General features: G+C 56.7%; 54 protein-coding genes and 1 other RNA gene (2 of these 55 running past the window's edge). 27 read left to right on the top strand and 28 right to left on the bottom strand.

All coding sequences use genetic code 11. The features are described from left to right. The 6 genes from ACB496_RS08885 to ACB496_RS08910 form a co-directional block, all read right to left on the bottom strand. Positions 1-546: the 5' portion of a hemin ABC transporter substrate-binding protein gene (locus ACB496_RS08885; RefSeq protein ID WP_107703731.1), read on the bottom strand. 276 nt of this gene lie to the left of the window's left edge; only the first 546 of its 822 coding nucleotides appear in the window; its start codon is at positions 544-546; the stop codon falls past the left edge of the window. Beyond that, positions 543-1571: a hemin-degrading factor gene (locus ACB496_RS08890; protein WP_107703730.1), complete on the bottom strand. Its 1029-nt coding sequence runs from the start codon at positions 1569-1571 to the stop codon at positions 543-545. Before ACB496_RS08890 ends, ACB496_RS08885 begins: the two co-directional genes overlap by 4 nt. Before the next feature lie 47 nt (positions 1572-1618). Then, complete coding sequence (locus ACB496_RS08895; protein ID WP_371975001.1) at positions 1619-3604, bottom strand: TonB-dependent hemoglobin/transferrin/lactoferrin family receptor; 1986 nt, start codon at positions 3602-3604, stop codon at positions 1619-1621. 79 nt (positions 3605-3683) lie between these two features. After that, on the bottom strand, positions 3684-3872 hold the full coding sequence (gene hemP, locus ACB496_RS08900; RefSeq protein WP_100780463.1) for a hemin uptake protein HemP: 189 nt from the start codon (positions 3870-3872) through the stop codon (positions 3684-3686). 181 nt (positions 3873-4053) lie between these two features. Continuing rightward, entirely contained in the window at positions 4054-5100 is a 1047-nt protein-coding gene (aroH, locus tag ACB496_RS08905) for a 3-deoxy-7-phosphoheptulonate synthase AroH (RefSeq protein ID WP_102103852.1), read from the bottom strand. 152 nt (positions 5101-5252) lie between these two features. Then, positions 5253-6086 (bottom strand): pyruvate, water dikinase regulatory protein, encoded by an 834-nt coding sequence (locus ACB496_RS08910; RefSeq protein WP_100780461.1) that lies wholly within the window; start codon positions 6084-6086, stop codon positions 5253-5255. Between the two features lie 335 nt (positions 6087-6421). On the opposite strand from ACB496_RS08910, the gene ppsA reads away from it, so the two are divergent. From ppsA to ACB496_RS08925, 3 genes are all read left to right on the top strand, one after another. Then, positions 6422-8800 (top strand): phosphoenolpyruvate synthase, encoded by a 2379-nt coding sequence (gene ppsA / locus ACB496_RS08915; RefSeq protein ID WP_100780460.1) that lies wholly within the window; start codon positions 6422-6424, stop codon positions 8798-8800. A gap of 225 nt (positions 8801-9025) precedes the next feature. Beyond that, entirely contained in the window at positions 9026-10426 is a 1401-nt protein-coding gene (locus ACB496_RS08920) for an MFS transporter (protein ID WP_102103523.1), read from the top strand. Between the two features lie 3 nt (positions 10427-10429). Next, positions 10430-12805, top strand: coding sequence for a glycoside hydrolase family 3 N-terminal domain-containing protein (locus ACB496_RS08925; RefSeq protein ID WP_371975002.1), 2376 nt, complete (start codon positions 10430-10432; stop codon positions 12803-12805). A gap of 17 nt (positions 12806-12822) precedes the next feature. Here the strand turns inward: ACB496_RS08925 and rprA are convergent. Next, an RNA gene (gene rprA / locus ACB496_RS08930) (antisense sRNA RprA) lies at positions 12823-12930 on the bottom strand. Between the two features lie 176 nt (positions 12931-13106). Then, positions 13107-14222, bottom strand: coding sequence for an AI-2E family transporter YdiK (ydiK, locus tag ACB496_RS08935; protein WP_100780457.1), 1116 nt, complete (start codon positions 14220-14222; stop codon positions 13107-13109). 254 nt (positions 14223-14476) lie between these two features. Between ydiK and ACB496_RS08940 the strand changes: the two genes are divergently transcribed. The 3 genes from ACB496_RS08940 (at position 14477) to ACB496_RS08950 (ending at position 18229) form a co-directional block, all read left to right on the top strand. Further along, complete coding sequence (locus ACB496_RS08940) at positions 14477-17533, top strand: FAD-binding and (Fe-S)-binding domain-containing protein (protein WP_371975003.1); 3057 nt, start codon at positions 14477-14479, stop codon at positions 17531-17533. Continuing rightward, the gene (gene menI / locus ACB496_RS08945) at positions 17530-17940 is read left to right on the top strand and encodes a 1,4-dihydroxy-2-naphthoyl-CoA hydrolase (protein WP_100780455.1); all 411 of its coding nucleotides are present in this window, start codon (positions 17530-17532) and stop codon (positions 17938-17940) included. The genes ACB496_RS08940 and menI overlap by 4 nt, the downstream gene beginning before the upstream one ends. A 94-nt stretch (positions 17941-18034) precedes the next feature. After that, the gene (locus ACB496_RS08950) at positions 18035-18229 is read left to right on the top strand and encodes a YdiH family protein (protein WP_100780454.1); all 195 of its coding nucleotides are present in this window, start codon (positions 18035-18037) and stop codon (positions 18227-18229) included. 68 nt (positions 18230-18297) lie between these two features. Here ACB496_RS08950 and fdhF read toward each other — a convergent pair whose 3' ends face one another. The 4 genes from fdhF to ycgZ form a co-directional block, all read right to left on the bottom strand. After that, a complete protein-coding gene (fdhF, locus tag ACB496_RS08955) occupies positions 18298-20448 on the bottom strand; it encodes a formate dehydrogenase subunit alpha (protein WP_371975004.1) in 2151 nt (716 codons plus the stop codon). 268 nt (positions 20449-20716) lie between these two features. Further along, the gene (locus tag ACB496_RS08960) at positions 20717-20995 is read right to left on the bottom strand and encodes a biofilm development regulator YmgB/AriR family protein (RefSeq protein WP_100780452.1); all 279 of its coding nucleotides are present in this window, start codon (positions 20993-20995) and stop codon (positions 20717-20719) included. Positions 20996-21030: 35 nt separating this feature from the next. Beyond that, on the bottom strand, positions 21031-21351 hold the full coding sequence (locus ACB496_RS08965; RefSeq protein WP_100780451.1) for a hypothetical protein: 321 nt from the start codon (positions 21349-21351) through the stop codon (positions 21031-21033). 170 nt (positions 21352-21521) lie between these two features. After that, positions 21522-21761, bottom strand: coding sequence for a regulatory protein YcgZ (gene ycgZ, locus ACB496_RS08970; protein WP_100780450.1), 240 nt, complete (start codon positions 21759-21761; stop codon positions 21522-21524). A gap of 345 nt (positions 21762-22106) precedes the next feature. On the opposite strand from ycgZ, the gene ACB496_RS08975 reads away from it, so the two are divergent. Both ACB496_RS08975 and ACB496_RS08980 read left to right on the top strand, forming a co-directional pair. Then, positions 22107-23324 carry a diguanylate phosphodiesterase gene (locus tag ACB496_RS08975; RefSeq protein ID WP_371975005.1) on the top strand — a complete coding sequence of 406 codons (1218 nt, stop codon included), beginning with the start codon at positions 22107-22109 and terminating at the stop codon, positions 23322-23324. A gap of 157 nt (positions 23325-23481) precedes the next feature. Next, positions 23482-24213, top strand: a complete 732-nt coding sequence (locus ACB496_RS08980) for a MerR family transcriptional regulator (protein ID WP_100780448.1) — start codon at positions 23482-23484, stop codon at positions 24211-24213. A gap of 60 nt (positions 24214-24273) precedes the next feature. Here ACB496_RS08980 and ACB496_RS08985 read toward each other — a convergent pair whose 3' ends face one another. Further along, positions 24274-24546, bottom strand: coding sequence for a YqjD family protein (locus ACB496_RS08985; protein ID WP_102103529.1), 273 nt, complete (start codon positions 24544-24546; stop codon positions 24274-24276). Between the two features lie 409 nt (positions 24547-24955). Between ACB496_RS08985 and sufA the strand changes: the two genes are divergently transcribed. The 7 genes from sufA (at position 24956) to ACB496_RS09020 (ending at position 31585) form a co-directional block, all read left to right on the top strand. Continuing rightward, the gene (gene sufA, locus ACB496_RS08990) at positions 24956-25324 is read left to right on the top strand and encodes a Fe-S cluster assembly scaffold SufA (RefSeq protein ID WP_371975006.1); all 369 of its coding nucleotides are present in this window, start codon (positions 24956-24958) and stop codon (positions 25322-25324) included. Positions 25325-25332: 8 nt separating this feature from the next. Further along, the gene (gene sufB, locus ACB496_RS08995) at positions 25333-26820 is read left to right on the top strand and encodes a Fe-S cluster assembly protein SufB (RefSeq protein WP_100780446.1); all 1488 of its coding nucleotides are present in this window, start codon (positions 25333-25335) and stop codon (positions 26818-26820) included. 9 nt (positions 26821-26829) lie between these two features. Then, entirely contained in the window at positions 26830-27576 is a 747-nt protein-coding gene (gene sufC / locus ACB496_RS09000) for a Fe-S cluster assembly ATPase SufC (protein ID WP_095281756.1), read from the top strand. Next, positions 27551-28822: a Fe-S cluster assembly protein SufD gene (sufD, locus tag ACB496_RS09005; protein ID WP_371975007.1), complete on the top strand. Its 1272-nt coding sequence runs from the start codon at positions 27551-27553 to the stop codon at positions 28820-28822. Before sufC ends, sufD begins: the two co-directional genes overlap by 26 nt. After that, complete coding sequence (gene sufS, locus ACB496_RS09010) at positions 28819-30039, top strand: cysteine desulfurase SufS (RefSeq protein ID WP_107703720.1); 1221 nt, start codon at positions 28819-28821, stop codon at positions 30037-30039. Before sufD ends, sufS begins: the two co-directional genes overlap by 4 nt. Positions 30040-30051: 12 nt before the next feature. After that, positions 30052-30468 (top strand): cysteine desulfuration protein SufE, encoded by a 417-nt coding sequence (sufE, locus tag ACB496_RS09015; protein WP_371975008.1) that lies wholly within the window; start codon positions 30052-30054, stop codon positions 30466-30468. A gap of 97 nt (positions 30469-30565) precedes the next feature. Next, a complete protein-coding gene (locus tag ACB496_RS09020; protein ID WP_231276429.1) occupies positions 30566-31585 on the top strand; it encodes a L,D-transpeptidase family protein in 1020 nt (339 codons plus the stop codon). A 59-nt stretch (positions 31586-31644) separates the two neighbouring features. Here ACB496_RS09020 and ACB496_RS09025 read toward each other — a convergent pair whose 3' ends face one another. The 4 genes from ACB496_RS09025 to ACB496_RS09040 form a co-directional block, all read right to left on the bottom strand. Then, complete coding sequence (locus ACB496_RS09025) at positions 31645-31881, bottom strand: major outer membrane lipoprotein (RefSeq protein WP_095281761.1); 237 nt, start codon at positions 31879-31881, stop codon at positions 31645-31647. Between the two features lie 308 nt (positions 31882-32189). Then, positions 32190-33611, bottom strand: a complete 1422-nt coding sequence (gene pykF, locus ACB496_RS09030; RefSeq protein ID WP_100780441.1) for a pyruvate kinase PykF — start codon at positions 33609-33611, stop codon at positions 32190-32192. A 378-nt stretch (positions 33612-33989) separates the two neighbouring features. Beyond that, the gene (locus ACB496_RS09035) at positions 33990-35135 is read right to left on the bottom strand and encodes a trans-sulfuration enzyme family protein (protein ID WP_100780894.1); all 1146 of its coding nucleotides are present in this window, start codon (positions 35133-35135) and stop codon (positions 33990-33992) included. Positions 35136-35147: 12 nt separating this feature from the next. Beyond that, positions 35148-36518 (bottom strand): cystathionine beta-synthase, encoded by a 1371-nt coding sequence (locus ACB496_RS09040; RefSeq protein ID WP_268196241.1) that lies wholly within the window; start codon positions 36516-36518, stop codon positions 35148-35150. Between the two features lie 399 nt (positions 36519-36917). Here ACB496_RS09040 and ACB496_RS09045 point away from each other — a divergent pair, with 399 nt between their 5' ends. The 4 genes from ACB496_RS09045 to fumD all read left to right on the top strand — a co-directional run bounded on the left by ACB496_RS09045 (position 36918) and on the right by fumD (position 39748). Next, positions 36918-37940: a methionine ABC transporter ATP-binding protein gene (locus ACB496_RS09045; protein ID WP_129034437.1), complete on the top strand. Its 1023-nt coding sequence runs from the start codon at positions 36918-36920 to the stop codon at positions 37938-37940. Further along, positions 37933-38601 carry a methionine ABC transporter permease gene (locus tag ACB496_RS09050; protein WP_100780438.1) on the top strand — a complete coding sequence of 223 codons (669 nt, stop codon included), beginning with the start codon at positions 37933-37935 and terminating at the stop codon, positions 38599-38601. Before ACB496_RS09045 ends, ACB496_RS09050 begins: the two co-directional genes overlap by 8 nt. 20 nt (positions 38602-38621) lie before the next feature. Next, positions 38622-39434 (top strand): MetQ/NlpA family ABC transporter substrate-binding protein, encoded by an 813-nt coding sequence (locus ACB496_RS09055; protein WP_006174916.1) that lies wholly within the window; start codon positions 38622-38624, stop codon positions 39432-39434. A 104-nt stretch (positions 39435-39538) separates the two neighbouring features. Further along, a complete protein-coding gene (gene fumD, locus ACB496_RS09060; RefSeq protein ID WP_014069945.1) occupies positions 39539-39748 on the top strand; it encodes a fumarate hydratase FumD in 210 nt (69 codons plus the stop codon). On the opposite strand, the gene ACB496_RS09065 is transcribed toward fumD, so the two are convergent. The 4 genes from ACB496_RS09065 to ACB496_RS09080 are packed head-to-tail and all read right to left on the bottom strand — an operon-like array spanning position 39729 to position 42832. Next, positions 39729-40415 carry an amino acid ABC transporter permease gene (locus ACB496_RS09065; RefSeq protein WP_107703717.1) on the bottom strand — a complete coding sequence of 229 codons (687 nt, stop codon included), beginning with the start codon at positions 40413-40415 and terminating at the stop codon, positions 39729-39731. The genes fumD and ACB496_RS09065 overlap by 20 nt on opposite strands. After that, on the bottom strand, positions 40412-41185 hold the full coding sequence (locus ACB496_RS09070) for an amino acid ABC transporter permease (RefSeq protein WP_371975009.1): 774 nt from the start codon (positions 41183-41185) through the stop codon (positions 40412-40414). Before ACB496_RS09070 ends, ACB496_RS09065 begins: the two co-directional genes overlap by 4 nt. After that, complete coding sequence (locus ACB496_RS09075; RefSeq protein WP_371975010.1) at positions 41185-42000, bottom strand: amino acid ABC transporter ATP-binding protein; 816 nt, start codon at positions 41998-42000, stop codon at positions 41185-41187. The genes ACB496_RS09070 and ACB496_RS09075 overlap by 1 nt, the downstream gene beginning before the upstream one ends. A 1-nt stretch (position 42001) precedes the next feature. Further along, positions 42002-42832, bottom strand: a complete 831-nt coding sequence (locus ACB496_RS09080; protein ID WP_107703714.1) for an ABC transporter substrate-binding protein — start codon at positions 42830-42832, stop codon at positions 42002-42004. A gap of 244 nt (positions 42833-43076) precedes the next feature. Here ACB496_RS09080 and ACB496_RS09085 point away from each other — a divergent pair, with 244 nt between their 5' ends. The 4 genes from ACB496_RS09085 to ACB496_RS09100 all read left to right on the top strand — a co-directional run bounded on the left by ACB496_RS09085 (position 43077) and on the right by ACB496_RS09100 (position 45872). Then, positions 43077-43241 carry a hypothetical protein gene (locus tag ACB496_RS09085; RefSeq protein ID WP_164971748.1) on the top strand — a complete coding sequence of 55 codons (165 nt, stop codon included), beginning with the start codon at positions 43077-43079 and terminating at the stop codon, positions 43239-43241. A 130-nt stretch (positions 43242-43371) separates the two neighbouring features. Beyond that, positions 43372-44700: a sensor histidine kinase gene (locus ACB496_RS09090; protein WP_371975011.1), complete on the top strand. Its 1329-nt coding sequence runs from the start codon at positions 43372-43374 to the stop codon at positions 44698-44700. Then, on the top strand, positions 44693-45304 hold the full coding sequence (locus ACB496_RS09095; protein WP_371975012.1) for a response regulator transcription factor: 612 nt from the start codon (positions 44693-44695) through the stop codon (positions 45302-45304). Before ACB496_RS09090 ends, ACB496_RS09095 begins: the two co-directional genes overlap by 8 nt. 88 nt (positions 45305-45392) lie before the next feature. After that, positions 45393-45872, top strand: coding sequence for a heme-binding protein (locus ACB496_RS09100; protein WP_194514014.1), 480 nt, complete (start codon positions 45393-45395; stop codon positions 45870-45872). 66 nt (positions 45873-45938) lie between these two features. Here ACB496_RS09100 and ACB496_RS09105 read toward each other — a convergent pair whose 3' ends face one another. After that, positions 45939-46079: a hypothetical protein gene (locus ACB496_RS09105; protein ID WP_095281773.1), complete on the bottom strand. Its 141-nt coding sequence runs from the start codon at positions 46077-46079 to the stop codon at positions 45939-45941. Between the two features lie 126 nt (positions 46080-46205). On the opposite strand from ACB496_RS09105, the gene ACB496_RS09110 reads away from it, so the two are divergent. Together ACB496_RS09110 and ACB496_RS09115 are read left to right on the top strand one after the other, a co-directional pair. Further along, on the top strand, positions 46206-46997 hold the full coding sequence (locus tag ACB496_RS09110) for an MBL fold metallo-hydrolase (RefSeq protein WP_371975013.1): 792 nt from the start codon (positions 46206-46208) through the stop codon (positions 46995-46997). A 72-nt stretch (positions 46998-47069) separates the two neighbouring features. Next, a complete protein-coding gene (locus tag ACB496_RS09115; protein WP_100780429.1) occupies positions 47070-47705 on the top strand; it encodes a carbonic anhydrase in 636 nt (211 codons plus the stop codon). A 39-nt stretch (positions 47706-47744) separates the two neighbouring features. Here the strand turns inward: ACB496_RS09115 and ACB496_RS09120 are convergent, their stop codons facing one another. The 6 genes from ACB496_RS09120 to ACB496_RS09145 form a co-directional block, all read right to left on the bottom strand. Next, positions 47745-48914, bottom strand: a complete 1170-nt coding sequence (locus ACB496_RS09120) for a cupin (RefSeq protein WP_371975014.1) — start codon at positions 48912-48914, stop codon at positions 47745-47747. A gap of 12 nt (positions 48915-48926) precedes the next feature. Beyond that, positions 48927-49718 (bottom strand): HpcH/HpaI aldolase/citrate lyase family protein, encoded by a 792-nt coding sequence (locus ACB496_RS09125; RefSeq protein WP_123428973.1) that lies wholly within the window; start codon positions 49716-49718, stop codon positions 48927-48929. Beyond that, positions 49705-50442 carry an alpha/beta fold hydrolase gene (locus tag ACB496_RS09130; RefSeq protein ID WP_371975015.1) on the bottom strand — a complete coding sequence of 246 codons (738 nt, stop codon included), beginning with the start codon at positions 50440-50442 and terminating at the stop codon, positions 49705-49707. The genes ACB496_RS09125 and ACB496_RS09130 overlap by 14 nt, the downstream gene beginning before the upstream one ends. An 8-nt stretch (positions 50443-50450) precedes the next feature. Continuing rightward, the gene (locus ACB496_RS09135; RefSeq protein ID WP_371975016.1) at positions 50451-51215 is read right to left on the bottom strand and encodes an SDR family NAD(P)-dependent oxidoreductase; all 765 of its coding nucleotides are present in this window, start codon (positions 51213-51215) and stop codon (positions 50451-50453) included. A gap of 2 nt (positions 51216-51217) precedes the next feature. After that, positions 51218-52540 (bottom strand): histidinol dehydrogenase, encoded by a 1323-nt coding sequence (hisD, locus tag ACB496_RS09140; RefSeq protein WP_371975017.1) that lies wholly within the window; start codon positions 52538-52540, stop codon positions 51218-51220. A 76-nt stretch (positions 52541-52616) separates the two neighbouring features. After that, positions 52617-53852, bottom strand: coding sequence for an MFS transporter (locus tag ACB496_RS09145; RefSeq protein ID WP_371975018.1), 1236 nt, complete (start codon positions 53850-53852; stop codon positions 52617-52619). Positions 53853-54193: 341 nt separating this feature from the next. Between ACB496_RS09145 and ACB496_RS09150 the strand changes: the two genes are divergently transcribed. Together ACB496_RS09150 and ACB496_RS09155 are read left to right on the top strand one after the other, a co-directional pair. Then, the gene (locus tag ACB496_RS09150; protein WP_107703704.1) at positions 54194-55264 is read left to right on the top strand and encodes a LacI family DNA-binding transcriptional regulator; all 1071 of its coding nucleotides are present in this window, start codon (positions 54194-54196) and stop codon (positions 55262-55264) included. Beyond that, a protein-coding gene (locus tag ACB496_RS09155) for a nuclear transport factor 2 family protein (RefSeq protein ID WP_100780421.1) crosses the window boundary here: on the top strand, positions 55261-56218 show its 5' portion. It continues 14 nt past the right edge of the window; only the first 958 of its 972 coding nucleotides appear in the window; it begins with the start codon at positions 55261-55263; its stop codon lies off the right edge, out of view. Before ACB496_RS09150 ends, ACB496_RS09155 begins: the two co-directional genes overlap by 4 nt.

Consider the following 56218-nt stretch of genomic DNA (forward strand, 5'->3'; position numbering starts at 1 on the left):
GGCGGCGCGGATCGCCGCATCCGCGCCGGTCTGCTGGCCCGCCGCCATGGCGGTCATCCCGCCGTGGTTGAGAATGAACAGCACCCGTTTATTGAGCGGTGACGACGGCAGCGCCGCCAGTGCCTGACGCAGGTTTTTACGCAGGGCATCTCCCTGCTCAACACGATGGGTCGCTTCAGCAATCACCCGCACCTTTTCGTCGATGACGCTGAGATCGTTACTGCCCGGCACGGTGACGACCCGGACATTGCTCTGCTCGACCTGTTTGAGCGCCAGCGACGGCTGAGCCTGCGCACTTGCCAGCACCAGCGTCGGGCGCATCGCCAGAATCCCTTCGGCGTTCAACTGACGCAGATAGCCCACGTCCGGCAGCGCAGTGGCCGGTTGCGGCCACTGGCTGGTGCTGTCGCGGGCGACGAGCGATGACTCTGCGCCCAGGGCGTAGACAATCTCCGTCACGTCACCGCCCAGCGAGACAATTTTCTCCTGCGCAGCGGCAAAAGCCGTTAGCGGCAGCGCGACAATCAGGGCAAGCAGTTTTCTCATGCGGCCAGCCCTTTTGGCGCCAGCGCGTCGATCTGCGCGCGCCACTGGGTTTGTTCCGGCTGGCCTTCGGTACGCTGGCCGTAAAGCTGGGCGATTTGCGTACCGTCTGCGGCAAACAGCTCCAGACTGGTGACGTGCCCGTCGGCGGTCGGTTTACGCGTGACCCAGGTCTCGGCGATGGTCTCCTCCAGCAGATGCAGGGTGAAGGTCGGGTTAAAGATGTTCAGCCAGCCTTTCATCGGGACCAGTTTTTGCACGACGCCGGTGAAGATCTGCACGCAGCCACGGTTACCGACAAAAATCATGATCTCGTTGCCATCCTGACGCGCAGTTTCCAGCAGTTGCCCCAGCGCGCTGTTGTCCACTTTGCAGGCCAGATCGTCACCGACCAGGCGGAACGCCTGCTGACGGCTCAGGTTATGGCGCTTCAGCAGGCTGAAGAACTGATGTACGTCGGTCATCGCCCGCCATTCGCTGTCCACCGTATTTCCGTCCACTTCAGCGGCGTGAGCCACTGCATCGGCGGCTTTCAGCGCCAGCGGCGGGTTATCGGCAAAGATAAAACGGGTCAAAACATCACCCCACGCAGAGACATCGGTGTTGTCGGTGGTGTAGACCTTCAGCAGCGCATCGCCCTGATGGTCAAAGAACTGAATGCTCTGGCGCTCGCCGCGCGCGGTGGCTTCGCTGATGTGGAACACGTAGGCCCACTGATTCAGGAACAGGCGCAGATCGAGCGCACCCGGGTTCAGCACCAGCCCGGCGTGGCCGCTGAGATGCTGATTGGTAAAGCTTCCGACCTGCTCATGTACCGCGTATTCGTTGCGGCAAATGCACTTGGTTTCGCCTACCGCTTCGAGCGCGCTGAGGATCTCACGCACTTCACCATGCAGGCGCCAGGCGTCGTGGCCCACGCGCGCGGAAGTCAGTTCGGCTTCGCTGATGCCCATCATGGCGGCGATGTCGCGTGCGTATTTGCCAGGGTTTTGTTCTTTTAGCTCAATCCAGCGTATGTAGTGATTCATTGTCTCTTCCTTCCAGATAAGCGCCCCGGCGAGCCGGGGCAAGGTGATTACCACTGATAACTGACGAAAATCTTGCCGTTGCGTCCATCCTGCGGGATGCCCTGCGGGGACCAGTACTCTTTGTCAAAGGCGTTGCCGAGCACCAGCGTGGTGGTGACGCCTTTCAACTGCTCCTGACCCTGATAGCTGACGTAGAAGTCATTCACCGCGTAGCCTGGCTGCTTGCTGTATGAGCTGCTGATGTGCGTGGAGCGATCGACGAAGGTGCCGATCCAGCCCACGGAGAAGCCGCTTTGCGCCACCGGTACGTTCAGTTTGCTGGTGACGGTATCCGGGTTAATGCTGGAGATGTATTCGCCCGTATCGGTGTCTTTCCCGCGCGTGCGGTTGTAGGCCATGTCCAGGCTGAACAGATCAGCCGAGTATTTCGCCATCACGTCCCAGCCCCAGATTTTGGCGTTGGGTACGTTATAGGACATGGTGGTGGCGGCCGCAAAGTCGACGGTGGTGGAGATGTAATCTTTTGCCTTGGTGTCGAAGTAGCTGGCTTTGAACTCCAGTTCATCGTTGGCAAGCATCAGGTCGTCAAAGCGCAGGCCAAAACCGTACTCCTGCGTTTCGTTGGTTTCCGGGCGCAGATTCGGGTTCGGCACCCAGTAGTTGGTGTAGAAGCTGCCGATGGAGAAGTGTTTGGAATCGTTATACATCTCGCCCATCGTCGGTGCGCGGAACGCCTGCGCGTAGGAGCCGAACAGCATCAGCCAGTCGGCTGGCGTCACGGTTAAGCCCGCGCGAGATGACCATTTATCGGCATCCACATCTTCGTAACCGTCGCTGCTGCCACGGTAGTTGTCATAGCGCGTACCGCCGAGGAGGGTCACCGGCAGGTCGCGCAGGGTGATTTCGTCCTGCAGCCAGCCGGAGCTGAAGTCGATTTTCGCGTCCGGGAAGCCGGTGGTAGATCCGCCTGGGTTCTGCTCCTGACGGTAATACTCCCCGCCGTAGGTCAGCAGATGCGAGGCGAAGGAGTCGGGGAACAGGCGCGTGCGGTTCTCGACTTTCCCGCCTTTGGTCGTCTGCTTGCGGAATTCAGCGGTGCGGTCGACGTTCTGGGCGTTAATGCGTGCCTCAGACCAGTACACTTTCGCGTTGGCATTCAGCCAGTCGTTCCCCTCCGGCGCGAGAGCGTATGAGAGCTGGGCGTCGCGCTGGATGGTGGAACGGTCGGTCATCGGGTTGCTGCTGTCATCCGCATCGAGGGTCTGCGGGTTTTTAGGCTCCTGCGCGGCGTTATTGTAGTAGCGCAGGGCACCCCCCAGGGTCTGGGCGCTGTCGATTTTCCAGCTGCCTTTCGCCAGCATGTTGTTGATAGATTCGTCGTTAGGCGCGGTGGACCCGTCGCTCTGACGTAAATCCCCGCGATCGCGGCTGGACCAGGCCACCAGGCCATCCAGCGTATCGGTACGACCAAACGCGCTGGCACCCATGCCAATGCTGTGATCGCCCGTGGCACCGGTGCCGAAGACGCGGAAACCGCTGTTTTTACCGTTTTCGAGCAGATCTTTGGCATCGACGGTGTCATAGGAGATCACGCCGCCCATTGCGCCGCTGCCGTAGAGCAGGGCCGACGGGCCGCGTACCACTTCGATGCGTTTGATCAGCGCAGGATCGAGGAAGGTGCTGTTCAGGTGGCCGGTGTCAGTCCCCTGACGCACGCCATCCACCAGCACCAGCACGCCACGGCGATCGTATCCGCGCAGGTTCACGTCCTGACCGTTGGTGCGCCCTGTGCCGTCGAGCGTAATGCCTGGGACATTGCGCAGCAGGTCGGCGGCAGAGCTGGCAGTCTGTTTATCAGGGGAGGTCGCGTCGATCACGCTGACCATCATTGGCGCTTCAAAGGTGCTACGGGCGTTACCCGTGGCGGTGACGGTCATCTCTTCTGAGGCGGCAAACGCAGCGCCCGGCAGGGCACTGACAACGGCCAGCGCCAGCAGCGAGGGGCGCAAAGACGCGGAATGCAGGTATGGCATAGCAACTCTCCATTTGGAAATCGAAAGCGCTGGCTGCCTGGGGATCACCTGGGTGGCTGGCGAATAGTTTGGGTATTGTTTATTTAGTGAGAATCAGTTTTCCGGCATGTGTCTGGCGCAGCAGGTAGTGCTGGCCGTCATGCTCAATAATGACCCGTCCCTCGTCGCCCAGCAGAGTCTTGCTGTCGATACGACGTTCCAGGGGAGCAGGTTTTGGCTGTGTGTCTTCTTGTACGCGCGTTGCCGTGCTGTTAGTAATGCGTGACATAGTGTTTATAAATAACAATCAATGTAACAATGATAATCATTATCAACAAAGTGAAATTTCACGGCAAGCGTTTTTGTGAAAATTTTGTGACGAGATCAATTCTTGCGGATTGAGGACGTTATGCAGAGACGAGGAGAGGCCGGGTAAGCAGAGCGCCACCCGGCACAATGGGGCAGGGAGATCAGAACCGGGTATCGACCGCTGCCGCCAGTTTTTCCAGCAGCAACGCGCTATCTTCCCAGCTCAGACACGGATCGGTAATCGACTGGCCGTAAACGATCGGCTGACCGGCCACCACCTTCTGCGTGCCTTCTTTCAGGAAGCTCTCGGCCATAATCCCGGCCACTGCGGTGGACCCGCTGCGGATCTGCTGGCAAATCTCATCGCACACGTCCAGCTGGCGACGATGCTGTTTCTGACAGTTGCCGTGGCTGAAATCCACCACCAGATGCTCGGGCAGATCAAACTCGTGCAGCGTATCGCACGCCGCCGCGATATCTTCCGCGTGGTAGTTCGGTTTTTTACCGCCGCGCATGATGATATGGCCGTACGGGTTGCCGCTGGTCTGGTAGATCGTCATCTGGCCGTTTTTATCCGGCGAGAGGAACATATGGCTGGCGCGCGAGGCGCGAATGGCGTCTACCGCGATGTGCGTATTGCCATCGGTGCCATTCTTAAAGCCCACCGGGCAGGAGAGCGCCGAGGCCATCTCGCGGTGGATCTGGCTCTCCGTGGTGCGAGCCCCGATGGCCCCCCAACTGATGAGATCGGCGATAAACTGCCCGGTCACCATATCCAGAAACTCGGTCGCGGTCGGCACGCCCAGCTCGTTGACCTGCAAAAGCAGTTTACGCGCCAGCTCGATACCGTGGTTCACACGGTAGCTGCCGTTCAGATCAGGATCGGAGATCAGACCTTTCCAGCCCACCACGGTGCGCGGCTTTTCAAAATAGGTGCGCATCACGATTTCAAGGCGATCCTGGTGCTTATCGCGCAGCACTTTCAGGCGCTGAGCGTACTCCATCGCCGCATCAAGATCGTGAATGGAGCAGGGACCAATAATCACCAGTAAACGGCGGTCTTCACCGTTGAGGATTTTTTCAATGCGTCGACGTGACGCTGTCACGTGTTCCGCCACGCTTGCGGAGACAGGATGGCGCTGGGCCAGTTCGGCGGGCGTCACCAGACTTTCGATACGCGCTGTGCGAAGTTCGTCAGTTTTGTTCATGGAAGTTCTCAGAATTTTTTGCTTCATCGGCAGACTACCGGGAAGTGATGGGCATCACCTTAAACCAATCCCTGCTGAATTCAAGTTCGAGGCCACTCTGCCCCGAAGCGTGAACGCGATGATAACTGAAAATAAACCATCGTACTAGCATATTAGTACATGCGGCGGTTTAACCCCATGATGTCGAGGATTTTCGTGGCGATCTCTTCCACCGAATAGTTGGTGCTGTTCAGCCATGGGATCTGGTTTTTGCGGTACAACGCTTCCACTTCGGAGACCTCCATGCGGCACTGACGCATCGAGGCGTAACGGCTGTTTTCGCGGCGCTCCTCGCGAATGGCGGCCAGACGCTCGGGATTTATCGTCAAACCGAACAGCTTATGTTGCAGCGGTTTCAGGGCGGCTGGCAGCACGAGGTTGTCCATATCATCGGCGATAAACGGGTAGTTCGCGGCGCGAATACCAAACTGGAGCGCCAGATAGAGGCTGGTCGGGGTTTTGCCGCAGCGCGACACGCCGAGCAAAATCACCTGCGCCTGATCGAGATTGCGCATCGAAATTCCGTCGTCGTGGGCGAGGGTGTAATCGATGGCGGCGATACGCGCGTCATACTTCACCAGGTTTCCAGGGTTCAGGCCGTGGGTGCGATGGGCAACGGGTGTCGGATCGAGTTTTAGCTCGCTTTGCAGCGGAGCGACCAGCGCCTGCACGATGTCCTGACAGAAACCTTCGCTTTGCAAAATAATGGTGCGAATTTCGGGGATAACGATGGAATAGAAGACTAACGGACGAATACCGGTCTGCTGATAAATCGCATCGATCTGCTCTTTCACCGCTTTTGCGCGGCTCTCGTTTTCGACAAACGGCAGCGTGATGCTGTTAATCGCAACGGGGAATTGCGACATCACCGCATGCCCCAGCACTTCGGCGGTGATCGCCGTACCATCAGAAATATAAAAAACGTGGCGATCCACAGCATTATCCATTTTATCCACCCTGAATATCGTACGTAATTGTCTGAAAGCATAAATTAAAAAAGTAAAATACACAGCAAAGAACTTGTCTGATTTATAAATGAAACGGTGTTTTTGATTTTACTGAAAAGTGGATTTCATTTTTAAATTAGTCACTTTGTTTTAAGGGTTTTAGCACGAATCTATAGGAATCATCGGGTTAGCGAATGATGGGAAAGTGTCCGAAAAACAGAAAAATAAAAGTGCTTACACGATTCACCGTTTTTTTGCCGGGAATAAATATGCCAGTATAAATACGAAGTCAGGCGTTACTTACTCCGTTTAAATATCACAAAAGGATTGTTTCGATGTCCAACAATGGCTCGTCACCGCTGGTGCTTTGGTATAACCAACTCGGCATGAATGATGTAGACAGAGTTGGAGGCAAAAATGCCTCCCTGGGTGAAATGATTACAAATCTGTCGGGTATGGGTGTTTCCGTACCGAACGGGTTTGCCACAACTGCCGACGCGTTTAACTATTTTTTAGACCAGAGCGGTGTTAACCAGCGCATTTACGACCTGCTGGACCAAACGGATATTGATGACGTGACCGCGCTTGCCAAAGCCGGTGCGCAGATCCGCCAGTGGATTATCGACACACCTTTCCAGCCGGAGCTGGAAAAAGCGATTCACGATGCTTATAACCAACTCTCTGCTGACGACGCGCAGGCCTCATTCGCCGTGCGTTCCTCTGCCACCGCAGAAGATATGCCGGACGCCTCTTTTGCCGGTCAGCAGGAAACCTTCCTGAACGTTCAGGGCTACGATGCGGTGCTGGTGGCGGTGAAGCATGTCTTTGCTTCCCTGTTCAACGACCGCGCGATCTCCTATCGCGTGCATCAGGGCTATGACCACCGTGGCGTCGCGCTCTCTGCGGGCGTGCAGCGCATGGTGCGCTCCGACATCGGCTCCTCCGGCGTGATGTTCTCCATCGATACGGAATCTGGCTTCGATCAGGTGGTGTTTATCACCTCCGCCTGGGGTCTGGGTGAGATGGTGGTGCAGGGCGCGGTTAACCCTGACGAATTCTACGTCCACAAACCGACGCTGGCGGCTAACCGTCCGTCGATTGTGCGCCGCACCATGGGCTCTAAAAAAATCCGCATGATTTACGCCCCGAGCCAGGAACACGGCAAACAGGTGGAAATCGAGGACGTGCCGCAGGAGCAGCGCGACCGCTTCTCCCTGACCGATGCGGAAGTCCAGGAGCTGGCGAAACAGGCCGTTCAGATTGAAAAACACTACGCACGTCCGATGGATATCGAATGGGCGAAAGACGGCCACACCGGCAAACTGTTTATCGTGCAGGCGCGTCCGGAAACTGTACGTTCTCGCGGCCAGGTGATGGAACGTTACACGCTGCATGCTCAGGGCAAAATTGTCGCCGAAGGGCGTGCGATTGGTCACCGCATCGGTGCCGGCCCGGTTAAAGTGATCCACGATATCAGCGAGATGAACCGTATTCAGCCGGGTGACGTGCTGGTAACAGACATGACCGACCCGGACTGGGAACCGATCATGAAGAAAGCGGCGGCGATTGTGACCAACCGTGGTGGCCGTACCTGCCACGCGGCGATTATCGCCCGCGAGCTGGGCATTCCGGCGGTGGTCGGCTGCGGTGATGCCACCGAACGCATGAAAGACGATGAGAAAGTCACCGTCTCCTGTGCTGAAGGCGACACCGGCTACGTTTATGCCGATATTCTCGACTTCAGCGTGAAAAGCTCCAGCGTCGATACCATGCCGGATCTGCCGCTGAAAATCATGATGAACGTCGGCAACCCGGATCGTGCATTCGATTTCGCCTGTCTGCCGAACGAAGGCGTCGGCCTGGCGCGTCTGGAATTTATTATTAACCGCATGATCGGCGTGCACCCGCGCGCACTGCTGGAGTTTGACGACCAGACGCCTCAGCTGCAAAACGAAATCCGCGAAATGATGAAGGGCTACGACTCACCGAAAGAGTTCTACGTCGGACGTCTTACGGAAGGGATTGCCACCCTGGGGGCGGCATTCTATCCGAAGCGGGTGATCGTGCGTCTGTCGGACTTCAAGTCCAACGAATACGCCAACCTGGTGGGCGGCGAGCGGTACGAACCGGAAGAAGAGAACCCTATGCTCGGCTTCCGTGGCGCGGGTCGCTACGTGGCGGACAGCTTCCGCGACTGCTTCGCCCTTGAATGTGACGCGGTGAAACGCGTGCGCAACGAAATGGGTCTGACTAACGTCGAAATCATGATCCCGTTCGTGCGTACCGTGGATCAGGCGAAAGCGGTAGTCGAAGAGCTGGCGCGTCAGGGTCTGAAGCGCGGCGAGAACGGGCTGAAGATCATTATGATGTGCGAAATCCCGTCCAACGCCCTGCTGGCAGAGCAGTTCCTGGAACACTTCGACGGCTTCTCTATCGGCTCTAACGATATGACGCAGCTGACGCTGGGTCTGGACCGCGACTCCGGCGTGGTGTCTGAACTGTTCGATGAACGTAACGAAGCGGTGAAAGCGCTGCTGTCGATGTCCATCCGCGCCGCGAAGAAACAGGGTAAATACGTTGGGATTTGTGGTCAGGGTCCATCGGACCACGAAGACTTTGCCGCATGGCTGATGGAAGAGGGGATCGATAGCCTGTCCCTGAACCCAGACACCGTGGTGCAAACCTGGCTGAGCCTGGCTGAACTGAATAAGTAGTATTGATCGCGCCGTCCCTTTTATTCACAAAGGGACGGCGACATTATTTTCCCCACTATGCTCCCCGTCACACTTAGCGCAATTAACCAAATATCGTAATCAGTCTGTTAATTTCTACAATTGTTAGCCAGCGAAGCGCTGCTAATAATTGAGCCTTACTGCGCATTACCCTACATCTTGCGCAACTGGTTGAAATACGTTTTAACCGATAAAAGGCAATTAACAATGACAATCTCCTCTGTATTACGTACCAAAGATAAAATAGGTTATGGCCTGGGTGATATGGCCAGTGCGTTGGTCTGGCAAACGGCCACCTTATTTCTGGCATATTTCTATACGGATGTATTTGGCCTGCCCGCCGCGATCATGGGCACCATGTTTCTGGTGGTGCGCGTGGTGGATGCCTTTGTCGACCCGTGCATTGGCGCGCTGGTGGATCGCACCCAGACCCGGCACGGGCGTTTCCGTCCGTGGCTGTTGTGGTTCGCCATTCCGTTTGGCGTAAGCTGTCTGATTACTTTTTATGTCCCCGATGTCGGGCCAACGGCGAAAATTGCCTATGCCTGCGTGACTTACACTTTGCTGAGCCTGATCTATTCCGCGATTAATGTGCCGTACTGCGCGATGCCGGGTGCCCTGACGATGGACCCGCGTGAGCGCCATTCGCTGCAATCCTGGCGTTTCGGACTGTCCTTTATTGGCGGCCTGATCGTTACGGTCATCGCCCTGCCGCTGGTCTCCCATTTAGGCCAGGGAAATGTGCAGAAAGGCTATTTCTATGCCATGAGTCTGATGGGCCTGTTAGGCATTATCTTATTCTTCATCTGCTTCTTTATGACCCGCGAGCGTTATTCTCCGCGTAATGATACCTCCGGCTCGATGCTCACGGATTTAAAATTACTGGCCGCCAACAGCCAATGGCGCATTGTTTTTGTGTTTAATATTTTACTGTTGACGGCAGTCGTCACACGCGGCTCCGCCACGATGTATTACGTCAATTATGTGCTGCTGCGTCCGGATTTAGTCTTTGCCTTTATCGTTTCCGGAATGGTGGCCTCTTTAAGCGGAGCCTTATTATCTGAACGGTTATTGGGTAAATTTGACCGGGTGCGTGCCTATCAGTGGACGATTATTTCCTTTGTGATATTTGGTGCGATGATTTTCTTCCTGCCGCCGACGCAAATCTGGCTGATTTTCGGCCTGAACATCATCTTTAGCTTTATCCAGAACCTCACCACGCCGCTGCAGTGGACCATGTTCTCGGATGTGGTGGATTACGAGGAGCACCGCAGCGGTCGCCGTCTGGACGGGCTGGTCTTTTCCACTGCGCTGTTCGCCATTAAATTCGGCCTCGCCCTCGGCGGTGCGGTGGTCGGCTGGGTACTGGGAATCGTGAGTTATGTCCCCGGGCAGGCAATTCAAAGCCCGCAGGTACTGACCACGATCAACGCGCTGTTCACCCTGATCCCGTGCGTGCTGTTTATCGCCATGGTGGTGCTGCTCGCCATTTACAAACTGAACAGCCGCCTGGTGGATTCCATCGCACAAGAGCTTGCCCGCAAGCGCGAAGCTCGCACTGATGCGGGGCAAACCAGCCCGGCATTTCATTCTGCTACACAGGAGTAAAACATGACTGCCATCTACAAGGATGCGGGATATCCCGTGCACGAGCGTGTCGCCGATCTGCTGGCACGTATGACCCCGGAAGAGAAATTCGCGCAGATGCATGCCTACTGGCTGGTTCTGGATGAGGGCGGCAACCACCGTGAGCGCAGCGATCTTAGCGACGAATTTGCAGGTGTGAGCGAACAGGCGGCGTTGAGCGAGCGGCTCAAACTGGGCGTCGGGCAAATTACCCGTCCGCTGGGGACGCACATTGTGGATGCGCACACCGGCGTGCGTGCGGCAAACCGTCTGCAGCGGATGATGATGGAAGAGACCCGGCTGGGGATCCCCGCGCTGTTCCATGAGGAGTGCCTGGTCGGCCTGCTGTGCAAAGACGCGACGCTGTTTCCCTCCTCCCTCAACTACGGTTCGACCTGGGACCCGGAGCTGGTGAAGCGTGCGGCACAGCAGATCGGCGCTGAGGCCCGCTCGGTGGGCTGCCAGCAGGGGCTGGCCCCGGTGCTGGATGTCTCTCGCGACGTGCGCTGGGGGCGTACCGAGGAGACCTTCGGTGAAGATCCGTGGCTGGTCGGGGTTATGGCGACCGCGTATGTCGACGGATTGCAGGGCGAAAAACGCGATCTGCTGGCGACCCTCAAACACTATGTCGGCCACTCTTTCAGCGAGGGGGCGCGTAACCATGCTCCGGTGCATCTCGGTTTTTGCGAGCTGAATGATACGTTCCTGCTGCCGTTTGAAATGGCGGTCAAACTGGCCAACGCCGGTTCCGTGATGCCGGCCTATCATGATATCGACAATCAGCCCGGCCACAGCGATGCCTTCTTGCTCACCACGGTGCTGCGCGAGCAGTGGGGATTCGACGGGATTGTGGTGGCCGACTACGGCGGTGTCAGCCTGTTGCATCAGCATCATGGCATTTCCCACGATGCGGCGGAGTCTGCGGCGCTGGCGTTCAACGCCGGGCTGGACGTCGAGCTGCCGAAAGACGACTGCGCCCGTCATCTCGCGGAGGCCGTGGAGCGTGGGCTGATTTCGATGGATAAGATCGATGAAATTGTCGCACGCGTGCTGAGCGAAAAATTCCGCCTCGGTCTGTTTGAGCAGCCGTATGCGCGCGAAGAGAATATCGATCTGCAAAATGCGCAAACCCGACAGGTGGCGCGCGACGTGGCAACCCGCTCGCTAACGCTGCTGGAAAACAACGGCGTATTGCCGCTTGCGGGTAAACCGCGTGTGGCTGTGATAGGGCCAACCGCAGACGATCCGCTGGCGCTGCTGAGCGGCTACAGCTTCCCGGTGCATCTGATCATCAGCGATATGGTGGAAGAGACATCGCAGGTAACCACACCGCTTGCCGCCCTCAAACACTATCTGGGCGATGCCCAGGTGCGTTACGCCAAAGGCTGCCACATCATTGAGCACCGCATGGCGGGTGCGCCGGTGTTCCCAGGCGACAGCGGCGGCAAACCGATGCAGCAATCGCCGGTGTCATTCGATACCCGCCTGATTCCACAGGCGGTGCGGGCGGCGCAGGACAGCGATATCGTCATCGCCTGCGTGGGCGATTTGGCGGGATTATTCCAGAGCGGTACCGTGGGTGAAGGCTCCGACACCGACAGCCTGAACCTACCCGGCGTGCAGCAACAACTGCTGGAAGCGCTGGTGGAAACCGGTAAGCCGGTCGTGGTGGTGATGACGGGCGGACGTCCGTACAACCTGCAGGGGCTGGAAGATAAGGTCGCGGCGCTGCTGCTGGCCTGGGCACCAGGACAGGAGGGCGGCTGGGCGATAGCCGATGTGCTGACCGGGCGCGCGGAACCGCAGGGACGGCTGGTGGTGAGTGTGCCGAAAAGCGCGGGTGCGATGCCGTACTATTACAATCACAAGCTGAAAAGCGGCGGTACGCCGTTCGCCTTCCACTTTGGCTCACGCTATCCCTTCGGTTTTGGTCTCGGCTGGACGACATTTTCCTGCGATGCACTGCGTTTAGCGAAAACGTCAGTCCCGGTCGAGGGTGAGGTGACGCTGAGCGTGACGGTGCAAAACAGCGGCGAGCGTAGCGGTAGCGAAGTGGTGCAGGTCTATGTGCGCGACCGCGTGGCCTCGATGGTGCGACCGTTGCAGGAGCTTAAAGCCTTCCAGCGCGTCACGCTCTCACCGGGCGAAAAGGCGACGCTCACCTTCAGCCTGCCGGTGGATATGTTTAATTTCACCCGCCGCGACGGTAAAAGAGTAGTTGAGCCAGGCGAGTTTGAGCTGCAGGTCGGGCTGTCCTCAGCGGATATTCGCGCTGCGGTGACGGTAAATGTCACTGGCGAGACGCGGGTACTGCCGGAGAAGTGGCGGATGCTGAGTTCGTGTGAAATCGAACGAGCATAAAAACGAGCGTAAGCAGGACAAAAAAAAGCCCATCGTGGGAGATGGGCAAAGACTACACACAGCAATTCGTTGTTTCACTCAGGGGATTTCCATGCTTATAAATCAATGCGTTGATTCATAACCGTGACTTAATAGTAGGACATGCGACGTTTTAGCGTCGATCAGATTCGTCTCAATAGTTTAAGAACTATGAAGATTTAGGGCGGGGCGAGACCAGACGAAGCGGGCTGAACCTGAGAAAAGTCTTAATAAAGATTAGGCGTGCTTAAGTGTCAGGCGAGTGACCTCGCCTGACGATACATTACGGGTTGTTCTTGCCGTCAAGTTCTTCGAGATTATGCAGCGCCACTTCAGGGTCGGTACCTGGCGGTGGAATTTCATGCACCCACGCGGAGAACAGACGCCAGGTCACGGCCAGCAGCACAGGGCCAATAAACAGCCCAATCATTCCAAAGGCAATCAACCCGCCGATGACGCCGGAGAGGATCAGAATCAACGGCAAATCCGCGCCCATACGAATGAGCATCGGACGGATAACGTTATCCATGGTGCCCACCACGCAGCTCCACACCAGCAGCACCGTACCCCAGGTAGTATCACCGCTCCAGTAGAGCCAGATAATGCATGGGACCAGCACCAGCAACGGGCCAAGCTGGACCAGACAGGTGAGGATCATGATGACGGTTAAAATGGTCGCGTACGGCACGCCGCTTATCGCCAGACCAATCCCGCCGAGAAGCGCCTGCACCAGCGCCGTGACAACCACACCCAGCGCCACTGCACGAACCGCCTGGGCTGCCAGCAGCACCGCCGCGTCACCGCGTGTCCCTGCGAGACGGGTCGCAAAATGACGTACGCCCTGTGCCACCTGTTCACCGCGCCAGTAGAGCAGGGCGCTGAAAAGCAGCATCAGAGTACAGTGCATCATAAAGTGGCCGATATTGGCCGCCTGGGCGATAAACCAGGTGGTCGTGGTGCCGACGTATGGGCGAACTTTCGCCATGATCGCGCTGCCGCCCATCTCCAGCAGACTGTGCCAGCCGCTGTAAAGCTTCGCGCCGACCAGCGGAATGCTGTTAAGCCACGCTAGATCCGGCACGGTCATCTCACCGCTGGTGATCCCACGAATCACCGGCCCGCTGGTATCGACAAGGCTGTTAATCAGGAGCGCAATCGGAATGATAAAGACCAGAAACAGCAGCAGCGTCATTACCAGAACGGCGGGAGTACGACGACCAAAAAACAGTTTCTGCAGACGTAACAACAGTGGCCAGGTGGCAACGACCACCGTACCTGCCCACGCAAAACCGAGGACGAAGGGGCGAACTATCCATAGACACGCAACAATTATGATGGCTAAAAACAGCACCGACAGCAATATTTGCGCAACGTCCCTGGGCTGACGAGAAGTGACCATAAATGAAATTTACCTTACATGAAGACCAGACCGGCTGGCCGAAACAGAAAATCGCATCCCTTAATCATTAGTGATTTCAGCGATTTTTGACAGGCGAATTCTGCCCGTAAAACTGATGGGCGTATAAGAAAAAAATGTGATACAACAATTCAAACACAACGCAAACGATTATCCCCTTCATAATTCGCGCACTTGCGGCCTTGTCGCATCGCGGATTATCGAGAGGGCAACAACACTATTTAGGGTCTTCCGTAATGATCCCATTGATTTCTCAGGCACCTGGCGTCGTTCAGCTGGTGCTGACTTATTTGCAAGCACTGGAGCAACAGGGTTTTACAGGTGATACCGCCACCAATTATGCCGACAGGCTGACGATGGCGACCGACAACAGTATCTATCAGTTACTTCCCGATGCCGTCGTTTTTCCCCGTTCCACCGCAGATGTGGCGTTGCTTTGCCGTCTGGCCGCGCAGGAGCGTTTTGCATCGCTGGTCTTCACCCCGCGCGGTGGCGGGACTGGCACCAATGGTCAGGCCCTGAATCAGGGCATCATCATTGATATGTCGCGCTATATGAACCGTATCATTGAGATCAACCCGGAAGAGGGCTGGGTGCGCGTCGAAGCGGGGGTGATTAAAGATCAGCTCAATCAGTTCCTGAAACCCTACGGCTATTTCTTTGCTCCGGAATTATCCACCAGCAACCGCGCCACGCTGGGCGGGATGATTAATACGGATGCCTCCGGCCAGGGGTCCCTGGTTTACGGTAAAACCTCCGATCACGTCCTGGGCGTGCGCGCGGTGCTGCTGGGCGGGGACATTCTCGACACCCAGGCGATACCGGTACAGCTTGCCGAAACCCTCGGGCAGGACAACACGGCGGTCGGGCGCATTTATCGCAGCGTGCTCGAAAGCTGTCGCGATAATCGTAAGCTGATTGTCGATAAATTCCCGAAACTGAACCGCTTCCTGACGGGCTACGATCTGCGCCACGTCTTTAATGACGATCTGAGCGAGTTCGATCTCACCCGTATTCTGACCGGCTCGGAAGGCACCCTGGCCTTTATCACCGAAGCCCGTCTGGATATCACCCGGCTGCCGAAGGTGCGCCGCCTGGTGAACGTCAAATACAACTCCTTCGATGCGGCGCTGCGCAACGCGCCCTTTATGGTCGAGGCGCGCGCGCTGTCGGTGGAAACCGTCGACTCGAAAGTGCTTAATCTGGCGCGGGAAGATATCGTCTGGCATTCGGTCAGCGAGCTGATCACCGATGTGCCTGATAAAGAGATGCTGGGCCTGAACATTGTTGAATTTGCTGGCGATGATGCGGAGCTTATCGACTCACAGGTGCAGACGCTCTGTACCCGACTCGACGAACTGATTGCGCTGGGCGAGGGCGGCGTGATTGGCTGGCAGCTGTGCAACGATCTCTCGGGAATTGAGCGCATTTACGCGATGCGTAAAAAAGCGGTCGGCCTGCTGGGGAATGCGAAAGGCGCGGCCAAACCGATTCCGTTTGCGGAAGATACCTGCGTGCCGCCGGAACATCTGGCGGATTACATTGTGGAGTTCCGCGCGTTGCTCGACAGCCACGGCCTGAGCTACGGCATGTTTGGTCACGTGGATGCCGGTGTACTGCACGTGCGTCCGGCGCTGGATATGTGTGACCCGCAGCAGGAGATGCTGATGAAGCAGATCTCCGACGACGTGGTCGCGCTGACGGCAAAATACGGCGGCCTGCTGTGGGGCGAGCACGGAAAAGGTTTCCGCGCCCAGTACAGCCCGGCGTTCTTCGGCGAGCAGCTGTACGGCGAACTGCGCAAAATCAAAGCGGCGTTTGACCCGAATAACCGCCTGAATCCGGGCAAAATCTGTCCGCCTGCGGGTGTGGACGATCCGATGATGCAGGTCGACGCGGTGAAGCGCGGCACGTATGACCGCCAGATCCCGATCGCGGTGCGTTCCTCCTGGCGCGGGGCGATGGAGTGTAACGGCAACGGTCTGTGCTTTAACTTCGACGTGAAAAGCCCGATGTGCCCGTCGATGAAAATCACCAGCAACCGCATTCATTCCCCGAAAGGGCGAGCGACGCTGGTGCGCGAGTGGCTGCGATTGCTGGCCGATCGCGGCGTGGACCCGCTGAAACTCGAAAGCGATCTACCGGAAAAACGCGCCAGCCTGCGTACGTTGATTGAACGTTCCAGGAACAGCTGGCACGCCAGTAAGGGCGAGTATGATTTTTCCCATGAAGTGAAAGAGGCGATGTCCGGCTGCCTGGCCTGTAAAGCCTGCTCGACGCAATGTCCGATCAAGATCGACGTGCCGGAGTTCCGCTCGCGCTTCCTGCAGCTGTATCACTCCCGCTATCTGCGCCCGGTGCGCGATCACCTGGTGGCGACGGTCGAAAGCTACGCCCCGCTGATGGCGCGCGCGCCGAAGACGTTCAACTTCTTTATCAATCAGCCGCTGGTGCGCAAACTTTCCGAAAAACATATCGGCATGGTCGATCTGCCGCTGCTCTCCACGCCTTCTCTGCAACGCCAGCTGGTGGGCCACCGTTCGGCCAATATGACGCTGGAACAGCTGGAGGCCCTGAGCGACGAGCAAAAAGCGAAAACCGTGCTGGTGGTGCAGGACCCGTTTACCAGCTACTACGAGGCGCAGGTGGTGGCCGATTTCGTGCGGCTGGTGGAGCGCGTCGGCTATCAGCCGGTGGTACTGCCATTCTCGCCGAACGGTAAAGCGCAGCACATTAAAGGGTTCCTGACGCGCTTTGCGAAAACGGCGCAGAAAACGTCGGACTTTTTGAACCGTATCGCGCAGCTGGGCATGCCGATGGTGGGTGTCGATCCGGCGCTGGTGCTCTGTTATCGCGATGAGTACAAACAGACTCTGGGCGACAAGCGCGGGGATTTCAGCGTTATGCTGGTGCATGAATGGCTGCCTGCGGCGCTGCACTCTGCCGAGACAAAAGAGGTCAGCGGTGAAGCCTGGTATCTCTTCGGACACTGTACGGAAGTGACCGCGCTGCCAGGTGCCCCAGCGCAATGGGCCTCTATTTTTGCCCGCTTTGGCGCGAAGCTGGAAAACGTCAGCGTCGGCTGCTGTGGGATGGCCGGGACTTACGGCCACGAAGTGAAAAACCACGCGAATTCGCTTGGGATCTACGAGTTGTCATGGCATCAGGCCATGCAGCGTTTGCCGCGAAACCGCTGTCTGGCGACGGGTTACTCCTGTCGCAGCCAGGTGAAACGCGTTGAAGGAAGCGGCGTTCGCCATCCATTGCAGGCTTTACTGGAGATTATGGGATGATCTGGAAACGTACCGTGACGCTTGAGGTGCTCAATGCCATGGGCGAAGGGAATATGGTCGGGCTGCTCGATATTCAGTTTACCCGTATCGGCGAAGACGTCCTTGAAGCCACCATGCCGGTGGACAGCCGCACGCATCAGCCGTTTGGCCTGCTGCACGGCGGCGCGTCCGTGGTGCTGGCGGAGACGCTGGGATCGGTGGCGGGTTACCTCTGTACCGACGGAGAGCAAAAGGTGGTGGGGTTGGAAGTGAATGCCAACCACATTCGCTCCGTGCGCAGCGGGCGCGTGCGCGGCGTCTGTCGCGCGCTCCATGCGGGCGGTCGTCATCAGGTGTGGCAAATCGATATTTTCGACGAGCAGGAGAGGCTGTGCTGTTCGTCGCGTCTGACGACAGCGGTGGTTTAAATAAAGGTAAACATCCTTGAGGAATTGTTTTTGGTCAAAAATTGGTCAGTCAGACGTGCTATACTGGTCAGGTTTTGTACATAGAGAGGATGTTATGGATACCGAAATGAGCCCCACCCAACTGGCAGTAGAGTTTTTACGTCGCGATAAGAGCAACCTGTCCCCGGCGCAGTACCTGAAAAAGCTGAAACAGCTTGAACTGGAGTTTGCCGACCTGCTCGCGCTCTCTTCAAACGAACTGAAAGAAGAGATCTACTTTGCCTGGCGGTTAGGCGTTCACGTCCATTAATACTCCCGCTTGTTTAAAAGGCCGCTCATGCGGCCTTTTTTGTTTTTATCCGTTAAGCGATCGGGTGGCTAAACGTTCACCGCGTCAATCAGCCGGGTTTTCATCGACTGATAGGCTGAGGCGGCATAATCTTCCGCCCAGCGCTGATCGTCGATGGCCTCCAGTTTAACCGCGCAATACTTGGTTTCCGGCGTTTTCGACGTCGGGTCCAGATTATCCTGGGTCAGCTCGTTACAGGCTCCGATCCACCACTGGTAAGTCATGTACACCGCGCCCGGATTAATGCGCTCGCTAATGTTCGCCCGGGTGATCACTTTCCCGCGACGCGAACGCACCCACACCAGCTGACCGTCTCTTACCCCCAGCGCGTCGGCATCCGCCGGATTTATCTGCACCCGTCCCGGTTCATCCGCCAGGCTTTGCAGCGCGGCGCAGTTGCCGGTCATCGAACGGCAGGAGTAGTGGCCGACTTCGCGTACTGTGCACAGCACTAACGGATAGTCTGCGTCCGGCACTTCAGCAGGCGCGCGCCACGGAGCGGCAAACAGTTGGCCTTTACCATTGGGCGTATCGAACTGATTGTCTTTGTACAGGTAGGGCGTGCCGGGGTGATCCAGCGTCGGACATGGCCATTGCACGTGGCCCATCTCACCCATTTTTTCGTAGGTGACGCCGAAGAACAGCGGGCAGAGTTCGCGCATTTCGTCCCAGATCTGCTGGTTGGAATCGTAATGCATTGGATAGCCCATCGCGCTGGCAAGCAGGCTGATGATCTCCCAGTCGCGTTTCACGTTGCCGCTGGCCTCAATTGCTTTACCGAAGCGCTGGAAGCCGCGGTCTGCACAGGTAAACACGCCGCCGTGCTCACCCCAGGAGGTCGCCGGTAACAGCACATCGGCGACTTCGGCGGTTTTGGTCATGAAGATGTCCTGCACCACCACGAAATCGAGCGCCTCAAAGCCGCGACGCACCAGGCCCAGATCGGCTTCGGTCTGGAGCGGGTCTTCCCCCATGATGTAGTAGGCTTTAATTTTGCCTTCCAGCGCCAGGTGCGGCACTTCGGTGATGCGTGTGCCGACCTGGTCGTCCATGTTATTGACGTCAATCCCCCAGGCGTCGGCAAACTTCGCGCGAACGGCGGCATCTGTCACGTCCTGATAGCCAGGGAACATGTTCGGCAGCACGCCCATATCGCACGCACCCTGTACGTTGTTTTGCCCGCGAACCGGGCCGACGCCGACGGCAGGGCGGCCGAGATTGCCGGTCAACAGCGCCAGGCTCGACAGGCCTTTCACCACATCCACAGCCTGGCCGAACTGGGTCACGCCCATGCCCCACATCACCGTGGCAGACGGCGCGGCGGCGAAGGTGCGCATCGCCTGACGCACGTCGCGCGCCGGGATGCCGGTCAGATGCTCGACCTTTTCAGGCGCGTAATCCGCAACGATTTTACGATAGGCGTCGAGGCCATCGGTGAAGCGCGCGACGTAGTTTTTATCGTACAACTCCTCTTCCAGCAGAACGTAGCCAAAGGCATTGACCAGCGCCATATTGCTGCCGTTGTTGAGCTGCAAATGCTGATCGGCGATGCGCGCAGTTTCTATGCGACGCGGATCGCAGACGATGATTTTGGCACCGTTTTGTCGGGCTTTGAGCACCCGACGGGCGACGATCGGGTGCGAATCGGCGCAGTTATAGCCGAACACCAGCAGACATGCTGAGTTCTCGATATCGTTTATGGAGTTACTCATTGCGCCGTTGCCGAGCGTCTCCTGCAAGCCGGCCACTGACGGGCCGTGGCAGACGCGGGCGCAGCAATCCACGTTATTGGTGTTAAGCACACCGCGCGCAAACTTCTGCATCACGTAGTTGGTTTCGTTGCCGGTACCGCGTGACGATCCGGTCGTCATGATCGCGCGTGGGCCGTGCTGCTCTTTGATGGCTTTCAGTTTGCTGGCGGTGTAGCGGATCGCCTCTTCCCAGGTGACAGGGGTGAATTTGTCTCCTTTGTGATAGCGGATCATCGGCTGGGTGAGGCGAGGGGTGAGCAGACGGGTGTCGTTGAGAAAGTCCCAGCCGTAAAAGCCTTTCAGGCACAGGGTGCCCTGATTGGTGACGCCTTCAGCGGCTTCGGCACGGAGGATACGGTTGTTTTCTACAACGAGATTTAATTTACAGCCTGCGCCACAGTAGGGGCAGACGCTTGCGATTTTTTTCATCAATAACAGACCTGTTAAGAAATGAATTAAGGTATTGCGGAGGTCCGCAATACATCTTGCGATTCAATATGTTGAATGTGCGTCATCTGACATTCCTGCTAAGCAGGTTCTGTGCCAGATTTCATTTCTTTGATTTAACAGGAGTTGTTTGGTTTTGAGCGCCTGGCTCGACATGACATTCGACAAAAGTGTCGACAAAAGAAAAGGCCAGTGAGAAAACGCAGCAGGGTGCGACGCTCTTCTGGCCTTCGGGGGCGAAATCGTGTTTTTAGATATCGTCCATGGTATAGCCAACCACGATTTCGAGGGTTTTGCGGATCACGTCAGCCATCACCACATCGTCGGTGGTTTCAAGGGCGTTAATCAGCCAGAGGATAATGGCTTTGTTGGTCAGATGCCCTTCTGACGCCATGATACAGCTCACCGCAGAGGCGAAAAGCGCGGATTCATCGGCCAGTCTGTCGCCTGCATTACGGAAATATTCAGACAGCGCGGTATCATGAAAACCAGTATACGCAGCGGGTTGAACTTGAATATTTTGTCTCATTTATTCTCACCGTAAGGGTTATTGATCGGTTGCTGTTAGTGTATGTTTTTTGAACCGCTGGGCTTGCCATCGCCAAACAGCGGGAAAACATTATCGCTTTGCTCGCTTTTTAGACCGTTCAGATCCCTCTGAGGGCGGGCTCTCTTACGTTGTGCGAACGGCGTACCGCTGGCGCTGATTTCGGCTATCACCGCCGCGAGGGCTTCGCGACGGCGAGGGTCGGCCTCACTCGCCTCCATGTCCCGCAGTCTCCGTACGAGAGACTGCTTGCTGACAGGGCCGTGCTCTTTCAGAAGAGATAAAACCGCCTCTCCAATTAATTCATCTGTTAATTGCTCTATTTCACTTCTGTTCATAACTGCATCTCTGATTGCCGCAGGGTGACGTCACGCCGTGCGGCATTAAGTCAGATCCCCTTTTAAGGGGGTCTGCTGAAGATTGCCAGGTCTTTTTGTGCCTGAAACGTTCCTTCGTCAGAATTGACTTAAAAACCAGGTGATCTGTTAAATGGGTTTGCTATTGGATCTCAGCGATCAAATAGCAAACCAATCAATGCATGGTAGTGGCTCTCTTCTTCTGGACCGGACGCCTTATCAAGACGACTGAGTAACTTGGTGCACAGGTTTTTGCGATTCAAATGACGGCCATCGCTCAGGATCTCTACTACGATCTGTCCCAGGGTTTCTTGCTGAGTAGGTAGCGCAGCTTTCTCGAAGTACTGGACAATCGCATTACCGCTATCGGGAATGTAGCTGTTCTGACGCATGTATCACTCCTGTAAAATTAAGTAGTCAGCTAAGTTACGATTTAAGTTATACGTTTTTTAAAAAGTTGTACATTTTTGATGTACAGTTTTTTACCTTAATTTTAAGCAAAAAGTGCTATTTGTTTTTTATCAGTAAGTTACAATGTGTTTGATTCGATATCAGTACAGAATATATTGTACAAGATGTTTCACTCTGAAATTTCTGTACAAACGCGCGGGGAGGCGGTGGAATCCGTCTGAACTGTTTGAAATGTGAATTATTTGTTAATCAATTAATGTGGTATAACAATGACCTGACCCCCGCGACACGCCGCGGGGGTAATCCTTCTACTCACCAGGACGACTATGCTCACGACAATAATTTACCGCAGCCATCTCTGCGAAAACGTTCCGGTGAAAGCGCTGGAAGAGATGGTCGCGGGAGCGAACATTAAGAACGGGGAATCCGACGTCACCGGGATTTTACTGTTCAATGGAACGCACTTTTTCCAGCTGCTGGAAGGGCCGGAAGAGAGCGTTTTCCGCATTTACGCCGACATTTGCAAAGATCCGCGCCACTACAACCTGGTGGAGCTGCTGTGCGATTACGCGCCGTCGCGACGCTTTGGCAAAGCAGGAATGGAGCTGTTCGATTTACGCACTTATGATCGCCAGGAAGTACTCCAGAAGGTGCTTGATAAAGGGACGACCAAGTACCAGTTAACCTACAACGATCGCGCATTGCAGTTCTTCCGCACCTTCGTTGAAGCGACGGAAAAAGCCAACTATTACGAAATTCCTGACGGCGATAGCTGGGACTTTATCCCGGACGACGACGTTGCACCGGCAGAACCCCTGGCGCCCGACGCATCGGCTGATTGCGGCTTTGCCTTTCAGCCGATTGTCGATCCCTTTGCCCGGGAACTGGTCTCCTATGAGGCCCTGATCCGCACCGCTGACGGCGGCTCTCCGGAAGCCTACTTCAAAAAATTCTCTGGCAACGAGATTTACGAGGCGGATTTGCAGAGTAAGAAAGTGGCGTTTGCCATGGCCGGTCAGTTACGCCTTCAGGAGCAGGCCTTATCCGTCAACCTGCTGCCGATGACGCTGGTGAATGTGCCTGGCGCGGTGGGATTTCTGTTAAATGAGATTGAAGCCAACGGTCTGGTGCCGGAGCAGATTGTGGTCGAGTTCACCGAGAGCGAAGTGATTTCGCGCTTTGATGAATTTAAAGACGCCGTCCGCCAGCTCAAAAGTGCCGGTATCAGCGTGGCAATCGATCACTTTGGCGCGGGTTTCGCCGGGCTGTTATTGCTGGCACAGTTCCAGCCAGACCGAATCAAGATTAATCGCGATCTGGTGGCGGATGTCCATCGCAGCGGCCCGCGACAGGCGATTATTCAGGCCATCATCAAATGCTGTACATCCCTTGAAATCCTGGTGTGTGCCGTGGGTGTCGAAAAGGCGGAAGAGTGGATGTGGCTTGAGTCGGCGGGGATCTCCCAGTTCCAGGGACATCTGTTTGCCAGCCCGCGTTTTGGCGGGATTCCAGCCGTGGCGTGGCCGGAGAAAAAACAGGGATAGCGTCGTAAAGGTTGTACAAATCAGACCAGGTACACGTCATCTTGTACAAAATCGACTTGTACCCTGGTCAATTGTTAGTTATACAATCAGGTTATACAATCTGCTAAAGTTGATCAGGTTTGGTATGGAAGTATTGCGTTTAAGCATGAGGGAGTTAATGGCCTTATACAGTATCGGCGAAGTCGCCGAACGATGCGGAATCAACCCCGTCACACTGCGCGCCTGGCAGCGACGCTACGGTTTGTTGAAGCCGCAGCGCAGTGAAGGGGGCCATCGTCAGTTTGACGAAGAGGATATCCAGCGCATCGAGGAGATTAAACGCCTCATGAAAACCGGCATTTCGGTTGGCAAGGTAAAGGCGTTACTGGAAGTCGGCGTTCCTCTGGTGGACAGCAACTGGATCTCTCTTCAGGAAGAGATGATGACGGTGCTGCGGTTTGCCAGTCCCGCGAAACTGCGACTTAAAATTTCTGAATTCCGTCGCGACCACGCCATAGAAGTTCTCATCGATCACATTTTCATTCCGGTTCGTCAGCGTTTAAGCCTGGATCACAACACCGCCCGACACATGTCCAGCCTCCTGGATGGGGTGCTGATCGATTTCATTGCGATGCTTCTGGCTGAAGCGCGCAAAAAACCGGGCAACGAAGCGTTGCTGATTGGGTGGGACACGGACGATCGTACACGTTTATGGCTGGAAGCCGGGCGCCTGTCGCAGCAGGGCTGGCATATTGATGTGCTGGCTGAGCCAATTGACTCGCCGAAACCCGAGCTGTTCCCGGGGCAAAAAATATTTGTCTGGACGGGCCATGCGCCGTCAATGCGTCAGCAGGAGCAGTTAGATCACTGGCGCGAACAAGGTTTTTCCGTCTCATTTATCAACGGCTAATCGCCTGACAAGACTAAAAAGGCCCTTTCGGGCCTGTCATATTTGCTGCTTAATAGCGGCTTATTTCCTGCCGACCAATAAACCGATGATCAGCCCGATTGCGCCTGCCGCCATCAGCCCGGTCAATGGATTATCACGAACTTTGTCAGAGACCTCTGAAGCGACGTCTGATGCTTGTGCTGCGTATTTGCGTGCGGCGCCTTTCAGCTGATGTTTCGGTGAATCAACCGCATCGCCAAACTGGGACTGCGCTTCGCCTGCAAATTCATCGGCTTTGTTCAGGGCTTTTTTCGCCAGGCGATCGGCTTCATTCTCAAAATCATGTGATGACATACTTATCTCCTTTTGGTGTCACATAAAGTTTAGTCCCTTATCCCTGACGCGCTGATGATTCGGTGTTTTCCTGGAATGCCCTGTTTGCGTTTATCACATAACGCCCTGATTTTCGGGTAGTCGGTTGATTCTGAAGATTTTCTAAAACCGATTAAATAAATAGGTATTCCCGATACATATTTTCCCCTTGCGCTGTTCTCACGGTTTTAGCCCATCAAATGCGTTATACATCAAAGCATTAAACAATTTTTTCATAGCCTAATAAGCTGCGTCGCAGGGTCTATGCTTAATAAAAGTAGCCAAAAAGGGCGGTTTAGCCGAAAGCCCCTGCTGTCAGGGGGTTGAAGTGATAATCGTTATCACTAACATGGTGTAATGCCCCTGGTGGCTTAACAGATGAGGTGGACCTATGGAATTGCATTCAGAAACCTTTAATCCCGCTGATTTTGCCTGGCGTGGTTTGACGCTGACGCCCACGGCGGCGGCGCATATTCACGAGCTGATAGCGAAGAAGCCGGATATTGTGGGCTTGCGTCTCGGCGTTAAACAGACTGGCTGCGCCGGGTTCGGCTACGTGCTGGACACGGTGAACGTGCCCGAAAAAGACGATCTGGTGTTCGAAACCGACGGGGCGAAGCTGTTTGTCGCACTGCAGGCGATGCCGTTTATCGATGGCACCGAAGTCGATTACGTGCGCGAAGGCTTAAACCAGTTATTCAAATTCAATAACCCGAAAGCGCAGAATGAATGCGGCTGCGGCGAAAGCTTTGGGGTATAGGCGGTACTATGTCTCGTAATACTGAAGCAACTGACGATGTGAACACCTGGAGTGGCGGGCACCTCAACTATAAAGAGGGCTTTTTCACCCACCTGCAAACGGACGAACTGGCGAAAGGCATCAACGAAGAGGTGGTGCGCGCGATTTCGGCCAAACGTAATGAGCCGGAGTGGATGCTCGAGTTTCGCCTGAGCGCGTTTCGCGCCTGGCTGGAAATGGAAGAACCCCACTGGCTGAAGGCACATTACGAAAAGCTCAACTATCAGGACTACAGCTACTACTCCGCGCCATCCTGCGGAAGCTGTGATGACACCTGCGCGTCTCAGCCGGGTGCCGTACAGCAGACGGGCGCCAACACATTCCTGAGCAAAGAGGTGGAAGAGGCCTTCGAGCAGCTCGGCGTGCCGGTGCGCGAAGGACGTGAAGTGGCGGTCGACGCCATTTTTGACTCCGTTTCCGTTGCCACCACCTACCGAGGCAAGCTGGCCGAGCAGGGCATTATCTTCTGCTCCTTTGGCGAAGCCATTCACGATCACCCGGAACTGGTGAAGAAATACATCGGTACCGTGGTGCCGAGCAACGATAACTTCTTTGCGGCGCTGAACGCGGCGGTCGCCTCCGACGGCACCTTTATCTACGTGCCGAAAGGCGTGCGCTGTCCGATGGAACTGTCGACCTATTTCCGCATCAACGCGGAAAAAACGGGCCAGTTCGAGCGCACCATTCTGGTGGCCGACGAAGGCAGCTACGTGAGCTATATCGAAGGGTGTTCTGCGCCCGTGCGCGACAGCTACCAGCTGCACGCGGCGGTGGTAGAGGTAATCATCCACAAAGACGCCGAAGTGAAATACTCCACGGTGCAAAACTGGTTCCCTGGTGACGGTAATACGGGCGGCATCCTGAACTTCGTGACCAAGCGCGCCCTGTGCGAAGGTGAAAACAGCAAAATGTCCTGGACCCAGTCCGAGACCGGTTCGGCGATCACCTGGAAATACCCGAGCTGTATTCTGCGCGGCGATAATTCGATCGGGGAGTTCTACTCCGTGGCGCTGACCAGCGGCCATCAGCAGGCCGATACCGGCACCAAGATGATCCACATCGGTAAAAACACCAAATCGACGATCATTTCGAAAGGCATTTCTGCCGGGCACAGCCAGAACAGCTATCGCGGCCTGGTGAAAATCATGCCGACGGCAACCAACGCCCGTAACTTCACCCAGTGTGATTCGATGCTGATCGGCACCGACTGCGGGGCGCACACCTTCCCGTACGTGGAGTGTCGCAACAACAGCGCCCAGCTTGAGCACGAGGCCACCACTTCGCGCATCGGCGAAGACCAGCTGTTCTACTGCCTGCAGCGCGGGATCAGCGAAGAAGATGCGATTTCGATGATTGTGAACGGCTTCTGCAAGGACGTGTTCTCTGAGCTGCCGCTGGAATTTGCCGTAGAAGCACAAAAATTACTCGCGATTAGCCTTGAGCACAGCGTCGGTTAAGGAAAAAACATGTTAAGCATTAAAGATTTACAGGTCAGTGTGGAAGATAAAGCGATCCTGCGTGGGCTGAATATTGACGTCCGTCCGGGTGAAGTGCACGCCATTATGGGGCCAAACGGCTCCGGGAAAAGTACGCTCTCCGCGACGCTGGCCGGGCGTGAAGATTATGAAGTAGTCGGCGGGTCCGTCGAGTTTAAGGGCAAAGATCTGCTGGAACTCTCCCCGGAAGATCGCGCCGGTGAGGGCATCTTTATGGCCTTCCAGTATCCGGTCGAAATCCCGGGCGTCAGCAACCAGTTCTTCCTGCAAACCTCCCTCAACGCGGTGCGCAAATACCGTGGAGAAGAGGAGCTGGATCGCTTTGACTTCCAGGATCTGATGGAAGAGAAGATCAAACTGCTGAAAATGCCGGAAGATTTGCTGACCCGTTCTGTGAACGTCGGCTTCTCCGGTGGCGAGAAAAAACGTAACGATATCCTGCAGATGGCGGTGCTGGAGCCGGAGCTGTGTATTCTGGATGAAACGGACTCCGGTCTGGACATCGATGCGCTGAAAATTGTTGCCGACGGCGTGAACTCCCTACGCGACGGCAAACGCTCGTTTATTATCGTCACCCACTATCAGCGCATTCTTGACTACATCAAACCGGATTACGTCCACGTTCTGTATCAGGGCCGCATCGTTAAATCCGGCGATTTTACTCTGGTCAAACAACTGGAGGAGCAGGGCTATGGCTGGCTTACCGAACAGCAGTAACGCACTGCAGCAGTGGCATCGCCTGTTTGAAACTCAGGGCGAAACGCGATCTGAACAGGCGCAACAGCACCTGCAGCAGATGCTGCGTCTCGGTCTGCCGACGCGCAAACACGAAAACTGGAAGTACACGCCGCTGGACGGCTTGCTCAACAGTCAGTTTGTCACGCGTCTGGCGGATGTCACGCCAGCCCAGCGCGATGCGCTGGCGCTGAATATTGACGCCGTACGTCTGGTGTTTGTTGATGGGCGTTATAACCCGGAACTGAGCGACAGCACTGAGGGCAGCGGATTTGACGTTGAGATCAATGACCAGCGCCAGTCTCTGCCTGCGCCGGTGCAGCCGGAAGTGTTCCTGCATCTGACCGAAAGCCTGGCGTCAGGCGTGACGCATATCCGCGTGAAGCGTAATCAGCGCCCGGCGAAACCGCTGCTGCTGTTGCACATCACGCAGGGGCTGGAGGGCGAAGAGGTTAATACGGCCCACTATCGTCATCATCTCGACATGGCTGAGGGGGCGGAAGCGACCCTTATCGAGCATTACGTCAGCCTGAATGAGACCAGACACTTTACCGGCGCGCGCCTGACGATGAACGTGGCGGCCAATGCCCAGCTGCATCACATCAAGCTGGCGTTTGAAAACCCGGTGAGCCATCACTTTGCCCACAACGACATACTGATTGGCCCGGACGCGGCGGCGTACAGCCACAGCTTCCTGCTCGGCGGGGCGGTGCTGCGCCACAACACCAGCACGCAGCTTAACGGCGAGAACACCACGTTGCGCATGAACAGCCTGGCGATGCCGGTGAAGTCGGAAGTATGCGATACCCGTACCTGGCTTGAGCACAACAAAGGCTACTGTAACAGTCGCCAGATGCATAAAGTCATCGCCAATGACAAAGGGCGTGCGGTGTTTAACGGCCTGATTAACGTGGCGCAACACGCCATCAAAACCGACGGGCAGATGACGAACAACAATCTGCTGCTGGGCCGTCTGGCGGAAGTGGACACCAAGCCGCAGCTCGAAATTTATGCCGATGACGTCAAGTGCAGCCACGGGGCGACGGTTGGCCGTATCGACGATGAACAGATGTTCTATCTGCGCTCGCGTGGTATCAACAAGCAGGCGGCGCAGAAGATGATCATCTACGCGTTTGCCGCGGAGCTGACGGAAGCGCTGCGCGATGAAACCCTGAAACAGCAGGTGCTGGCACGCATTGGTCAGCGTTTGCCAGGAGGCGAAGCATGAGTTTTCCCGTAGAGAAAGTGCGGGCGGATTTTCCCGTCCTGACCCGTGAAGTGAACGGTCTGCCGCTTGCCTATCTCGACAGCGCGGCCAGCGCGCAGAAGCCGAATCAGGTGATTGACGCCGAGGCGGAGTTTTATCGCCACGGCTATGCGGCGGTGCATCGCGGTATTCATACCCTCAGCGCCGAAGCGACGCAGCGGATGGAAAACGTGCGCACGCAGCTTGCGACCTTCCTCAACGCCCGTTCACCGGAAGAGCTGGTGTTCGTGCGCGGCACCACCGAAGGCATCAATCTGGTGGCCAACAGCTGGGGCAGTGCGCAGGTGCATGCGGGTGACAACATCATCATCACCCAGATGGAGCATCACGCCAATATCGTGCCGTGGCAGATGCTCTGCGAGCGTGTGGGGGCACAACTGCGCGTGATCCCGCTCAATCAGGACGGGACGTTGCAGCTGGAGCTACTGGATACTCTGCTCGACGACCGTACGCGGCTGGTGGCGATTACCCAGATTTCCAACGTGCTTGGCACCGAAAACCCGGTGGCCGAGATCATCGCCAAAGCGCATCAGGCCGGTGCGAAAGTGCTGGTGGACGGCGCGCAGGCGGTGATGCATCACGCCACCGACGTGCAGGCGCTTGACTGCGATTTTTACGTTTTCTCCGGTCACAAATTGTATGGCCCGACCGGGATTGGCGTGCTGTACGTGAAAGAGGATATCCTGCAGGCGATGCCGCCGTGGGAAGGGGGCGGGTCGATGATCGCCACCGTCAGCCTGACGCAGGGCACGACCTACGCCAAAGCGCCGTGGCGCTTTGAGGCCGGGACGCCGAACACGGGCGGAATTATCGGGCTGGGCGCGGCAGTTGAATACGTATCAGCGATTGGGCTGGATGCGATTGCCGAGTACGAACAGACGCTGATGCGCTATGCGCTGGCGGAGCTGGCCAGCGTGCCGGATCTGACGCTCTACGGACCGGATTCGCGCAAAGGGGTCATTGCCTTTAATCTGGGTCAACATCACGCCTACGACGTGGGAAGTTTCCTGGATAACTACGGCGTGGCCGTGCGCACCGGGCACCACTGCGCGATGCCGCTGATGGCGTTTTACCAGGTCCCGGCCATGTGCCGCGCGTCGCTGGTGATGTATAACACAACGGAAGAGATCGACAGGCTGGTGACAGGACTGAAACGTATCCATCACCTGCTGGGCTAAGAGAGGCAAGACATGGCCGCGTTGCCGGACAGAGACAAACTGTTGCGTAACTTTACCCGTTGCGCCAACTGGGAAGAGAAATACCTGTACATCATTGAGCTGGGACAGCGTTTGCCTGCGCTCAGCGAAGCAGCACACAGCCCGGAGAACATTATCCAGGGCTGTCAGAGCCAGGTCTGGATTGTGATGCGCCAGACCGACGACGGTATGATTGAATTGCAAGGCGACAGCGATGCTGCCATTGTGAAAGGGCTGGTTGCCGTCGTGTTTATTCTGTATCACCAGATGTCCGCTCAGGATATTGTGGCCTTTGACGTGCGCCCGTGGTTTGAAAAAATGTCACTGGCACAACATTTAACCCCCTCCCGATCCCAGGGGCTGGAAGCGATGATCCGCGCAATCCGCTCCAAAGCGTCCAACATTAGCTAAACTAAAAAGACTGCATTCATTCTGTTACGCGAGGTGGCTCCCACCTCGCTGGTTTTTCGGCTTTCTGGCGTTCTGTCAGTGAATAAGGAATCTCAGCATGAAGCGCGCGTCGATAATTACACTTTTACTGCTCAGCACTTTCGGTGGCCTTAATTCTGCCAGCGCGATGGATTATCCGTTGCCGCCAGCGGGCAGCCGCCTTATTGGTCAAAATCAAACCTACGCCATCCAGGAAGGGGACAAAAATTTGCAGGCGATTGCCCGTCGATTTAATACCGCGGCGCAACTGATCCTCGAAACCAATAATACGATTGCACCGGTCTATCCCGCGCCGGGGACGGTGATTACCATTCCGTCGCAAATGCTGCTGCCGGATACGCCGCGCGAGGGCATCGTGGTGAACCTGGCCGAGCTGCGGCTCTACTACTTCCCGCCGGGGGAGAATATCGTTCAGGTCTATCCTTTAGGCATTGGCCAGTTGGGGCTGGAGACGCCGGTCAGCACCACGCGCGTGAGCCAGAAAATCCCGAATCCAACCTGGACGCCTACACCGGGCATCAGAGCGCGTTCTCTTGCACAAGGTATCAAATTGCCGCCTGTGGTCCCGGCAGGGCCTAACAACCCGCTGGGGCGCTTTGCGCTGCGTCTGGGGATAGGCAACGGGGAGTATCTGATTCATGGCACCAGCGCGCCGGACAGTGTCGGTCTGCGCGTCAGCTCCGGCTGTATGCGCATGAATGCGCCGGACATTAAAGCGCTGTTCGCTCAGGCGCGCGTGGGGACCCGCGTGCAGATCATCAACGAGCCGGTGAAGTTTTCCGTTGAACCCGATGGCAGACGCTATGTAGAAGTACATCGCCCGCTGGCTCAGGTCGAAGGGGAGAACCCGCAAACCACGCCAATTGTGCACAACGCGAGCTTTGCGTCCTTTGCGTCGCTGGAGGGTAATGACAAAGTGCTGATTGATAAAGCACTGTCGCGCCGAGCTGGTATTCCGGTTGCGGTCTCTGCGGGAAACGGCCCATCCGCGTCGGTGGCGAATCCGGTGCTGTCGGTGCAGAACAGTCGCGCATCAGACGCGGTGTCTGAAGGCGAGAAAGAGGTGGTCATGCAGTAGGGCGAATAACAGGCAAAAAAAATGGCGCACAATGTGCGCCATTTTATTAACAGGTACTATTACTTACGGTATTTAGTAGCCTGGTTGTCCAGACGCTGGTTAGCGCGTGCTGCGTCGTCTTTAGCAGCCTGAACGTCAGAACGGATTGCGTTCACGTCGTTGCTCAGCTGGTCAACTTTAGCGTTCAGAGTCTGAACGTCAGAAGACAGTTGGTCGATTTTAGCATTGCTAGAACAACCAGCCAGCATAGTAGAAGCCAGGATTACCGCGCCCAGTACCAGTTTAGTACGATTCATTATTAATACCCTCTAGATTGAGTTAATCTCCATGTAGCGTTACAAGTATTACACAAAGTTTTTTATGTTGAGAATATTTTTTTGATGGGAATACACCTATTTTTGATCGTTCGCTCAAAGAAACAACGAATCTGCCCCTTTTGCCGAAAAAGCTATGTTAAAAAAGACATTTTTCATCGGATTCATCTTAGATAAATCGCTCTTAAATAGAAAAACTCGATTTGCATTTTGAATAAACATGGCTAATGCCATAAATAAAAAAAGCGCCCGGAGGCGCTTTTTTAGCAAATCAATTCGTTTGATAATGATTACAGGACGTGAACAGACGCCGTATTGGTCGTTCCGCTTGGTACCAGCGCACCAGAAACCATCACCACAACGTCACCTTTACGTGCCAGACCACAATCAACCAGCTGCAGAGCCACTTCTTTACCCAGACGGTAGAAATCGTCGGTAGACGCGATCTCTTTCACCAGGTGTGGGATCACGCCTTTGCTCAGAACCAGCTGACGAGCAGTGGTTTCGTTGGTGGTCAGCGCCAGGATGGTGGCGTTCGGGAAGTATTTACGCACGGCTTTAGCGGATTTACCGCCCTGGGTCGCCACCACGATCAGCGGTGCATCCAGTTTCTCAGCGGTTTCAACGGCACCACGGCAAACGGCTTCGGTGATACGCAGTTTACGGCTGTCATTGCTGTTATCCAGACGGCTGGTCATGACGCGGTCAGTACGCTCGCAGATGGTAGCCATGATGGTCACGGCTTCCAGCGGGTATTTACCTTTCGCGGATTCGCCAGACAGCATTACTGCATCGGTACCGTCAAGGATGGCGTTCGCCACGTCACCGGCTTCTGCGCGGGTAGGGCGTGGGTTTTTGATCATAGAGTCGAGCATCTGCGTGGCAGTAATAACCACTTTACGTGCACGCACACACTTCTCGATCATCATCTTCTGCGCGAAGATCACTTCTTCAACCGGGATTTCAACGCCCAGATCGCCACGAGCAACCATGATGCCGTCAGACGCTTCGAGGATTTCGTCGAAGTTGTTCAGGCCTTCCTGGTTTTCGATTTTGGAGATGATCTGGATCTTCTCGCCGCCGTGGGCTTTCAGATGCTCACGGATTTCGGTCACGTCGGAACGTTTACGGATAAAGGACGCTGCCACGAAATCAACGCCTTGCTCGCAACCGAAGATCAGGTCTTGTTTGTCTTTTTCCGCCAGCGCTGGCAGTGCGATGGAAACGCCTGGCAGGTTAACGCCTTTGTTCTCGCCCAGATCACCGTTGTTCAGCACTTTACAAACAACGTTTTTGCCTTCGATAGCGGTCACTTCCATACCGATCAGGCCGTCATCCACCAGCACGGTGTTGCCAACGGACAGGTCGGTGGTGAAACCTTCGTACGTCACAGCGACGATTTCGTTGTTACCTACAACGGATTTGTCGGTCGTGAAGGTGAAGGTCTGACCCGCTTTCAGGGAGACGTCGTTGCCGCCTTCCAGTTTGATGGTACGGATTTCCGGGCCTTTGGTATCCAGCAGGATCGCTGCTTTTTTACCGGTCTTGCTCATCACGTTGCGCAAGTTCTGAATACGTTGGCCGTGTTCAGCATAGTCGCCGTGAGAGAAGTTCAGACGCATTACGTTCATGCCGGCGTCCAGCATTTTGCTCAGCATCTCTTCAGATTCGGTTTTCGGGCCGATGGTGCAAACAATTTTCGTCTTTTTCATGACAGTCTTAGTCTTTAAGTTGGGAAGGATATGGAAATCTCGCTCCGGGGGCGCACTGCCGCAGAGTCAAACCTGTGTAGCGAAATTTTAAATGACACGCACTAAGGATAGGTGACATCAAATGAGCGTGCAGAAGAAAGTGTGCCTGAGTCTTGGCCCAACGAAGGAGAGGAGAAGTTGTACGTTGTTTTTTGTATTCCAAGCGCTGAAACCATTCACCCAGGGATTAGGCGCGCATTATACGCTGATTTTCAGATAAAAGGAAAATGGAAACGGTGTTTCAAAAAGATTCTGTGCAGTTTCACAAAAGATTGTTATCAACGCGTTAAGGCTAAACGCTATCTTGTTGCGGCAGAGGTAACGTCTGCCGCATTTCGCTTAATTTTTCAGCGCTTGTTCGAGGTCTGCGATCAGATCGTGGGCATCTTCAATCCCGACGGACAAACGAATCAGCTGCGGAACGATGCCGTTGGCTAACCGCTGCTCCAGCGGGATCGACGCGTGGGTCATGCTGTAGGGCTGGCTGACCAGGCTTTCCACCCCGCCCAGGCTCTCGGCGAGGGTAAAGAGTTTCAGCTTGCGGATGATCGCGGTGGCCTGTTGCGCATCACCTTTGACGACCACGGAAATCATCCCGCCCGGCAGGGCCATCTGCGTGCGCGCCAGCTGGTAATGTGGATGAGATTCCAGCCACGGGAACCACACTTTTTCGACCGCCGGATGCTGCTCCAGCCATTGCGCAATCGCCAGCGCGTTGGCGCTGTGTTTTTCGACGCGCAGGGCGAGGGTACGAATGCCACGCAGGGTCAGGAAGCTGCTAAACGGGTCGAGCACGCCGCCGACAGCGTTTTGCAGATAGCCCAGCTGGTCAGCGAGTTCGCGGTTGTCGCCCACCACCGCCAGGCCCGCCACCACGTCAGAGTGGCCGTTGAGATATTTCGTCGCGGAATGGACGACGATATCAAAACCCAACTCCAGCGGACGATGGATCACCGGCGAGGCAAAGGTATTATCCGCCACGCTGATGATGCGATGGCGACGCGCGATCTCTGCGATAGCCGCGAGATCCACCAGTTTCAGCAAAGGGTTAGTCGGGGTTTCCACCCAGATCATTTTGGTATCGGGGCGGATTGCCGCTTCAAGGGCCGATAAATCGCCAGGTTTCACCCAGCTCACCTGCAATCCCGTGCTGCGTTTGCGCACGTTTTCAATCAGGCGATATGTGCCGCCGTACACATCGTCGATGGCGACGATATGGCTGTCTTTATCCAGCAGCTCCAGCACGGTAGAGATCGCCGCCAGACCGGAGGCAAAGGCATATCCGCGCGTTCCGCTCTCCAGCTCGGCAATCGCCGTTTCCAGCGCATGGCGCGTCGGGTTACCGCTGCGGGAATACTCGTAGCCCGTATGTTCGCCGGGAGACGGTTGCGCAAACGTCGAGGTGGCGTAAATGGGCGGCATCACCGCGCCGTGCTGATCGTTAAACTCGCCGCTGTGGACGCTCAAGGTTGCCAGGTTTTTCATCATTATTATTCCTTAGTGTTGAAGACGGTTGCGCCACACGGTGAGGACATCGCTGCGCGTAATCAGGCCCAGAAAGCGATCGCGGTCGTTAATCACGGCCACGAGACCGCGGTCAAAGATCGGTTTTAGCGCGCTCTCAGAGGCATGTTTGTCGAGCACCTCGACGTTGCGTGTCATTGCCTCGGTGACGGGCAGGGCGAAACGCTCGCCGTCCCCCGCGATATGGCTGACCAGATCCCATTCGTCGACAATGCCCACCACCTGACCGTTCTCTAAAACCGGCAGCTGAGAGATATCGTACAGCCGCATACGCGCCAGCACGGTCGCCAGGGTGTCATCCGGGGCGGCAGTAACGGTCGCGCCTTCGTCGTGACGCAGGGCGATATAATCAGAGAGATCGCCGGTTTGCGGGCGGGAGATCAGCCCCTGCTGGCGCATCCAGTCGTCGTTGAACATTTTCGAGAGGTACTTATTCCCGCTGTCGCAGGCAAAGGTCACCACCCGTTTCGGGATGGTTTGCGCCTGGCAATAGCGCAGCGCCGCCGCCAGCAGGGTGCCGCTGGAGGAGCCGGCCAGAATGCCTTCGGTTTTTAGCAGGTCGCGGGCGGTGGTGAAGGCTTCGCGGTCGGTGACACGATAGGCCTGATGCACGCCTTCGATGTGCGCCAGCGGCGGAATAAAGTCTTCGCCGATCCCCTCGACCAGCCATGAACCCGCGTCATGGTGACGGCCCGACTCCACCTGATCCGCCAGCACTGAACCCGCCGGGTCGGCCAGCACAAACTCAGTGTGCGGAGAGTGCTGCGCAAACCACGCCTGCAGCCCGCCGAGCGTACCGCCGGACCCTACACCAACCACAATCGCATCGATCCTGCCGTCCAGCTGTTCAAACAGCTCGGGCGCAGTAGAGGTGCTGTGCGCCAGCGGGTTGGCCTCGTTATTGAACTGGTCAATATAGAAGCTGCCGGGGATCTCCTGCGCCAGCCGCTTCGCGTAGTCCTGATAGTAGGCCGGGTGGCCTTTGTTGACGTCGGAGCGCGTCAGCACCACCTGAGCGCCCAGCGCGCGCAGATGAAAAATCTTCTCGCGGCTCATTTTGTCCGGCACCACCAGCACCAGCGCATAGCCTTTTTGCGCCGCAATCAGCGCCAGCCCCAGCCCGGTATTGCCCGCCGTGGCCTCAATAATGGTGCCGCCCGGTGCGAGCAGTCCTTTGCGCTCGGCTTCGTTGATCATCGACAGGGCCACGCGGTCCTTAATCGAGCCGCCAGGATTCTGGTTTTCGAGTTTTAAAAACAGCGAGCACAGGCCGGTATCCAGCTTGTGCAACTGGATGAGCGGCGTGCGGCCAATCAGTTCAGTCACGGAGTGATAAATCGCCATGGTCTTTTCCTTAACAGAGACATGGCTGGATGATAGGACTATGAAATTTCCTCAAGAAAGAACGTTTCACTGCCTGTTAGAACGGAAAGTAATATAAATGGCTGATTTGGCAGTTAAGACAGCAAGCCGTAAAGTGCTCTGGATGTGAGGATGGCTATATAAGGAGAAAATGCGGCAAAAATGACCGTTTTTGCGCCTCAGGCGCTGCCACATATGCATTGTGCAGATAATCATTGCTGAAAATAAGCTAATCATCCTGCGCCCAGTCGCCACGCCACATATTCCTCAGCGTTATAAGACATTCGATTTTGTTCATTTAAAACATCATAACGTCTGATTACTATCGTTTGGACATCCATACTGCTAAACCGCTATATGCGTAACGGATAACGAAAAATAATGATTGTTCTCAGGAATATTTCGAAGGTTTTTGACAACGGAAAAGTGGCACTTACCGCCGTTGATAACGTCAATTTGACGGTCGAACAGGGGCAGATTTACGGGATTATCGGCTACAGCGGCGCCGGAAAAAGTACGCTGATTCGCCTGCTGAACGGACTGGAAAAGCCGACCTCGGGCAGCGTGACCATCAGCGGCCAGGAGATCTCCTCGGCCAAAGGCGAAGCACTGCGCCAGGCGCGCCTGAAAATTAGCATGGTGTTCCAGCACTTCAACCTGCTCTGGTCGCGTACGGTCAGGGAGAATATCGCCTTCTCAATGCAAATCGCGGGCGTGCCGAAAGCCAAAATTAACGCCCGCGTTGCAGAGCTGGTGGATCTGGTGGGGCTGAAAGGCCGCGAGAATGCTTATCCGTCGCAGCTCAGCGGCGGGCAGAAACAGCGCGTGGGCATTGCCCGGGCGCTGGCAAATAACCCGGACGTACTGCTGTGCGATGAAGCGACCTCCGCCCTCGACCCGCAAACGACGGATCAGATCCTCGATCTGCTGCTCGACATTAACCGTCGTTTTAATCTCACCATCGTGCTGATCACCCACGAAATGCACGTGGTGCGCAAAATCTGCGACCGCGTGGCGGTGATGGAAAACGGCAAAGTGGTGGAAGAGGGCGATGTCCTCGGCGTTTTCACTCATCCGCAAAAACCGATCACCCAGCAGTTTGTGCGCCAGGTGAGCCAGTACACCGAAGAAGAGGCCTTTAATCCGGAGCTGGCGAACGAGCTGGAAGGCACGGTGATCCGCCTGACCTTCACCGGGCACAGCACCCACAAGCCGATTGTCGGGGAGCTTACCCTGCGTTACGGCCTGCCGTTTAACATTCTACACGGCAAAATGACGCAAACGGCACACGGCGTTTTCGGCCAATTATGGGTGCACGTCGTGGCATCCGAAGAGCAACTGAACAATATCCTCGCCGACCTGAAGCACAGCGATATTGATGGCGAGGTAATTAAACATGGCTGAGACGCTTTTTCCGCACCTGAAATGGGACCAGCTGTGGGCCGCCACCCTGGAAACGCTCTACATGACGGCGATCTCCGGCGTCGCGACCTTTGTGTTGGGGATTGTCCTGGGGCTGGCGCTGTTCCTGACGGCGCGCGGCGGATTGTTCCACAACCGCACCGTCTACAGCGTCATCTCGATTGTGGTGAACGTTTTCCGCTCGATTCCGTTCATCATTTTGATTGTCCTGCTGATCCCGTTCACCAAGACCATCGTCGGGACGATTCTCGGGGCCAACGCCGCGCTCCCGGCGCTGATTGTCGGCGCGGCACCGTTTTATGCGCGTCTGGTGGAGATCGCCCTGCGCGAAGTGGACAAAGGGGTCATTGAGGCGACGCGTTCGATGGGCGCACGTCTGAGCACCTTAATTTTTCGGGTTTTACTGCCGGAATCATCACCTGCACTGGTCTCAGGCATTACGGTGACGCTGATTGCACTGGTGAGCTACAGCGCAATGGCGGGGGTGATTGGCGCCGGTGGTTTGGGAAATCTGGCTTATCTGGAAGGATTCCAGCGCAACCACGGTGATGTCACGCTGGTGGCAACGGTGACTATTTTGATCATCGTTTTCATTATCCAGTTCTGCGGCGACGTCATTACTTCACTGTTAGATAAACGATAAAACACACAGGAAACCACATCATGAAAAAGACACTGACACTGATTGCCGCCGCAACCCTGAGCGCCCTGAGCTTTGCCTCCTGGGCGGATACGCTGACCGTGGGCGCGTCCAACACCCCGCATGCTGAAATTCTGGAGCAGGCGAAACCGATTCTGGCGAAACAGGGTATCGATCTGGAGATCAAACCTTTCCAGGACTACATCCTGCCAAATACCGCGCTGGCAGGCCGTGATATCGACGCGAACTACTTCCAGCACATTCCTTACCTGAACAGCGTGCTGAAAGATCATGCGGGCGACAAAGATTATGATTTCGTCAGTGCCGGTGCGATTCACATCGAGCCGATTGGTATTTACTCCAAAAAATACAAATCCCTGAAAGATCTGCCGGAAGGCGGCAAAATCATCATGCGTGATGCGGTCTCCGAAGAGGGGCGTATTCTCTCTATCTTCGAGAAAGAGGGCGTGATCAAACTGAAGCCAGGCATCGATAAAGTGACCGCGCGCATCAGCGACATCGTCGAAAACCCGAAAAAACTGCAGTTCACGCCAAACGTCGAAGCCTCTCTGCTGCCGCAGATGTATAACAATGACGAAGGTGCGGCGGTCGTGATTAACGCCAACTACGCCATTGATGCAGGTCTGGACCCGGTTCACGACCCGATCGCGGTCGAGAGCGGTGAGAACAACCCGTATGCGAACATCATCACCGTACATCGCGGCGATGAGAAGAAGAAAGATATCGTGGCGCTGGTGGACGTGCTGCACTCCAAAGAGATTCAGGACTGGATCCGCACTAAATATAAAGGTGCTGTGATTCCGGTAAACAACTAATCCCTGGATAAAAGACCCAGGCCCGACGAGCGATCGCCGGGCTTTTTTTGTATCCACTCTGTTAATCATTTAAGCTGCTCCTTTAAAGCAATGGAGTGGTAGCAATGGGCAATGTGACCAAAGACGACGCGCTTTATCAGGAAATGTGCCGGGTAGTGGGGAAGGTCGTTCTTGAGATGCGGGATTTAGGGCAGGAGCCTAAGCATATCGTCATTGCGGGCGTCCTGCGTACCGCGCTGGCGAACCAGCGCGTGAAACGCAGTGAACTGACAACGCAAGCGATGGAAACGGTGGTTAAAGCGCTGGCGGGGTGAAACGCCAGCGTTTAGCGATCTGCTCAAGCGAGCAGCAGAGCAGGTAATAGACCACGCCGGTAAAGATAAAAATGGCCGCCGGGTAAATCTGCACCCGGTTGTTCACCTGGCCGGCAACGGTGGTCAGTTCCGGCACGTTGACAATAAAAGCCAGCGACGTGTCTTTCAGCAGACTGATAAAAATCCCCAGCAGAGACGGCAGAATATTGCGCAACACCTGCGGCAGCAGGATCAGCCACAGCGTCTGCTGCGTACCAAATCCCTGCGTCAACGCCGCCTCAAATTGCCCGTCCGGCAATGCCCTCAGCCCTGCCAGCACGGAGTGCATCACGGCGGCCGCGGTAAACCACGCCAGCGCCAGGGTTACGGTCAACGCGCCGGGGAGATCGCCACCCGTTAAAAGCGGCAGTAAATACCACATCCAGAAAATCACAAAGATCAGCGGGATACCGCGAATCAGCTCGGCCCACAAAAAAAGCGTGTTGCGCACGACGCCCGGAAACCGCCAGGCGAGCGCCGCGAGCGCAATGCCGCCCGGCAGCGCCAGCACCGCGGCTCCCAGCGCCATCAGCAGCGTCAGCAACACCCCGCCAGGCTGACCGGCGGACATCCGTCCCCAGAGCAGATAATCCAGGTTATCGATAATGACATTCAGCCCGGCGATCATGCGTGTTCCCTCCCGGCGTTGATAGCTGCATCACGCGCACGCGGGCGGCGTTTAGTGGACGGCCCAAGCCTCACCAGCAGCAGCCCCAGCAACACCCCCGTCAGCAGATACAGCACGGTGCCCACGGTGAAGGCTTCCAGCGCGTGGGCGTTAAAGCTCTCAATCTGGCGCACCTGATAGGTCAGCTCGGCAAAGCCGATGCCGCTGGCAAGAGAGGAGAGTTTCATTAAGTTCAAATACTGCCCGACCACCGGCTGCCAGGCGTTTGCCAGCCCCTGAGGCAGCAGGATGTAGCGGAACAGTCGCCAGGAGGAGAACCCCTGCGCCAGCGCCGCCTGTCGCTGCCCCGATGGTACCGCCTGCAATCCCGAAGCGATCTCCTCGATTAAGAACGCGGAGGTAAACACGCCCAGCCCCCACGCGGAACAGAGAAATTCCGGTGTAAACCACCAGACGTCCCCCGGCAGAATCGACCAGCTGTGATCGGCATTGATGAAATTGCGAAGTGCCTGCGGCAGCCCGTTCCAGGCCGCGAAATACCAGAACAATAGCTGCACCAGTAACGGCGTATTGCGAAACAGAGAGACCCATGCCGCCACGAGAGCGTTCCCCGTTTTCCCGCCCGCCAGACGGAGAAGCAAAAGCAGAACGGCGAAGATGCTGGCGATGATCATCCCCGCGAGCGTCACCCACAGGGTGGTCAGAAAGCCGGTTAAAATCCACTGCAAGGGCTGTCCGGTCAGTACCCCTTGCCAGTCGAGGGCGGGCATCAGGATGGCTCCTGATGCAGCGGGTTCAGCACCTTTTGCAGGAACTGGCGGGCACGAGGATGTTCAGGATGACGGAAAAACTGCTCCGGCGGGGCGGTCTCCAGAATCTGTCCACCGTCGATGAACACCACCCGGTCGGCGATTTCGCGGGCAAACTGCATCTCGTGTGTCACCACAATCATCGTAATCCCGCTGTGGGCGAGAGCCTTCATTACCTGCAGAACCTCACCAATCATCTCCGGGTCAAGGGCCGACGTTGGCTCATCGAACAGGATAATTTGCGGCGATGAGGCCAACGCTCGGGCAATGGCCACGCGCTGCTGCTGCCCGCCGGAAAGCTCGGCCGGGAAGTGGCTGGCTTTCTCCACCATCCCGACTTTCTCCAGCAGCGTCAGGGCGCGTTCCTGCGCCTGCGGCGCTTTCCAGCCGTGAACATGCTCGAGCGCCAGACTGATGTTCTGGCTGGCGGTCAGATGGGCGTAAAGGTTAAATTGCTGGAACACAAATCCCACCCGGCTGCGAAGCTGGCGCAGGGCGGGGCCGGTTAGCTTGCGGGTAGGTTTGTCGTCAATCAAGATCTCGCCGCCGTTGAGGGACTCCAGCTGATTGATGAGGCGAATCAGCGTGGACTTACCGGAACCGGACGGCCCCAGAATTGCCACCACTTCCCCCGGATCAATGCGAAGTGAAATGCCTTTCAGCACCTGATGATCGCCGTAGCGTTTGACCACATCGCGGAACTCAACGCTTGCCTGCTCCAGATGTGAAAAATCCGCGGCACGGGCCGCGGAGCGTGAAAAAAGCGCTGAGAGCATATTACTGGGCTTCTATTTTAAAGGCGCGAGGCTGAGGTGAGGCGGTTTGTGGGCCAAACCAGACGTCATAAATTTTGGCGGCGTCGCCGGTTTTCTCAAGATTCACCAGCTCGTCATTCACCACGTTCAACAGCGCGGTTTCGCCTTTCTTCACCCCCACGCCGATCTCCTCTTTACTGAGCAAATCCGGCAGGATTTTAAAATCGGCTTTATCCGGCGCCTGGGCCAGTAAACCGGCCAGAATGGTGCTGTCCTGGGTAATCGCCTGCACATTACCGTTGCGCAGGGCAGTTAACGCCAGCGGAATATCGTCGTAAGAGAGCACGCGGGATTGCGGGAAACGCTGGTGCAGCGCCTGCTCGCCGGTGGTGCCTTTCACCGCGCCGATGCGCGCTTTGCTGTAATCATCCAGCTTATCCGCCGATTTTGCCGGAACAAGGAACTGCTGACCGGTCACGAAATAGGGCGTGGAGAAATCAATCACTTGAGCACGCTCCGGAGTGATGGTGATGTCGGCGACGATCAGATCGGCTTTCCCCGACTGCAGCAGCGGAATGCGGTTCGCCGGATTCGTGGCGACCAGTTCCAGCTTCACGCCAAGTTTTTTGGCCAGCGCTTTGGCGAAATCGACGTCATAGCCAACGATATCGTGTGTTTTTGCATCGATGGAGCCGAACGGCGGGTTGGCATCAAACGTGGCGACTTTTACCACGCCAGCGGCTTTGATATCCGCCAACTGATCGGCCTGCGCCTGGGTCGATAAAAGGCCGCCTGTGGTCAGTAAACCGAGTGCCAGTGCGAGTGTGTGATAGTGCTTTTTATGTGTAGCCATAGTTCCCTCAAGTATCCCGTTGTCTTTGTTTTGTCCGGATACGCTCCCATAAGCGTTATCTATCGCCAAATAAGAAAATGTTCTTTGCTATATGCAAAAAGGTATTAGTGAACAGGGTGTTACGGGTAAGTGACGAGAGGCGATGTATTTGCGAATTCTGAAAATAGTCAGCTGATATTGGTATTTCCGTTAAGTCCAGTTTGGGGGTTAACTGAGTTCAGACGCCATCGAGAGGAGTGGGACCATGCAAAACTGGGTGAATACGTTACGGCGGTTTTTTGTCGCCAAATCAGAGACGGAGAACAGCGCGCAACGTGTTATTGAATCGGTACTGCCGATCGCCAGTCTGTACGGCGTCGACGTCGCCAACATCGACCCGGAGTGGTTCCATGACAAAACACCACGCTGAGCTGCGCCACACGCGCATGACCTACTGGAACGAGCTGTGCAGCCGATACCTGAACGTATCGGCTTTTTTTTGTTCTTAATCCGTCAACCTGCTAAGGTCTAAGGCAAAAATCACCTCGCCTGAAGACTGAATGAACAGCCAAAAATTGATCCGGCGTGCCCTGGTGGTGTGGATAATCGTCTGCCTGCTGAGCAGCGTCCTGCTGTATGCCGAACAGATCCGCCGCCAGTTCTGGGAGCGCGATCGTGAATTTACCGCGCTCTTTTCCGCCATCAGCGCGGTGCTGACGCAAAACGAATCTGTTTTGCCTCTGCTCAATGGCGATGAAGATCTGACGGCGCTGCGCAAAAAATTCCCCCACATTCTGGCCCTGGAAAAAACAGCGGGCCGTGCGCTGGATGCTGCTCGCGTTGAGCCGCTCCGTGACGACCAGTACTGGCTGTACAATCCGTGGCGGCAGATCCGGGTGCGGATCGATCTGCGTCCGCTGCTCGCCGCCACGCACCGTTTTTCCCATCTCACTATCAGCCTGTCAGCAGCCGATGCGCATCCCTCATCGACGGCGTTCTGGCACTGGCAGCGGGCATTCCCTCAGCATACGCAGCCCTTTACCCTGACGGCGGATGCTGAACCGCACTGGCTGCAAATCTCCTGGGCGCTGTTCCCGCTGCTGTTTGTCGGCTGGGCGGCCATCGTTGCAGCAGGGAGCGGTGTGCTCTGGCAACGCTTGCAGCGGCAAAACGCCGAGCAGCGAGCCTGGTATTATCAGCACGCGCGGCTGAATACGCTCGGCGAGATCACCGCCGGTATTGTGCATGAGATCAACCAGCCGCTGACGGCGGCGCAGACCTGGATTCAGGGGGCGCAGCGACAGTTGGCGCAGGAGAATCCGCAGGCGGTGGGCCATGCGCTCGGCGCGGCGCTGATTCAGACTCAGCGCATCGGCGAACTGCTGGCGCGCTTTCGTGAACATGTGGTGCAGGAAAAAGTCACGCTCAGCGATATCGATTTAGCCCAGTGCTGGCAGCATGTGGTGAATTTGCTGGAGCATGAGCGCAAATCGGAGCACATCACCGTCAGCCACGCTTTCCCGTCCGACGCCGCCACCGTGCTGGCCGACAGGCTGTGGCTGGAGCAGGTGTTACACAACCTGCTCAGTAATGCGATTCAGGCCCAGCAGGAGAACGCGCGCGGCTGGGTACATATCACCAGCCAGCGTAAAAACAGGGTCATCGAAATTATCATGACCGACGGCGGGCCGGGGTTCAGCCCGGAGGCGCTGGAGAAGGCGTTTATGCCGTTCTACAGCGGCAGAGAAAAGGGGATTGGTCTCGGGATGACGCTCACGGAATCGCTAATGATGCGCATGAATGGCACGATCGCGCTCGCTAACACACCAGAGGGCGGGGCGCAGATCGTGTTGCAACTGGAACCGGGTAACGGAGCCGCACATGGGTAATGTGGTCTATTTGATTGATGATGACGCCGCCATCAGAGAGTCAATGGCCTTTCTTCTCTCGGGCATGCACTGGGAGGTGAAAACCTTTGCCAGCATCGAGGCGTTTACCGAAAGGTATAGCAACGACCAGGCGCTCGCGGGCTGTCTGCTGCTGGATATGCGCATGCCGGGCAAAGGTGGGCTGACCTGGCTTGAAGAGGGGGCGTGGCCGTGGCCGCTGCTGCCGGTGATCGTCATGACCGGGCACGGCACCGTTGATGCCTGCCGTCGGGCGTTTCATCAAGGGGTTTTCGAGTTTTTCACCAAGCCGCTCGATGCCGATAAGCTTATCGAAACCCTCGCTCGCGCATTTGAGGAGAGCCAGCGCCGCACGACCCACTGGCAGGAGGTAAAGCGGGTGAAAGCGCTCTTTGAACAATTGACGGCGCGGGAGCACGAAGTGCTTTGCGAACTGATGGAGGGGCGCAGCAATAAAGAGGTGGCGGCGCGCCTGAATTTATCGCCCAGAACCGTTGAAGCGCACCGCGCGGCCCTGTTTGCCAAGCTCGGCGTGAGCAGCCTGGTGCAGGCCATCCGCGAGTACGACAAATTGCAATCCGTATAACTACCAGGTGGGCTGCGTAATCAACCGAATACCGCTTAACCGTTCATCCCGATAGCATCGCTGTGTCTCCCACATTCGAGGAATTGCGATGAAAACGTTAATGACGGTAGCCGCGCTGGTGGCAGGAATGATTTCGGTATCCGCGCAGGCAGAAACCCTGACGCAGAAAAATATCTCCCTGACCCAGGCGAATGCCCTGGCGAGCGCGGCGATTCAGGCCTGTAGCGCCAAAAATTACCAGGTCAGCGTGACGGTAGTGGATCGTGCGGGCGTGGTGAAAGCCGTGCAGCGCACCGATAACGCCGGTCCGCATACGGTAAAAGCCAGTGAGATGAAGGCGTTTACCGCGCTCAGCACCAAAAATGCCTCCGGCAAAGTGATGGAAGCCGCACAAAGCAACGCGGGCGCGCAGAATATGCGTGACGTTCCAGGCTTCTTGCTGCTGGCAGGTGGTTTGCCGGTGAAAGAGGGCGACGAGGTAATTGGTGCAATCGGTATCGGCGGTGCGCCGGGCGGTCAGTTAGATGAAGCCTGTGCACAGCAGGCGCTGGACAGTGTGAAAAAGTAACAAACGCTCTACGGTGTAGACGTTAAAAAAGCCGGGTAGGGCGAAGCCGCCACCCGGCCTTGACTGTCAGATCTTGCAGGCATCGCCGCAATCATCGTCGGCAACAACCGCCTGCGCTTTCTTGTCTGCATCTTCCAGACGTTCCGCGTTGCGCTCTTGCGCCTCTTCCAGACCGTTAAACACCAGATTATCGAGATCAATTTCCATTATTTACCTGCTGAGTTCAGTTTTGCTGTTGGCAGAGTATAGGATAAAAAAGTCGGTGAAAGTACCTCACCGCACGTAACGCCAATCCCTGCCATACTCTTTCTCTGACGGCTGAGAGGAGGGAAAATGATCACACTGTGCAAAACCTGCGGGACATCCTATGACACCACCACGGGCGCCGTGGAACGCTGTGCGATTTGCGAAGATGAGCGCCAGTATGTTCCCGTTGGCGGGCAACAGTGGGTGGATTTTGACACCGTTGTCGCCAGCCACACCAACAAATGGCAGCAGCTTGAGCCAGGCCTGCTAAGCCTTAAAACCGTACCCAAATTTGCCATCAACCAGCGCGCGATCCTGCTGACCACACCGCACGGCAATATCCTATGGGATTGCATCGCCACGCTGGACCCTGCCACCCGCGCGCTGATTAACGCGTTGGGCGGGCTGCACGCCATTGCGATCTCCCATCCCCATTACTACACCACCATGCAGGACTGGGCGGCGGCGTTTGACGCGCCGGTCTATCTCCATGCCAGCGACCGGGAGTGGGTGATGCGCGACAGCCCGGCGCTGCGCTTCTGGGAGGGGGAAACTCAGGATCTGCTACCCGGTATCCGGCTGCTGCGTCTGGGCGGACATTTTGCGGGCGGAACGGTGTTGCACTGGGATAGCGGTAGCGGCGTCCTGCTTGCCGGGGATATTTTGCAGGTGACGCCCGGCGCGGACCGGGTGTCGTTTATGTGGAGTTACCCGAATATGCTTCCTCTGCCGGGGGCGGCGGTCAGTGCGATAACCGACCGACTGCGGGAGGTCCCGTTCCAGCGGCTGTACGGCGCCTTTGAAGGACAAAACATCACCGAAAACGCACACGACATCGTCATGCAATCAGGGCAGAAATATATTTCTTGTATGAAGTAAAGCGCGGTGGGTAAACTTCACAAGCGTGATCGCGATCATGCCTAAACTAAAACAGATAAAAGAGACATTGCTATGCAACATATCATTGAAGGTTTTCTCAGCTTTCAAAAAGAGATTTTCCCGCAACGTAAAGAACTCTTCCGCAGTTTAGCGTCCAGCCAGAATCCCAAAGCGCTTTTTATCTCCTGCTCAGACAGCCGTCTGGTCCCCGAACTGGTGACGCAGCAGGAACCTGGACAGCTCTTTGTCATTCGAAATGCTGGCAACATTGTGCCGCCGTTTGGCCCAGAGCCAGGCGGTGTCTCTGCGACGATTGAGTATGCGGTGGTGGCGCTGGGCGTGACCGATATTGTGATTTGCGGCCACTCCAACTGCGGTGCGATGAAGGCGATTGCCGACAATGCGAATCTGGACCCGATGCCTGCGGTATCCCACTGGCTGCGCTATTCCGATGCGGCCAAAGCCGTGGTGGAAAAGAAAACCTGGGCCACCCCGACTGATAAAGTGAATGGCATGGTGCAGGAGAACGTGTTTGCCCAGCTGAGCAACATCAAAACCCATCCATCGGTGGCAGTGGGGCTGCGCAATAACGCCATCCGCCTGCACGGCTGGGTGTATGACATCGAAAGCGGCGAGATCCTCGCGCTGGATAAAGAGAGCAAAACCTTTATCTCCCTGTCTGACAATCCTCAGGTCTACTTCGAATAACGCTTTTCAGGGCGGGACAGACCCGCCCTATATCGTCGGTTAGCCCGGCAACACTTCCAGCTTTACACCCGCCTTACGCGCCGTCACTGGCAGCAAATCGACTGCCGCCACATATCCGTCCGGATCGAGACAGCGGTTATAGCCTTTGGCTTGCGCCAGAATCTCGTTATCCCAGTAGATGCGTTTACGCTGATCGCCCTGAGTGGTCAGAATGCACTCCACGTCACCTCCGATGGCACAATACTGACGCCAGCTGTTGGCCGGAACGGAAATCACCGAGCGCTCCGGGGCGATCACGCTCACCTCTTCGCCCGCCTGATTCCACGTCACCTTCAGCGACCCTTTGAACACCATAATCACCTGCACGTCCGGACAGAGATGACGCCCGACCACATGCTCAGCGGCGAGGCGCAGCCATTCGACGGAAAACCCGTGCGGATTCACAATCGCCGGTGCTGAGAGGCGGTCCTGCGACATACCAAAACCAATCACCGGCGCGATCTCCCCGCCGTGGCCCGGCAGAACTGAATCCAGCAGGCCGTCCGCTGACCAGCGGCGATCGTCGCCGGTGACGGCACGCTGACGCATCTCTTCGACAGAATAGTGGCGCAGGGCGGCGATCTCTTCCGGCGGCAACGGCGTTAACAGCTGTGAGGCATCCGGCAGCGTATCGCCCGCGTTCACGTCGATCAGCATATTGTCTTTGCTCAAATACAGCCCGTATTCGCTGGCCGCCGCCAGAATGGACGGATGCCAGATGATCCCCCCGGTGTTATTCCCGCCAAGCACCGTGTAGACCATGCCGCAGGTCTCTTGCGGGCTAACGTTGGTAAAGCCACGGAAAATCCACGTCGGAATCGACAGAATGGCCGGCGCGCTGAACTCGGCTTCGTTTTCGCCGTTCGCCCCCCAGCGAAAACGCCAGGTGCCTTCATGAATCAAAAACACCTCAGCGGTGAAGTGCAGATGCAGGTTATTGGTCACCCCTTTCGGCATCGCCGCTGCGCCGATATTAAAGCCGTGCGGTTCCGGAATATTGACCACCTGCGCCGATGACTGGGTGACACCCGGCCCGATAAAGGAGTAGTTCTGCTTCAGGTGCGAGCCGGGCAGTTTGCAGTCGATAAACGCCAGATTGCAGGACACCATCTCATCGGGCGTGATGACGCGGCTTTTGGCCTGCGCCGGGGTGATATGTTGTGCTTTCATGTTTTTCTCCTGTTAGTAACCGGATGCGCCCGTGGTGGGAGCGGAGGCACCGCGCGCCAGGGCGATAGCTTCCCGCGCGGCGCGGCCAAGCTGCATCACGTCGTTGGCGGGGGTGACAAACTGAAAACCCTGGTCGATACGCAGGCGTGCGGCGTCGCCGGAGGTGCAAAAAATCCCGGCCAGTTTTTGCTGCTGGCGACAGCGGCTGACCACCCGTTCGACGGCGGCGAGCATCTCAGGGTGCTGGGATTCCGCGCTGGCGCTGCCGGTGAGGGTTAACGACAGATCGTTCGGGCCGATAAACACGCCGTCCAGCCCGTCGGTTGCCAGAATGGCGTCGAGATTCGCCAGCCCTTCGCGGGTTTCAATCATTGCCAGCGTCAGGATCTCCTGGCAGGCGTGCTGCGGATAATCTGCTCCGCCGTACAGCAGCCCGCGCGCCGGACCAAACGAACGCACGCCAAACGGCGGATAGCGGCAGGCGGCGACGAAGCGCGCGGCCTGTTCGGCGGTGGAAATCATCGGGCAGATAATGCCGTAGGCCCCGGCGTCGAGCATGCGCATGATCTGTGCCGGATCGTTATGCTGGACGCGTACCAACGGCACCGCGGGCGTGGCTGACAGGGCCTGAAGCATCGTCAGGGCGCTGGCGAAATCGATCATTCCGTGCTGCAAATCGACCGTCACCGCGTCGTAGCCCTGATGACCGACGATCTCCGCGCTGTAGCTGGAAGGTATCGCCAGCCAGCCGTTGATGATGGGGGACTGTTCCTGAATCAATTGTTTGAGTTTATTGCGTCGCATGTAGGGACTCCTGAATCCACTGGCGCAGCGGCGTGGCGACCTCATCGGGTGCTTCGAGCACCACGAAATGCCCGGCTGTTGGGACCGTTATGTGCCGGGCGCGGGGCGCACTTGCCGAGGCCAGTCGGTGATGGTGGGGCGTGCAGATGGGATCGTGCGCGCCGTTAATGATAAGAATGGGGCAGGAGAGCGCGCTCAGGGCCTGGCGGTTATCCCGCCGGGAGAGGGCGATCTCCGTCTGGCTGGCAAAGGTGTCGTGGCCGCTCTCCTGCGCCATCTGGCAGACAAGCGCGTGGAGTGGCGCGTCAGCGCGCCGCCCGGGGGCGACATACTTTTGCCACAGGGTGTCAGACAGCCAGTTCGCCAGCCCTTGCTCACGCGCAGCGCGAACGGCCTCGAGTCGGGCGGCGAGATTTTCCGGCGCATCGGCAAGGGGATTCACCGACATGAGCGCAAGCCCGGCCAGCCGCTCCGGGGCATCGGCCGCTATTTGTAGCGCCACGATAGCCCCAAGGGAAAACCCGGCCAGCAGAAAGCGCGGCGGCAGGTTTTGCAGCAGGCGCTGCGCGGCCTGCGGTGCGGAATCCGCCCCGGTAAGGCTCACGCACATCACGGAAGTGAGCGCCAGGCGCTCTATCAGCGGCTGCCACAGACGCGCCGTGCAGAGCGTTCCGCCGATCAACACCAGCGGGAGCGCGGTGTTATCACACACTGTTTTATCCATTTGGCCTCTCATGTGGCAGTCCAGCCGCCGTCGACCAGCAGCGCAGTGCCGGTGATCATCGCCGCCGCATCTGAGGCCAAAAACACCACCGGTCCCATCACATCCTCGACGCGTCCAAGACGCCGCAGCTTGATGTTCTCCAGCACATAGCGGCGAAAATCCGGGTCGTCGAGGGACTGGCGCGACAGCTCGGTTTCGATAAAGGTCGGGCACAGGGTATTGACCCGGATACCCGCGCCACCCAGCTCCAGTGCCATGGTTTTGCTTAGCCCCTCGAGTGCAAATTTTGACGCGCAGTAGACGCTGCGATTCGGGCCGCCGACATGGCCCATCTGCGAGGAGATATGGATGATGGAACCTGTCATGTTGTGCTCCCGCATCCGCTGCGCCACCCGCTGGCTGAGGAAAAACGTGGCGCGCAGGTTCAGGGTCATCACCGCGTCGAAATGGGTTTCGCTGACGGCGAGGAAAGGCTCGTGGCGAGCCAGCCCGGCGCTGTTGACCAGAATGTCGAAGGCGGGCAGCTCTGCGAGCGCCGCATCGACGCGCGAGATATCGGTGATATCCAGCGCCAGCGAATGCAGCGTCAGCCCGCCTTCAGCCGCAAGCGCGGCGGCGTGCTCCAGCGTGTGTCGATCGCGGGCGGCAATCCACACCTCTGCACCCGCCTGGGCGAGCGCCACGGCGCAGGCGAAGCCCAGCCCCCTGGAGCCGCCCGTGACCAGCGCCCGTTTTCCCGTAAGATGAAAAGAGGGAGTCTGGGGAAGAGTCATGATTACACCTTTTCCCGAACCGGCGCAGGCGTGGCGTAAGGCACGTCCGTATTCCCGTAGCGGCGAACGCGAATGTTGGCCTGCTCCGCGTGCCCGGCAAAACCTTCCAGCAGCGACAGACGCGAGCAGTAGCTGCCGATTTCGGCGGTGGCTTCGTCACTGAGGACTTTTTGCCAGGTGCAGGTTTTCATGAACTTGCCGACCCACAAGCCGCCCGTGTAGCGCGCTGCCTTTTGCGTCGGCAGGGTGTGGTTGGTGCCGATGACCTTGTCGCCATAGGCCACGTTGGTGCGCGGGCCGAGGAACAGAGCACCGAAGTTGGTTAGATTATTGAGGAACCAGTCGTCGCGATCCGTCATCACCTGCACGTGCTCGGAGGCGATACGATCCGCTTCGGCGAGCATCTCGTCGTAGCTGTCGCAGACGATGATTTCACCGTAATCCTGCCAGGACTGACGGGCGACGTCGGCAGTCGGGAGTTTTGCCAGCAGGCGCTCGATCTCCTTCAGCGTCTCTTTTGCCAGCGTCAGCGAATTGGTCAGCAGAATTGCCGGTGTCGTAACGCCGTGCTCCGCCTGGCCCAGCAGGTCGGTGGCGCACATTTCTGCATCGACAGTGTCGTCGGCGATCACCAGGGTTTCCGTCGGACCGGCGAACAGATCGATCCCTACGCGGCCAAACAGCTGGCGCTTAGCTTCGGCGACGAAGGCGTTGCCCGGCCCAACCAGCATATCAACCGGTGCGAGGGTGTCGGTGCCGAGCGCCATCGCGCCAATCGCCTGAATGCCGCCGAGGGCGAAGATCTCCGTTGCACCTGCCATTTTCTGCGCCGCGACAATCGCTGGCGCAGGTTCACCGCCAAACGGCGGGGCACAGCTGATAATGCGCGAGCAGCCCGCGACGTTGGCGGTGATAATCGACATATGCGCCGATGCCAGCAGCGGATATTTACCGCCCGGGACATAACAGCCGACGGCGTTAATCGGAATATTTTTATGGCCGAGAATAACGCCGGGGCGCGTTTCGATCTCCAGATCGCGCAGACACTCTTTTTGTGCGCGGGCAAAATTAAACACCTGCTGCTGGGCGAATTCGATATCGTGAATATCCTGGCGGCTGAGTTTTTTCATGCAGCTATTAATTTCTGCGACCGTCAGGCGATAATCCTGACGGTCGTAGTTATCGAATTTTATCGATAATTCACGGATCGCTTTATTCCCGCGTTTTTCAATATCCGCCAGAATCAGCTCAACGATTTCACGTATTTGTCGCTGCGCTTCCTGACGTTCCTGCACCGGTTTACTGGATTTAAGTTGATAAGCCACAATGTTCTCCTTTAATACTCGAAATGACAGATGCCCTCCCGGCGAACCGGGATAGTTATTACATAATGAGCGGGAATTACTCTCGCGCGGAGGCGAGGGAACGGTTGGTGGATAATTCCACCGGCTGACGGGTTTTGCGGGAATAGACCCAGCGCACCGAAAGCGGGGTGGCGATGGCGGCAATAATCGAAAGCCCGGCAATAAACAGATACCCGGACGAGAGATTAATGTGTTGCATCATGACGCCCATGATTACCGGCCCGGCAAACATGCCGCAGGAGTAAATAGTCTGGAATAACCCCATGCGGGTGGACTGCTCATCGGAAGTCGTGTTGACTACGCTCAGGGACATGAACGCCGCGAACGCCATGCCGAACGAGAAACCGCCCAGCGCCTGGAGAAGATAAATCAGGTACAGATTGCTGGTAAACGGAATGCCAAACGACGAAATCACCTGGAGCAAAATCCCCAGCACCGCGGTTTTGACCAGCCCCAGTCGCTGATAAAACACCGAGCTGCACAGGGCAATCGCCAGGGCGTAGAAGATCAGATGGATGTTACTCAACAGCGTCAGAATTCCGGCGCGGGCGCCGAGCTGTTCTGCGTAGATGGGGGTAAGGGTGTCGCGGGTGGCAAAAGGAACCAGAATCACGATGGTTGCCAGAATACCGATCAGCCAGACGGAGCGGTCAGCGAGCTGAAGTTTTGCCCCGGCGATACAGGCTTTCAGTGACGGCGCCTGCACCGGATCGTGGACGTCCCGAATGCGGGTGGTCAGGAACAGGGCGAGAAGAGCAGACACACAGGAGACGAAAAATGCGATGTTGTTCGCAAAATAGTGAATCAGCACGCCGCCGATGCAGTTGCCGAGAAAGACGCCGATGGGGCCAGCCAGTGCCAGCAGGGCGACAGCCGCCGGGGCTTCTTTGCGATCAAAGTAGCGAATAAACAGAATGTTATACAGCACCCAGGTGGCGGCGGTTACGCCATCGGCGGCTTTCGCCAGATACAGGGTAATGGCATTCGGCTCAAGCCAGGCAATCGGCCAGGCGATGATTGGCAGCACCAGCGCTATCTGGATAAAGATTTTGCGGCTCTTCACCACGTCAGAGATGATCCCCAGCGGGAAACGAATCATCAGCGTCGCCAGACCGCTGGCGCCCATGATGATGCCCATCACCTGCGGTTCGATGCCCTGATTGATCATCATGGGGGCCAGAAACGCATCGATGCTGTGAATACAGATATAAAACAACACGCTAATGATAAAAAACAGCCGGGCTTCCGGTCGGCGCAACAGTGCTCGAAACATGGTTGTGAACCTCTTAAAAATTAATGGGTTATAACCAATCAAGTACAACGTTTACCGGCTCAGTCCCTCTGATGACATCCCAATTTGCCCGGTACAATTGACGGCATGCATACGTATTCAAAAATTGAAGTTACGGAAAGGTTTCAATTTTGTAAAGGTTCAATATCACCATTGTGAAAAAAATAATTTAGGCTGTTGCATACGCATGCAAAAGTGGTGTAAGACTAAAAAGCACTCACTTCCTGAGGCGCTTTTAACGGGGTGGTTGACGAAGATGGTATGTTATCTCTTTGAAACACATGGCCTGAATGTGGAAGTGACAGGATAAGGAACCCAGGGTAATGAAGCGTAAGACGTTTGCGGCGGTGACCAGCCAGCAGGTGGCACAGCTGGCAGGGGTGTCGCAGTCAGCGGTATCCCGCACCTTTACGCCGGGGGCGAGCATCTCGCCCGCCACGCGTGAAAAAGTGCTCAAGGCGGCGCGTGAGCTGGGCTATCGCCCGAATGCGATTGCCCGTTCGCTCAACACGGCCCGGTCGCGCATTATCGGCGTGGTGATCTCCTATTTTGATAACCAGTTTTATCCGCAGGTGCTGGAAGCGCTGGCGCAGAAGCTGGATACGCTTAACTACCACCTGCTGCTGTTTGTCGGCGACAGGGACGGCAACGTCGATCGCATTTTCGACCAGATCATGCAGTATCGCGTCGACGGAATTGTGCTGGCGTCGGTGACGCTGTCGCTGGATCTCTCTCAGGAGTGTCTGGCCGCCGGAATTCCGGTGGTGCTCTTCAATCGCAGCGAAGAGAGCGGAATGGCATCGAGCGTCAACAGCAACAACGAAGCCGCCGCGCGGCAGATTGCTGAATTCTTGCTCGCCGGAGAGCACAAGCGCTTCGCCTACGTGGGCGGCGTCGCAGATTCGTCGGTGAATATCGCCCGCCAGCGGGGGTATCTCGACACCCTCGCGGAGCACGGTGTCACAGACGTAGAGGTGGTGAACGGTAACTATGACGCGCAGCAAACCACCCGCGCGGCATATTCGCTTTTCACTAAGACGCCTGCACCAGACGCCATTTTTGTCGCCAACGATCATATGGCGGTGATGGTGATGGACGTGGCGCGCTACGAGTTTGGCCTGCGGGTGCCGGAGGATGTGTCGATTATTGGCTACGACGATATCGGGCCGTCCGGCTGGCCGTCCTACGCCTTAACCTCGGCCTCGCAGCCGGTGGAGGCGATGGTGACAGCGACGGTGGAATTACTGATGAAGCAGATCGACAGCGGCAACATCGAGCCTGAACAAATTACGCTGCCCGGTATGCTGGTGGTTCGCCATTCGGCGCGTCGCCCGCGCACGGGAGTCATCGAAAAAGACGGTTTATCTCTGTTCCAGCCTCAGGAGGTCAAATGAGCAGATTGCCGGGCTTCAGCCCCCAGTTCGACTCTATTCAGCAATTTATTCTGACGCTGACCCACGTGGTCTGGGAGCAAAAGGATATCGGTCAGTTGGCGGATTTCTACGCCACGCCGGTGGTGTTTATTACGCCGGAAAAACAGCTTAACGAACTGTCGCAATTTATGCGCCTGACCCTGGAGGCGATGCACAGCTTCCCGCAACGCTCCGTGCTGACGGAAGATATCCTGTGCAGCCACACGCCGGGCGAGGAGTATTATGCGGCGCAGCGCACGGTGGCGTCGATTCGCCATCAGGGGGAGGGATTTTTCGGTGCGCCGACCGGGAAAAATGTGTGGGTGCGCACCTGGGCAGACCGCATTTGCGCCGACGGCGCGGTGCGCCAGGAGTGGCTGCTCCAGGACCGGGCGGCGATTGTCTCTCAGCTGGGGCTGGATATTCGCGAGTTCGCCCGCAGCCTTTCTGCCACGCAGCAGCAGCTTGGTATTGAGCCGGAATCGGCCGAAACCCTCGACGCACGCTGGGCGGGTGGCCCGGAAGGTGATGATATCGACGGGCCGCTGGCGGGAGTGGTGGAACGCTATCTGACCATGTGGGCGGGCGGCAACGGCGGCACGGTGCCGGGGTTGTACCATCCTGCCGCGACGCTCTACGGGCCGGGGCACTGCATGGCCACGGGCGAGCAGGAGATCGGCGCCTGGCTGTCGGGCTATCGCGCGTCGTTTGCGGACAGCGAAACCCAGTTACACCACCTGATTGTGCGCAAAGATCCGAACGAGCCGGTGCGCATTTCCCTGCGCTGGTCTCTGCTGACCTGGCACGATGGTTACGGCAAATTTGGCGCGCCGACCCGTAAACCTATTTCAATTACCGGTATTACCCAGCTCGAATTACGTGACGGTTTAATTATTCGCGAATATTTGGGTATCGATGAATTAGCGATCTGGTCGC

The organism is Lelliottia nimipressuralis (assembly GCF_041464075.1).
In the GTDB taxonomy this organism is placed as follows: domain Bacteria; phylum Pseudomonadota; class Gammaproteobacteria; order Enterobacterales; family Enterobacteriaceae; genus Enterobacter; species Enterobacter nimipressuralis.

What these genes read in the sequence shown, in the direction of transcription:
- ACB496_RS09115 (WP_100780429.1), top strand. Translation starts at nt 47,070, where the DNA reads ATGCAACATATCATTGAAGGTTTTCTCAGCTTTCAAAAAGAGATTTTC.
- ACB496_RS08920 (WP_102103523.1), top strand. Translation starts at nt 9,026, where the DNA reads ATGACAATCTCCTCTGTATTACGTACCAAAGATAAAATAGGTTATGGC.
- ACB496_RS08895 (WP_371975001.1), bottom strand. Translation starts at nt 3,604, where the DNA reads ATGCCATACCTGCATTCCGCGTCTTTGCGCCCCTCGCTGCTGGCGCTG.
- sufE (WP_371975008.1), top strand. Translation starts at nt 30,052, where the DNA reads ATGGCCGCGTTGCCGGACAGAGACAAACTGTTGCGTAACTTTACCCGT.
- ACB496_RS09110 (WP_371975013.1), top strand. Translation starts at nt 46,206, where the DNA reads ATGATCACACTGTGCAAAACCTGCGGGACATCCTATGACACCACCACG.
- ACB496_RS08950 (WP_100780454.1), top strand. Translation starts at nt 18,035, where the DNA reads ATGGATACCGAAATGAGCCCCACCCAACTGGCAGTAGAGTTTTTACGT.
- ACB496_RS08910 (WP_100780461.1), bottom strand. Translation starts at nt 6,086, where the DNA reads ATGGATAATGCTGTGGATCGCCACGTTTTTTATATTTCTGATGGTACG.
- sufA (WP_371975006.1), top strand. Translation starts at nt 24,956, where the DNA reads ATGGAATTGCATTCAGAAACCTTTAATCCCGCTGATTTTGCCTGGCGT.
- ACB496_RS09130 (WP_371975015.1), bottom strand. Translation starts at nt 50,442, where the DNA reads ATGGATAAAACAGTGTGTGATAACACCGCGCTCCCGCTGGTGTTGATC.
- ACB496_RS08980 (WP_100780448.1), top strand. Translation starts at nt 23,482, where the DNA reads ATGGCCTTATACAGTATCGGCGAAGTCGCCGAACGATGCGGAATCAAC.
- sufD (WP_371975007.1), top strand. Translation starts at nt 27,551, where the DNA reads ATGGCTGGCTTACCGAACAGCAGTAACGCACTGCAGCAGTGGCATCGC.
- ACB496_RS09105 (WP_095281773.1), bottom strand. Translation starts at nt 46,079, where the DNA reads ATGGAAATTGATCTCGATAATCTGGTGTTTAACGGTCTGGAAGAGGCG.
- ACB496_RS09150 (WP_107703704.1), top strand. Translation starts at nt 54,194, where the DNA reads ATGAAGCGTAAGACGTTTGCGGCGGTGACCAGCCAGCAGGTGGCACAG.
- ACB496_RS09020 (WP_231276429.1), top strand. Translation starts at nt 30,566, where the DNA reads ATGAAGCGCGCGTCGATAATTACACTTTTACTGCTCAGCACTTTCGGT.
- ACB496_RS08925 (WP_371975002.1), top strand. Translation starts at nt 10,430, where the DNA reads ATGACTGCCATCTACAAGGATGCGGGATATCCCGTGCACGAGCGTGTC.
- ACB496_RS09095 (WP_371975012.1), top strand. Translation starts at nt 44,693, where the DNA reads ATGGGTAATGTGGTCTATTTGATTGATGATGACGCCGCCATCAGAGAG.
- ACB496_RS09070 (WP_371975009.1), bottom strand. Translation starts at nt 41,185, where the DNA reads ATGCCCGCCCTCGACTGGCAAGGGGTACTGACCGGACAGCCCTTGCAG.
- ACB496_RS09045 (WP_129034437.1), top strand. Translation starts at nt 36,918, where the DNA reads ATGATTGTTCTCAGGAATATTTCGAAGGTTTTTGACAACGGAAAAGTG.
- ACB496_RS09025 (WP_095281761.1), bottom strand. Translation starts at nt 31,881, where the DNA reads ATGAATCGTACTAAACTGGTACTGGGCGCGGTAATCCTGGCTTCTACT.
- hemP (WP_100780463.1), bottom strand. Translation starts at nt 3,872, where the DNA reads ATGTCACGCATTACTAACAGCACGGCAACGCGCGTACAAGAAGACACA.
- ACB496_RS08985 (WP_102103529.1), bottom strand. Translation starts at nt 24,546, where the DNA reads ATGTCATCACATGATTTTGAGAATGAAGCCGATCGCCTGGCGAAAAAA.
- ACB496_RS09035 (WP_100780894.1), bottom strand. Translation starts at nt 35,135, where the DNA reads ATGAAAAACCTGGCAACCTTGAGCGTCCACAGCGGCGAGTTTAACGAT.
- ydiK (WP_100780457.1), bottom strand. Translation starts at nt 14,222, where the DNA reads ATGGTCACTTCTCGTCAGCCCAGGGACGTTGCGCAAATATTGCTGTCG.
- ACB496_RS09050 (WP_100780438.1), top strand. Translation starts at nt 37,933, where the DNA reads ATGGCTGAGACGCTTTTTCCGCACCTGAAATGGGACCAGCTGTGGGCC.
- ACB496_RS09055 (WP_006174916.1), top strand. Translation starts at nt 38,622, where the DNA reads ATGAAAAAGACACTGACACTGATTGCCGCCGCAACCCTGAGCGCCCTG.
- ACB496_RS08940 (WP_371975003.1), top strand. Translation starts at nt 14,477, where the DNA reads ATGATCCCATTGATTTCTCAGGCACCTGGCGTCGTTCAGCTGGTGCTG.
- ACB496_RS09090 (WP_371975011.1), top strand. Translation starts at nt 43,372, where the DNA reads ATGAACAGCCAAAAATTGATCCGGCGTGCCCTGGTGGTGTGGATAATC.
- ACB496_RS08890 (WP_107703730.1), bottom strand. Translation starts at nt 1,571, where the DNA reads ATGAATCACTACATACGCTGGATTGAGCTAAAAGAACAAAACCCTGGC.
- ACB496_RS09040 (WP_268196241.1), bottom strand. Translation starts at nt 36,518, where the DNA reads ATGGCGATTTATCACTCCGTGACTGAACTGATTGGCCGCACGCCGCTC.
- ACB496_RS08965 (WP_100780451.1), bottom strand. Translation starts at nt 21,351, where the DNA reads ATGAACAGAAGTGAAATAGAGCAATTAACAGATGAATTAATTGGAGAG.
- ACB496_RS09080 (WP_107703714.1), bottom strand. Translation starts at nt 42,832, where the DNA reads ATGGCTACACATAAAAAGCACTATCACACACTCGCACTGGCACTCGGT.
- ACB496_RS09125 (WP_123428973.1), bottom strand. Translation starts at nt 49,718, where the DNA reads ATGCGACGCAATAAACTCAAACAATTGATTCAGGAACAGTCCCCCATC.
- sufC (WP_095281756.1), top strand. Translation starts at nt 26,830, where the DNA reads ATGTTAAGCATTAAAGATTTACAGGTCAGTGTGGAAGATAAAGCGATC.
- aroH (WP_102103852.1), bottom strand. Translation starts at nt 5,100, where the DNA reads ATGAACAAAACTGACGAACTTCGCACAGCGCGTATCGAAAGTCTGGTG.
- sufS (WP_107703720.1), top strand. Translation starts at nt 28,819, where the DNA reads ATGAGTTTTCCCGTAGAGAAAGTGCGGGCGGATTTTCCCGTCCTGACC.
- menI (WP_100780455.1), top strand. Translation starts at nt 17,530, where the DNA reads ATGATCTGGAAACGTACCGTGACGCTTGAGGTGCTCAATGCCATGGGC.
- ACB496_RS08975 (WP_371975005.1), top strand. Translation starts at nt 22,107, where the DNA reads ATGCTCACGACAATAATTTACCGCAGCCATCTCTGCGAAAACGTTCCG.
- ACB496_RS09120 (WP_371975014.1), bottom strand. Translation starts at nt 48,914, where the DNA reads ATGAAAGCACAACATATCACCCCGGCGCAGGCCAAAAGCCGCGTCATC.
- fdhF (WP_371975004.1), bottom strand. Translation starts at nt 20,448, where the DNA reads ATGAAAAAAATCGCAAGCGTCTGCCCCTACTGTGGCGCAGGCTGTAAA.
- sufB (WP_100780446.1), top strand. Translation starts at nt 25,333, where the DNA reads ATGTCTCGTAATACTGAAGCAACTGACGATGTGAACACCTGGAGTGGC.
- ACB496_RS09145 (WP_371975018.1), bottom strand. Translation starts at nt 53,852, where the DNA reads ATGTTTCGAGCACTGTTGCGCCGACCGGAAGCCCGGCTGTTTTTTATC.
- ppsA (WP_100780460.1), top strand. Translation starts at nt 6,422, where the DNA reads ATGTCCAACAATGGCTCGTCACCGCTGGTGCTTTGGTATAACCAACTC.
- fumD (WP_014069945.1), top strand. Translation starts at nt 39,539, where the DNA reads ATGGGCAATGTGACCAAAGACGACGCGCTTTATCAGGAAATGTGCCGG.
- ACB496_RS09075 (WP_371975010.1), bottom strand. Translation starts at nt 42,000, where the DNA reads ATGCTCTCAGCGCTTTTTTCACGCTCCGCGGCCCGTGCCGCGGATTTT.
- ACB496_RS09100 (WP_194514014.1), top strand. Translation starts at nt 45,393, where the DNA reads ATGAAAACGTTAATGACGGTAGCCGCGCTGGTGGCAGGAATGATTTCG.
- ACB496_RS09065 (WP_107703717.1), bottom strand. Translation starts at nt 40,415, where the DNA reads ATGATCGCCGGGCTGAATGTCATTATCGATAACCTGGATTATCTGCTC.
- ACB496_RS09135 (WP_371975016.1), bottom strand. Translation starts at nt 51,215, where the DNA reads ATGACTCTTCCCCAGACTCCCTCTTTTCATCTTACGGGAAAACGGGCG.
- ACB496_RS08960 (WP_100780452.1), bottom strand. Translation starts at nt 20,995, where the DNA reads ATGAGACAAAATATTCAAGTTCAACCCGCTGCGTATACTGGTTTTCAT.
- pykF (WP_100780441.1), bottom strand. Translation starts at nt 33,611, where the DNA reads ATGAAAAAGACGAAAATTGTTTGCACCATCGGCCCGAAAACCGAATCT.
- ACB496_RS09085 (WP_164971748.1), top strand. Translation starts at nt 43,077, where the DNA reads ATGCAAAACTGGGTGAATACGTTACGGCGGTTTTTTGTCGCCAAATCA.
- ycgZ (WP_100780450.1), bottom strand. Translation starts at nt 21,761, where the DNA reads ATGCGTCAGAACAGCTACATTCCCGATAGCGGTAATGCGATTGTCCAG.